The 48622-nt window shown below is 52.5% G+C and carries 50 protein-coding genes and 2 pseudogenes; 49 read left to right on the forward strand and 3 right to left on the reverse strand.

Annotated features, from left to right (window positions below; all coding sequences use genetic code 11):
• Positions 1 to 130 precede the first annotated feature (130 nt).
• Positions 131 to 1084: an aldo/keto reductase gene (locus ACLQ7H_RS07425; RefSeq protein WP_411752111.1), complete on the reverse strand. Its 954-nt coding sequence runs from the start codon at positions 1082 to 1084 to the stop codon at positions 131 to 133.
• 272 nt (positions 1085 to 1356) lie between these two features.
• Between ACLQ7H_RS07425 and ACLQ7H_RS07430 the strand changes: the two genes are divergently transcribed.
• From ACLQ7H_RS07430 to baeR, 6 genes are read left to right on the forward strand one after another with little or no spacing between them, the layout of a single operon-like run.
• Positions 1357 to 2613, forward strand: a complete 1257-nt coding sequence (locus ACLQ7H_RS07430) for an MdtA/MuxA family multidrug efflux RND transporter periplasmic adaptor subunit (protein WP_411752112.1) — start codon at positions 1357 to 1359, stop codon at positions 2611 to 2613.
• On the forward strand, positions 2613 to 5732 hold the full coding sequence (locus tag ACLQ7H_RS07435) for an MdtB/MuxB family multidrug efflux RND transporter permease subunit (protein ID WP_411752113.1): 3120 nt from the start codon (positions 2613 to 2615) through the stop codon (positions 5730 to 5732). The genes ACLQ7H_RS07430 and ACLQ7H_RS07435 overlap by 1 nt, the downstream gene beginning before the upstream one ends.
• Positions 5729 to 8809, forward strand: a complete 3081-nt coding sequence (gene mdtC / locus ACLQ7H_RS07440) for a multidrug efflux RND transporter permease subunit MdtC (protein WP_411752114.1) — start codon at positions 5729 to 5731, stop codon at positions 8807 to 8809. Before ACLQ7H_RS07435 ends, mdtC begins: the two co-directional genes overlap by 4 nt.
• 34 nt (positions 8810 to 8843) lie before the next feature.
• Positions 8844 to 10289: an MFS transporter gene (locus ACLQ7H_RS07445; RefSeq protein ID WP_411752115.1), complete on the forward strand. Its 1446-nt coding sequence runs from the start codon at positions 8844 to 8846 to the stop codon at positions 10287 to 10289.
• Positions 10286 to 11656, forward strand: coding sequence for a two-component system sensor histidine kinase BaeS (baeS, locus tag ACLQ7H_RS07450; RefSeq protein ID WP_411752116.1), 1371 nt, complete (start codon positions 10286 to 10288; stop codon positions 11654 to 11656). The genes ACLQ7H_RS07445 and baeS overlap by 4 nt, the downstream gene beginning before the upstream one ends.
• A 12-nt stretch (positions 11657 to 11668) precedes the next feature.
• Positions 11669 to 12385, forward strand: coding sequence for a two-component system response regulator BaeR (gene baeR / locus ACLQ7H_RS07455; protein WP_411752117.1), 717 nt, complete (start codon positions 11669 to 11671; stop codon positions 12383 to 12385).
• Between the two features lie 118 nt (positions 12386 to 12503).
• Here baeR and ACLQ7H_RS07460 read toward each other — a convergent pair whose 3' ends face one another.
• Positions 12504 to 12767 carry an antitoxin gene (locus ACLQ7H_RS07460; RefSeq protein WP_411752118.1) on the reverse strand — a complete coding sequence of 88 codons (264 nt, stop codon included), beginning with the start codon at positions 12765 to 12767 and terminating at the stop codon, positions 12504 to 12506.
• Positions 12768 to 13191: 424 nt separating this feature from the next.
• On the opposite strand from ACLQ7H_RS07460, the gene ACLQ7H_RS07465 reads away from it, so the two are divergent.
• From ACLQ7H_RS07465 to fbaB, 9 genes are all read left to right on the forward strand, one after another.
• Positions 13192 to 13530 carry a YegP family protein gene (locus ACLQ7H_RS07465; RefSeq protein WP_411752119.1) on the forward strand — a complete coding sequence of 113 codons (339 nt, stop codon included), beginning with the start codon at positions 13192 to 13194 and terminating at the stop codon, positions 13528 to 13530.
• 180 nt (positions 13531 to 13710) lie between these two features.
• Positions 13711 to 15063, forward strand: a complete 1353-nt coding sequence (gene yegQ, locus ACLQ7H_RS07470) for a tRNA 5-hydroxyuridine modification protein YegQ (protein ID WP_411752120.1) — start codon at positions 13711 to 13713, stop codon at positions 15061 to 15063.
• Positions 15064 to 15594: 531 nt separating this feature from the next.
• Complete coding sequence (gene yegS, locus ACLQ7H_RS07475) at positions 15595 to 16494, forward strand: lipid kinase YegS (RefSeq protein ID WP_411752121.1); 900 nt, start codon at positions 15595 to 15597, stop codon at positions 16492 to 16494.
• Positions 16495 to 16941: 447 nt separating this feature from the next.
• On the forward strand, positions 16942 to 18156 hold the full coding sequence (manD, locus tag ACLQ7H_RS07480) for a D-mannonate dehydratase ManD (protein WP_021178796.1): 1215 nt from the start codon (positions 16942 to 16944) through the stop codon (positions 18154 to 18156).
• A gap of 14 nt (positions 18157 to 18170) precedes the next feature.
• Positions 18171 to 19184, forward strand: coding sequence for a Zn-dependent oxidoreductase (locus ACLQ7H_RS07485; protein ID WP_411752122.1), 1014 nt, complete (start codon positions 18171 to 18173; stop codon positions 19182 to 19184).
• Between the two features lie 107 nt (positions 19185 to 19291).
• Positions 19292 to 20686 carry an MFS transporter gene (locus ACLQ7H_RS07490; RefSeq protein WP_411752150.1) on the forward strand — a complete coding sequence of 465 codons (1395 nt, stop codon included), beginning with the start codon at positions 19292 to 19294 and terminating at the stop codon, positions 20684 to 20686.
• Positions 20687 to 20753: 67 nt separating this feature from the next.
• A complete protein-coding gene (locus ACLQ7H_RS07495; RefSeq protein ID WP_411752123.1) occupies positions 20754 to 22214 on the forward strand; it encodes a mannitol dehydrogenase family protein in 1461 nt (486 codons plus the stop codon).
• 101 nt (positions 22215 to 22315) lie between these two features.
• The gene (locus ACLQ7H_RS07500) at positions 22316 to 23002 is read left to right on the forward strand and encodes a GntR family transcriptional regulator (RefSeq protein ID WP_411752124.1); all 687 of its coding nucleotides are present in this window, start codon (positions 22316 to 22318) and stop codon (positions 23000 to 23002) included.
• 222 nt (positions 23003 to 23224) lie between these two features.
• Positions 23225 to 24250 (forward strand): class I fructose-bisphosphate aldolase, encoded by a 1026-nt coding sequence (gene fbaB, locus ACLQ7H_RS07505; protein WP_411752125.1) that lies wholly within the window; start codon positions 23225 to 23227, stop codon positions 24248 to 24250.
• A 218-nt stretch (positions 24251 to 24468) separates the two neighbouring features.
• On the opposite strand, the gene ACLQ7H_RS07510 is transcribed toward fbaB, so the two are convergent.
• Positions 24469 to 25194, reverse strand: coding sequence for an XRE family transcriptional regulator (locus ACLQ7H_RS07510; protein ID WP_411752126.1), 726 nt, complete (start codon positions 25192 to 25194; stop codon positions 24469 to 24471).
• Positions 25195 to 25325: 131 nt separating this feature from the next.
• Between ACLQ7H_RS07510 and ACLQ7H_RS07515 the strand changes: the two genes are divergently transcribed.
• The 34 genes and pseudogenes from ACLQ7H_RS07515 to srlA form a co-directional block, all read left to right on the forward strand.
• Positions 25326 to 25589 (forward strand): helix-turn-helix domain-containing protein, encoded by a 264-nt coding sequence (locus ACLQ7H_RS07515; RefSeq protein WP_411752127.1) that lies wholly within the window; start codon positions 25326 to 25328, stop codon positions 25587 to 25589.
• A complete protein-coding gene (locus ACLQ7H_RS07520; RefSeq protein WP_411752128.1) occupies positions 25586 to 27592 on the forward strand; it encodes a transposase domain-containing protein in 2007 nt (668 codons plus the stop codon). Before ACLQ7H_RS07515 ends, ACLQ7H_RS07520 begins: the two co-directional genes overlap by 4 nt.
• A 12-nt stretch (positions 27593 to 27604) precedes the next feature.
• Entirely contained in the window at positions 27605 to 28561 is a 957-nt protein-coding gene (locus ACLQ7H_RS07525; protein ID WP_209527083.1) for an AAA family ATPase, read from the forward strand.
• Positions 28558 to 28755: a hypothetical protein gene (locus tag ACLQ7H_RS07530; protein ID WP_161740659.1), complete on the forward strand. Its 198-nt coding sequence runs from the start codon at positions 28558 to 28560 to the stop codon at positions 28753 to 28755. The genes ACLQ7H_RS07525 and ACLQ7H_RS07530 overlap by 4 nt, the downstream gene beginning before the upstream one ends.
• Before the next feature lie 5 nt (positions 28756 to 28760).
• Complete coding sequence (locus ACLQ7H_RS07535) at positions 28761 to 28991, forward strand: hypothetical protein (protein ID WP_411752129.1); 231 nt, start codon at positions 28761 to 28763, stop codon at positions 28989 to 28991.
• Positions 28992 to 28998: 7 nt separating this feature from the next.
• Positions 28999 to 29613 (forward strand): DUF3164 family protein, encoded by a 615-nt coding sequence (locus ACLQ7H_RS07540; protein WP_411752151.1) that lies wholly within the window; start codon positions 28999 to 29001, stop codon positions 29611 to 29613.
• Between the two features lie 2 nt (positions 29614 to 29615).
• Positions 29616 to 29813 (forward strand): hypothetical protein, encoded by a 198-nt coding sequence (locus tag ACLQ7H_RS07545; protein ID WP_411752130.1) that lies wholly within the window; start codon positions 29616 to 29618, stop codon positions 29811 to 29813.
• A gap of 79 nt (positions 29814 to 29892) precedes the next feature.
• Complete coding sequence (locus tag ACLQ7H_RS07550; protein ID WP_411752131.1) at positions 29893 to 30447, forward strand: gp16 family protein; 555 nt, start codon at positions 29893 to 29895, stop codon at positions 30445 to 30447.
• The gene (locus ACLQ7H_RS07555) at positions 30444 to 30971 is read left to right on the forward strand and encodes a hypothetical protein (RefSeq protein ID WP_411752132.1); all 528 of its coding nucleotides are present in this window, start codon (positions 30444 to 30446) and stop codon (positions 30969 to 30971) included. Before ACLQ7H_RS07550 ends, ACLQ7H_RS07555 begins: the two co-directional genes overlap by 4 nt.
• Positions 30964 to 31362, forward strand: a complete 399-nt coding sequence (locus tag ACLQ7H_RS07560) for a Mor transcription activator family protein (RefSeq protein WP_209527093.1) — start codon at positions 30964 to 30966, stop codon at positions 31360 to 31362. The genes ACLQ7H_RS07555 and ACLQ7H_RS07560 overlap by 8 nt, the downstream gene beginning before the upstream one ends.
• Positions 31363 to 31367: 5 nt before the next feature.
• Positions 31368 to 31691 carry a hypothetical protein gene (locus tag ACLQ7H_RS07565; protein ID WP_209527095.1) on the forward strand — a complete coding sequence of 108 codons (324 nt, stop codon included), beginning with the start codon at positions 31368 to 31370 and terminating at the stop codon, positions 31689 to 31691.
• Between the two features lie 102 nt (positions 31692 to 31793).
• On the forward strand, positions 31794 to 32375 hold the full coding sequence (locus ACLQ7H_RS07570) for a glycoside hydrolase family 108 protein (RefSeq protein WP_411752133.1): 582 nt from the start codon (positions 31794 to 31796) through the stop codon (positions 32373 to 32375).
• A gap of 2 nt (positions 32376 to 32377) precedes the next feature.
• Positions 32378 to 32604: pseudogene (locus ACLQ7H_RS07575) on the forward strand (hypothetical protein).
• The gene (locus ACLQ7H_RS07580) at positions 32588 to 32923 is read left to right on the forward strand and encodes a hypothetical protein (protein WP_411752134.1); all 336 of its coding nucleotides are present in this window, start codon (positions 32588 to 32590) and stop codon (positions 32921 to 32923) included. The pseudogene ACLQ7H_RS07575 and the gene ACLQ7H_RS07580 overlap by 17 nt, the downstream one beginning before the upstream one ends.
• The gene (locus tag ACLQ7H_RS07585) at positions 32911 to 33516 is read left to right on the forward strand and encodes a hypothetical protein (RefSeq protein ID WP_411752135.1); all 606 of its coding nucleotides are present in this window, start codon (positions 32911 to 32913) and stop codon (positions 33514 to 33516) included. The genes ACLQ7H_RS07580 and ACLQ7H_RS07585 overlap by 13 nt, the downstream gene beginning before the upstream one ends.
• Entirely contained in the window at positions 33516 to 33755 is a 240-nt protein-coding gene (locus tag ACLQ7H_RS07590; protein ID WP_161711914.1) for a TraR/DksA family transcriptional regulator, read from the forward strand. Before ACLQ7H_RS07585 ends, ACLQ7H_RS07590 begins: the two co-directional genes overlap by 1 nt.
• Positions 33730 to 34032, forward strand: coding sequence for a DUF2730 family protein (locus ACLQ7H_RS07595; protein ID WP_161711913.1), 303 nt, complete (start codon positions 33730 to 33732; stop codon positions 34030 to 34032). The genes ACLQ7H_RS07590 and ACLQ7H_RS07595 overlap by 26 nt, the downstream gene beginning before the upstream one ends.
• A gap of 9 nt (positions 34033 to 34041) precedes the next feature.
• A complete protein-coding gene (locus ACLQ7H_RS07600; protein WP_161711954.1) occupies positions 34042 to 34329 on the forward strand; it encodes an ArsR family transcriptional regulator in 288 nt (95 codons plus the stop codon).
• A 5-nt stretch (positions 34330 to 34334) separates the two neighbouring features.
• Positions 34335 to 34619: a hypothetical protein gene (locus tag ACLQ7H_RS07605; RefSeq protein ID WP_411752136.1), complete on the forward strand. Its 285-nt coding sequence runs from the start codon at positions 34335 to 34337 to the stop codon at positions 34617 to 34619.
• Positions 34609 to 35184 (forward strand): DUF3486 family protein, encoded by a 576-nt coding sequence (locus tag ACLQ7H_RS07610; protein WP_411752137.1) that lies wholly within the window; start codon positions 34609 to 34611, stop codon positions 35182 to 35184. The genes ACLQ7H_RS07605 and ACLQ7H_RS07610 overlap by 11 nt, the downstream gene beginning before the upstream one ends.
• Positions 35184 to 37070 (forward strand): phage tail sheath subtilisin-like domain-containing protein, encoded by a 1887-nt coding sequence (locus ACLQ7H_RS07615; RefSeq protein ID WP_411752152.1) that lies wholly within the window; start codon positions 35184 to 35186, stop codon positions 37068 to 37070. The genes ACLQ7H_RS07610 and ACLQ7H_RS07615 overlap by 1 nt, the downstream gene beginning before the upstream one ends.
• 9 nt (positions 37071 to 37079) lie before the next feature.
• Entirely contained in the window at positions 37080 to 37430 is a 351-nt protein-coding gene (locus ACLQ7H_RS07620; RefSeq protein WP_411752138.1) for a phage tail tube protein, read from the forward strand.
• A 3-nt stretch (positions 37431 to 37433) separates the two neighbouring features.
• The gene (locus ACLQ7H_RS07625; protein ID WP_411752139.1) at positions 37434 to 37817 is read left to right on the forward strand and encodes a phage tail assembly protein; all 384 of its coding nucleotides are present in this window, start codon (positions 37434 to 37436) and stop codon (positions 37815 to 37817) included.
• A 98-nt stretch (positions 37818 to 37915) separates the two neighbouring features.
• Entirely contained in the window at positions 37916 to 39691 is a 1776-nt protein-coding gene (locus ACLQ7H_RS07630) for a phage tail tape measure protein (protein ID WP_411752140.1), read from the forward strand.
• Positions 39691 to 40947 (forward strand): DNA circularization protein, encoded by a 1257-nt coding sequence (locus ACLQ7H_RS07635; RefSeq protein ID WP_411752141.1) that lies wholly within the window; start codon positions 39691 to 39693, stop codon positions 40945 to 40947. The genes ACLQ7H_RS07630 and ACLQ7H_RS07635 overlap by 1 nt, the downstream gene beginning before the upstream one ends.
• Entirely contained in the window at positions 40940 to 42031 is a 1092-nt protein-coding gene (locus ACLQ7H_RS07640; protein ID WP_411752142.1) for a phage baseplate assembly protein, read from the forward strand. The genes ACLQ7H_RS07635 and ACLQ7H_RS07640 overlap by 8 nt, the downstream gene beginning before the upstream one ends.
• The gene (locus tag ACLQ7H_RS07645) at positions 42022 to 42561 is read left to right on the forward strand and encodes a phage baseplate assembly protein V (protein WP_411752143.1); all 540 of its coding nucleotides are present in this window, start codon (positions 42022 to 42024) and stop codon (positions 42559 to 42561) included. The genes ACLQ7H_RS07640 and ACLQ7H_RS07645 overlap by 10 nt, the downstream gene beginning before the upstream one ends.
• Positions 42558 to 43007 carry a phage GP46 family protein gene (locus ACLQ7H_RS07650; RefSeq protein ID WP_411752144.1) on the forward strand — a complete coding sequence of 150 codons (450 nt, stop codon included), beginning with the start codon at positions 42558 to 42560 and terminating at the stop codon, positions 43005 to 43007. The genes ACLQ7H_RS07645 and ACLQ7H_RS07650 overlap by 4 nt, the downstream gene beginning before the upstream one ends.
• Positions 42997 to 44070, forward strand: a complete 1074-nt coding sequence (locus ACLQ7H_RS07655) for a baseplate J/gp47 family protein (RefSeq protein ID WP_411752145.1) — start codon at positions 42997 to 42999, stop codon at positions 44068 to 44070. Before ACLQ7H_RS07650 ends, ACLQ7H_RS07655 begins: the two co-directional genes overlap by 11 nt.
• Positions 44055 to 44639, forward strand: coding sequence for a YmfQ family protein (locus ACLQ7H_RS07660; RefSeq protein WP_411752146.1), 585 nt, complete (start codon positions 44055 to 44057; stop codon positions 44637 to 44639). The genes ACLQ7H_RS07655 and ACLQ7H_RS07660 overlap by 16 nt, the downstream gene beginning before the upstream one ends.
• A gap of 2 nt (positions 44640 to 44641) precedes the next feature.
• Positions 44642 to 45394 (forward strand): tail fiber protein, encoded by a 753-nt coding sequence (locus ACLQ7H_RS07665; RefSeq protein ID WP_411752147.1) that lies wholly within the window; start codon positions 44642 to 44644, stop codon positions 45392 to 45394.
• Complete coding sequence (locus ACLQ7H_RS07670; protein ID WP_411752148.1) at positions 45394 to 46269, forward strand: tail fiber assembly protein; 876 nt, start codon at positions 45394 to 45396, stop codon at positions 46267 to 46269. The genes ACLQ7H_RS07665 and ACLQ7H_RS07670 overlap by 1 nt, the downstream gene beginning before the upstream one ends.
• Positions 46270 to 46278: 9 nt before the next feature.
• Positions 46279 to 48159, forward strand: coding sequence for a hypothetical protein (locus ACLQ7H_RS07675; protein ID WP_411752149.1), 1881 nt, complete (start codon positions 46279 to 46281; stop codon positions 48157 to 48159).
• Positions 48160 to 48553: 394 nt separating this feature from the next.
• Positions 48554 to 48622 (forward strand): annotated as a pseudogene (srlA, locus tag ACLQ7H_RS07680) (PTS glucitol/sorbitol transporter subunit IIC); the annotation flags it as partial.

Consider the following 48622-nt stretch of genomic DNA (forward strand, 5'->3'; position numbering starts at 1 on the left):
TAGCGCCTGCATCTTAACACCATACAATCCAACCTAAAAAAGTCTAGGTGATTTAAAATAATATAAATCAACACAAATCTGACTCCCTCTCCGTGTGGGAGTGGGTTGGGGTGAGGCGCGTCGCAGAAATTTACCAGGCACTGGCCTCATCCAACGCCTTGATATCCTCGGCCGCCAATTGCAGATGCGTAGCACTCACCAACTCATCCAACTGGGTTAACGAAGTGGCGCTGACGATGGGCGCGATGATGCTTGGGCGAGCAATCAGCCAGGCCAACGAGATCTGCGCGGGTGTGGTCTGGTGTTTCTCTGCCAGCAGATCGAGCGCCGCCAGAATGCGGAAACCGCGCGGATTCAAATAGCGCGATACGATGGTATCCCCGCGCTGGCTCTTACCCACATCTTGTGCGCTGCGATATTTGCCGGTGAGAAAACCGCTGGCCAGTGAGAAGAAGTTGATCACCCCCAACCCCTGCTGCTGCGCCACCGCTTCCAACGCCTGTTCATAGCCTTCACGGGCATACAGATTGTATTCCGGCTGCAGGGTTTCATAGCGCGCCAGCCCGTTTTGCTCACTGACTTTCAGCGCTTCCACCAACCGATCCGCCTGATAGTTGGAGGCGCCAATGGCACGCACTTTCCCGGCCTTGATTAGCTCATCAAACGCCGCCAGGGTTTCCGCCAGCGGAGTGTCCCGGTCATCATCATGGGACTGATAGAGATCGATGTAATCGGTTTGCAAACGGCGCAACGAATCCTCTACGGCCTGACGAATATAACGTGGCGACAGGCCTTGCTTGCCCTCCCCCATCGGTTTTCCCACCTTGGTAGCGATGATCACCTGGTCGCGCTTGCCGCTTTTCTTCAGCCAGTGACCAATCACCGTTTCTGATTCACCGCCTTGATTGCCCGGCGCCCAGCTCGAATAGACGTCGGCGGTATCGATAAAATTCAGCTGATTGGCCACCAGCGCATCCAACAGGCTGAAAGACGTGGCCTCGTCTGCCGTCCAGCCAAATACGTTGCCGCCAAAGGTCAGTTGCGGGACCTGAATGCCTGAACGACCCAACGGTTTCTTGCTCATGATGTGGCTCCTGAGGGAAAAGAAAAAATTCGCTCTCAATTATTAGCGCGAAAGCGGCTGGAACGCTAAAACGAATCGGTTATATGTCAGAAAATGTCTAGCTAAGCGTTGTTTTGGTAAAATAGACATTCTCCGCCGATAAACCTGACGCTTCCTCCATATTTCCTTCATTTTTACACCGTGACGGCTCGCTAAACTAGTATCCTGTAAGGAGTATCACTTTTGGCAACTGATTGCCCGCACGACTGTCTCTGGAGAGAATGCCCAACGCCATGAATACAAAACCCAAACGCCGCTCACTGCGCCTGCTAGCCCTAGTTATCGTGGTGCTTGCCGCCATTCTGATCTGGCGTCACTTTAGCGCGCCACAGGCTACCGATGCAGCGCCGGGTGCGCACCAGGCAACTTCAGGCCCAGCAGGAGCTGCAGGCCGAGCCGGTGGTCCACGAGGGGCACCGATGTCTCCGGTACAGGCCGCCACCGCCACAGTGCAGAGCGTGCCGCGTTTCCTCTCGGGATTGGGCACCGCCACCGCGGCCAACACCGTGACCGTCACCAGCCGCGTCGATGGCCAATTGATGGCGATACACTTTACCGAAGGCCAACAGGTCAAGGCGGGAGACCTGCTGGTTGAGATCGACCCGCGCCCTTACGAAGTGCAATTAACTCAGGCTCTGGGGCAGTTGGCCAAAGATCAGGCGACGCTGGCCAATGCCAAACGAGATCTGGCCCGCTACCAACAACTGGCGAAAACCAATCTGGTATCGCGTCAGGAACTGGATACCCAGGAATCACTGGTTCGCCAGACCGAAGGGGCGATCAAGGCCGATCAAGGGGCGGTGGACAGCGCCAAACTGCAAATAACCTACAGTAAGATCACCGCACCGATTGATGGCCGCGTGGGCCTTAAGCTGGTTGACGTGGGCAATTACATCGCCAGCGGCAGCACTACCGGCATAGTGGTGATCACCCAAACGCATCCGATCGATGTGGTCTTCACCCTGCCGGAGAGCAATATCGCCGATCTGGTCAAAGCACAGAAAGCTGGCCCCGTGAGCGTCGAAGCCTGGGACCGCACCAACCAGCAGTTGTTAACCACCGGTGAGTTATTGAGCCTGGATAACCAGATCGATACCGCTACGGGCACCATCAAACTGAAGGCTCGCTTCGATAATCAGGATGATGCGCTGTTCCCGAATCAGTTCGTTAACGCCCGGCTGAAGGTCGCCACCCTGCAAAATGCGGTAGTGATCCCACCCGCTGCACTGCAAATGGGCAATGAAGGTAACTTCGTCTGGCTGCTGAGCGCAGACAATAAGGTCAGCAAGCATCTGGTTACCGCCGGTATTCAGGATAGCCAGCAGGTGGTGATTAGCGCCGGTGTCAATGCGGGTGACCGCGTCGTTACCGACGGGATCGACCGCCTGACCGAAGGCATGCAGGTTGAAGTGGTGGCTCCTCATAAAACCGCAGCCACCCCGGACGCGGAACAACCGAAACACCGCGGTAAACCTCAGGGGAACTCCTGATGCAGTCGATGTCCCCTCATAGCGGCGGCGGGCCTTCCCGCCTGTTTATTCTTCGCCCGGTAGCCACCACGCTGTTTATGCTGGCGATCATGCTGGCCGGGATCATTGGCTATCGTTCTCTGCCGGTTTCCGCCCTGCCGGAAGTGGACTACCCAACCATCCAGATCGTTACGCTCTACCCTGGCGCCAGCCCGGATGTGGTCACCTCGGCGATCACTGCGCCGTTGGAGCGCCAGTTCGGTCAGATGTCCGGCCTTAAGCAGATGGCCTCACAGAGTTCCGGTGGCGCATCGGTGATCACCCTGCAATTCCAGCTTGAACTGCCGCTGGACGTTGCCGAGCAGGAAGTCCAGGCGGCCATCAATGCCGCCACCAACCTGCTGCCCAGCGATCTGCCCTACCCGCCGATTTACAGCAAGGTTAACCCGGCCGATCCGCCGATCCTGACGCTGGCCGTCACCTCAACCGCCATGCCGATGACCCAGGTAGAAGACATGGTGGAAACCCGGGTGGCACAAAAGATTTCGCAGGTTACCGGGGTCGGTCTGGTCACCATTTCCGGCGGACAACGCCCGGCCGTACGGGTGAAGCTCAATGCTACGGCGGTAGCCGCCTATGGGCTGGATAGCGAAACCATTCGCACCGCCATCAGTAACGCCAACGTCAACTCGGCCAAAGGCAGCCTGGATGGCCCGACGCGTTCGGTTACGCTCTCTGCCAACGATCAGATGAAAACCGCTGAGGATTACCGTCAGCTGATTATCGCCTATCAGAACGGCGCGGCTATCCGCCTGCAAGATATCGCCACCATTGAACAAGGCGCGGAGAACAACCGCCTGGCGGCCTGGGCCAATAAAGAGCAGGCCATCGTGCTGAATATTCAGCGCCAGCCGGGTGCCAACGTCATCACTACCGCCGACAGCATCCGCGAGATGCTGCCAGAGTTGATCAAGAGCCTGCCAAAATCGGTTGATGTGAAGGTGCTGACCGACCGTACCACCACCATCCGGGCCTCGGTCAGCGACGTACAGTTTGAGCTGTTGCTGGCGATCGCTCTGGTCATCATGGTGATCTACGTCTTCCTGCGTAACGTTCCCGCTACCATTATCCCTAGCGTGGCGGTGCCGCTTTCCCTGGTGGGCACCTTTGCCGTCATGTATTTTCTCGACTTCTCCATCAACAACCTGACGCTGATGGCGCTGACCATTGCCACCGGCTTTGTGGTGGATGACGCCATCGTGGTGATCGAGAATATCTCGCGCTATATCGAAAAAGGCGAAAAACCGCTCGATGCGGCGCTGAAAGGGGCCGGTGAGATCGGCTTTACCATTATCTCGCTGACCTTCTCGCTGGTAGCAGTGCTGATCCCGCTGCTGTTTATGGGGGATATCGTTGGCCGTCTGTTCCGCGAGTTTGCGGTGACGCTGGCAGTGGCGATCCTGATTTCCGCGCTGGTGTCGCTGACGCTAACGCCGATGATGTGCGCCCGGATGCTTAGCCATGAGTCGCTGCGCAAGCAAAACCGTTTCTCCCGCGCTAGCGAGCGTTTCTTTGAGCGGGTGATCGCCCAATACGGCGTGTGGTTGAAAGTGGTGCTGAACCATCAGTGGCTGACGTTAGGCGTTGTCTTCGGCACTATGGCGCTGACCGTGTTGCTGTATCTGCTGATGCCGAAAGGCTTCTTCCCAGTGCAGGATAACGGCATCATTCAGGGCACGCTGGAAGCGCCACAGAGCGTATCATTCAGTAACATGGCCGAGCGCCAGCAGCAGGTCGCCGCCGAAATTCTCAAGGATCCGGCGGTAGAGAGCCTGACGTCCTTTGTCGGCGTGGACGGCAGTAACGCCACGCTCAACAGCGGCCGTTTGCAGATCAACCTTAAACCGCTGAACGAACGGAGCGATCGCATCCCCGCGATCATTACCCGCCTGCAACAACAGATGGCGCAGTTCCCCGGCGTGAAGCTGTATCTGCAACCGGTGCAGGATCTGACCATCGACACCCAGGTGAGCCGAACTCAGTACCAATTCACCCTCCAGGCGATGTCACTGGATGAACTCAGCCTGTGGGTGCCGAAGTTAATGGCCGAATTGCAGCAGGCGCCGCAACTGGCCGAAGTGACCAGCAACTGGCAGGATCAGGGGCTGGTAGCCTATGTGAATGTCGACCGAGACTCGGCCTCGCGCCTTGGCATCACCATGAGCGATGTCGACAGCGCGCTGTATAACGCCTTCGGTCAGCGCCTGATTTCAACCATTTACACCCAAGCCAACCAATATCGGGTGGTGCTGGAGCATGATGTCTCCAGCACACCAGGGCTTTCCGCGTTAAACGATATCCGCCTGACCAGCAGCAACGGTACCATCGTGCCATTGAGCACCATCGCCAAAATAGAAGAGCGCTTTGGCCCGCTGTCGATCAACCATCTCGATCAATTCCCGTCGGCCACCGTGTCGTTTAACGTGGCCGGTAATTACTCGCTCGGGGAAGCGGTAGAGGCGATCACTCAGGCAGAGAAAGACCTCAACATGCCCAAAGACATCACCACCCAGTTCCAGGGGGCCACGCTAGCGTTCCAGGCTGCGCTTGGCAGCACACTGTGGCTAATCCTGGCGGCGGTGGTCGCGATGTATATCGTACTGGGCGTGCTGTATGAGAGCTTTATCCACCCGGTGACCATTCTTTCTACTCTGCCAACCGCCGGGGTCGGGGCCCTGCTGGCGCTGATGCTCTCCGGTCATGAACTGGATGTGATCGCCATTATCGGCATCATCTTGCTGATCGGCATCGTGAAAAAGAACGCCATCATGATGATCGACTTTGCGCTGGCCGCCGAACGTGAGCAAGGCATGACGCCGTACGACGCCATCTATCAGGCCTGTCTGCTGCGTTTTCGCCCAATCCTGATGACCACGCTGGCCGCGCTGCTGGGGGCATTGCCGCTGATGCTGAGTACCGGCGTCGGGGCCGAACTGCGCCGCCCGCTGGGCGTCTGTATGGTCGGTGGCCTGGTGATGAGCCAGATCCTGACGCTGTTCACCACGCCGGTGATTTACCTGCTGTTTGATAAATTGGCGCGCAATACCCGCCGCCAGCCAGAACCGCAGGAGCAGCCGTGAAATTCTTCGCCCTGTTTATCTACCGGCCGGTCGCCACGACGCTGTTGACGCTGGCGATCACCATCGCCGGGGTGATTGGCTTTCGGCTGCTGCCGGTATCACCGCTGCCACAGGTGGATTTCCCCGTCATTCTGGTCAGCGCTTCGTTGCCTGGCGCCGATCCGGAAACCATGGCCTCTTCGATGGCCACACCGTTGGAGCGGGCCCTGGGCCGGATCGCCGGGGTGAATGAAATGACCTCGACGAGTTCACTTGGCAGTACCAGGGTGATCCTACAGTTCGATCTTGATCGCGATATCAACGGGGCTGCGCGTGACGTTCAGGCTGCGATTAACGCCGCCCAAAGTCTGTTACCTACCGGGATGCCAAGCCGGCCCACCTATCGCAAGATCAACCCGTCCGACGCGCCAATCATGATCCTGACGCTGACTTCGGATACCTACAACCAAGGGCAGCTATATGACTTCGCTTCAACTCAGCTGGCGCAAAAAATTGCCCAGACGGAAGGCGTAGGCGATGTCTCGGTCGGCGGGAGTTCCTTACCTGCGGTGCGCGTGGAGCTTAATCCCGGTGCCTTATTCAACCAGGGGATTTCACTGGATGCAGTACGGCAAACTATCGCCAATGCCAACGTGCGCCGCCCGCAAGGCGCGGTGGATGACCCGCAGCAGCGCTGGCAGATCCAGGCCAACGACGAATTGAAAACCGCGGCGGCCTACCAGCCGTTGGTTATTCACTATAACAACGGCGCGGCGGTACGGTTGAGCGACGTGGCCAACGTCATCGATTCGGTCCAGGACGTACGCAACGCCGGGATGACCAACGCCAAACCGGCCATCATTCTGACCATCAGCCGTGCTCCCGGTGCCAATATCATTCAAACCGTGGATCGTATCCGCGCCGAGTTGCCCGCATTGCGGGAGAACATCCCCGCCTCGATCGAACTGAGTATTGCCCAGGATCGCTCACCGACGATCCGTGCCTCGCTGGCCGAAGTAGAGCAATCACTGGTGATCGCCATCGGGCTGGTGATCCTGGTGGTATTCATTTTCCTGCGCTCTGGCCGCGCAACGCTGATCCCGGCAGTGGCCGTACCGGTTTCCCTGATCGGTTCGTTTGCCGCCATGTACCTTTGCGGCTTCAGCCTGAACAATCTGTCGCTGATGGCGCTCACCATCGCCACCGGTTTTGTGGTGGATGACGCCATCGTGGTGCTGGAAAATATTTCGCGCCACGTCGAGGCCGGAATGAAACCGATCAAAGCCGCCCTGCAAGGGGTACGGGAGGTTGGCTTCACCGTGCTTTCCATGAGCGTATCGCTGGTAGCGGTGTTTATCCCCTTGCTGTTTATGGCCGGTTTGCCGGGTAGGCTGTTCCGCGAGTTTGCCGTAACGCTTTCGGTATCGATCGGGCTTTCATTGCTGATTTCGCTGACGCTGACGCCGATGATGTGCGCCTATCTGCTGCGCTACCAGCCACCGCGCGAACAGCGGCGTATTCGGGGTTTTGGCCGGATGTTGCTGAGTTTACAGCAGGGCTATGGTCGCTCGCTCAACTGGGTGCTGGGCCATTCCCGCTGGGTGTTGGCAGTGTTCCTGGCCACCATCGCCATCAACGTCTGGCTGTATATCAGCATTCCAAAAACCTTCTTCCCGGAACAGGATACCGGCCGCCTGATGGGCTTTATCCAGGCCGACCAGAGCATTTCCTTCCAGGCAATGCACGTCAAGCTGCAGAACTTTATGAAGATCGTGCGGGAAGACAAGGATGTGGATAACGTCACCGGCTTCACCGGCGGCTCGCGTACCAACAGCGGCTCGATGTTTATCTCACTCAAACCGCTGTCGGAACGTACCGATGATGCCCAGAAGGTGATCGCCCGCCTGCGTGCCAAACTGGCGAAAGAGCCGGGGGCCAACCTGTTCTTGATGGCGGTGCAGGATATCCGCGTCGGCGGACGGCAGGCCAACGCCAGCTACCAGTACACGCTGTTGGCCGACGATCTGGGCGCACTGCGCGAATGGGAGCCGAAGATCCGCACCGCGCTGGCGGCGTTGCCAGAGCTGGCGGACGTCAACTCCGATCAGCAGGACAGAGGCTCGGAAATGGATCTGACCTACGATCGCGAAACCATGTCGCGGCTGGGCATTTCGGTCAACGACGCCAACAACCTGCTCAACAACGCCTTCGGACAGCGTCAGATTTCTACCATCTATCAGCCGCTGAACCAATACAAAGTGGTGATGGAGGTGGCTCCGCCCTATACCCAGGATGTCAGCTCGCTGGACAAAATGTTTGTGATCAACAGCAGCGGTCAGCCAATTCCGCTGTCTTATTTCGCCCAATGGCGCCCAGCCAACGCACCACTGGCGGTGAACCATCAGGGGCTGTCCGCAGCTTCCACCATCTCATTCAACCTGCCGGACGGTGGCAGCCTGTCTGAAGCGACAGCGGCCGTCGAACGTACCATGACGCAGCTGGGAGTCCCCTCCACCGTGCGAGGTTCGTTTGCCGGTACCGCGCAGGTGTTCCAGGAAACGCTGCAATCACAGCTGTTCCTGATCGCTGCCGCCATCGCCACGGTGTATATCGTGCTGGGTATACTGTATGAGAGCTATATCCATCCACTGACCATCCTGTCTACGCTACCTTCTGCCGGGGTTGGGGCGTTACTGGCGCTGGAACTGTTTGACGCACCGTTTAGCCTGATTGCGCTAATCGGGATTATGCTGTTGATTGGTATCGTCAAAAAGAATGCCATCATGATGGTCGATTTTGCCCTGGATGCGCAACGCAACGGCGGGATCAGCGCCCGTGAGGCCATCTTCCAAGCCTGCTTACTGCGTTTTCGCCCTATCATGATGACAACGTTGGCTGCCCTATTTGGCGCCTTGCCGCTGGTTCTGACCAGCGGCGACGGGGCGGAGCTGCGACAACCGCTGGGGATCACCATCACCGGGGGGCTGCTGATGAGCCAATTGTTGACGCTGTATACCACGCCGGTGATCTATCTGTACTTTGACCGCTTACAGATGAAGTTCCGTCGCGGTGAAAAACTGACGCCGCTGCCTCACTGATCGGCAGTAATGCGGGAGAGAAAGGGCCTATGAGATGAGCATCAAACCCAGCGCCCCGCCAGGGTCCACCTCGGTGCAATGGCAGCTGTGGATCGTGGCTTTCGGCTTCTTTATGCAGACGCTGGATACCACCATCGTCAATACCGCGTTGCCCTCCATGGCGGTCAGCCTGGGGGAAAACCCGCTGCGCATGCAGTCGGTGATTGTCTCCTATGTGCTGACGGTGGCGGTGATGCTGCCCGCCAGCGGCTGGTTGGCGGATCGGGTTGGCGTCAAACGGGTGTTCTTCAGCGCCATCGTGCTGTTCACGCTCGGGTCGATCCTGTGCGCCCGTTCGGAAACCCTGAATGAGCTGGTGGCCTCCCGCGTGATACAGGGCATCGGTGGCGCGATGATGGTGCCGGTCGGCAGGCTGACGGTGATGAAAATCGTCCCGCGTGAACAGTATATGGCGGCGATGACCTTCGTCACCCTGCCCGGCCAGATCGGCCCGCTGATGGGGCCAGCATTGGGGGGCTTTCTGGTGCAATACGCCAGTTGGCACTGGATCTTCCTGATCAACATTCCCGTGGGTATCGCTGGAGCGATTGCCACCGCGCTGCTGATGCCCAATTACACCATGCAGACCCGGCGTTTCGATATCAGCGGCTTTATCATGTTGGCGATCGGCATGGCCACGCTGACGCTGGCGCTCGACGGGCATAAAGGCATGGGGCTTTCCTCTGCCACCATCGCCGGACTGGTGGCGATGGGTTGCGCTGCGCTCGCTGGCTACTGGTTGCACGCCCGTGGTAACAGCCGGGCACTGTTCTCACTGCGGTTATTCAAGACGGAAACCTATCGCGTCGGCCTGACCGGCAGCCTGTTGGGGCGGATTGGCAGCGGTATGTTGCCCTTTATGACACCGTTGTTTCTGCAGGTGGGCATGGGGTTTTCCCCGTTCCACGCCGGGTTGATGATGATCCCGATGATCATCGGCAGCATGGGCATGAAGCGCATCGTGGTGCAGGTGGTGAATCGCTTCGGTTACCGTAATGTGCTGGTGGCCGCCACGCTGATGTTGGCGCTGGTGACCCTGAGTTTTCCGCTGGTGGCGATGCTGGGCTGGGTTTATCTGCTGCCGCTGGTGCTGTTCTTCCAAGGTATGGTTAACTCCCTGCGTTTTTCCGCCATGAATACCCTGACGCTGAAAGATCTGCCCGACCGGCTGGCCAGCAGCGGCAACAGCTTGCTGTCGATGGTGATGCAGCTTGCCATGAGCCTGGGCGTCAGCATTGCCGGCATCCTGATTGGTAGCTTCGCGCATCATCAGGTGGTGGCCGATAGCCCGGCTATCCACAACGCCTTTATCTACAGCTATGGCTGCATGGCGCTGATTATTGCCCTGCCGGCGCTGGCTTTCGCCCGCGTACCGACCGACATCGCCCCCAACCGTACGTTGACCAAAGAGCCGGGCACTGGCTCCACGAGGAAACAATGAGAATTGGCATAACCGGCAAGCTGTTTATGGCTATCTTCGCCACCTGCATGTTGGTGTTGATCACTATGCACTGGGGGGTACGCGTCAGCTTTGAACGGGGGTTTATCGACTATATCAAACACAGCAATGAGCAACGCATCAGCATGCTCGGCGACGCGTTGGAAGATCAGTTTCGCCGCCACGGCAACTGGGAGTTTCTGCGTAACAACGATCAGGTGGTGTATCAGATCATGCGTTCGTTTGAGCAGAACAGCGACAGCAGCCACAATCTGCCCCCCAAGGGCTGGCGCACCCAGTTCTGGGTGGTGGACAGCCAGTATAACCGGCTGGTGGGTCATTCCGGCCCGATCCCTAAAGAGAGTACCCGCCACCCGATTCATTACAACAATCAGATCGTCGGTTGGGTGGTAGCAACCCCGCCGGAAAAACTGACGCGCAATGCGGACATCAACTTCGATCGCCAACAGCGGCGCACCAGTTGGATGATCGTTGGGCTATCCACCTTGTTGGCGGCGGCAGTGACCTGGCTGATGTCGCGCGGCCTGCTGGCACCGGTTAAACGCCTGGTCGGCGGCACTCATCGGCTGGCAGCGGGTGATTTCAGCGCTCGGGTGGCGGTCAGCAGCCAAGATGAGCTGGGCCGGCTCGCGCAGGATTTTAACCAGCTTGCCACCTCACTGGAAAAGAACGAACAGATGCGGCGGGCGCTAATGGCGGATGTTTCCCACGAGTTGCGTACCCCACTGGCAGTACTGCGTGGCGAGTTGGAGGCGCTGCAAGACGGTGTTCGCCAACCCACACCAGCCTCGCTCAGTTCGCTACAGGCGGAAGTCTCAACCCTCACCAAATTGGTGGACGACCTGCACCAACTGTCACTCTCCGATCTCGGCGCCCTCGCCTACCGTAAATTGCCGGTAGATTGCGTACATCTGGTGCAGATCGCAGTGGCGGCCTTCCGTGAGCGTTTTCATGCCAAGCAGTTGGAAATCGTCACCTATCTGCCGGAGCAGATGCCACTGTTTGGCGATCCTGACCGACTGCTCCAGTTATTCAACAACCTGTTGGAAAACAGCCAGCGCTATACCGATGCCGGTGGTCGACTGGAGATTGGTATTGAACGCCTGCCAGGAACCGTGCGAATTTATTGGCAGGACAGCGCCCCAGGAGTGAACGACGAGCAGCTAGCTCTCATCTTCGAACGCTTTTATCGCACTGAAGGATCGCGTAACCGCGCCAGCGGCGGTTCGGGGCTGGGGCTCTCCATCTGTCAGAACATTGTGGAGGCGCATGGCGGCGAGATCCGCGCACAACACTCGCCTTTAGGCGGCGTGCGCATTACAGTAGATTTCCCCATCTCTGGTGAATAATAAGGTTATTTGATGGAAAACCAAAATCAGCCACTACAGATCATGATTGTGGAAGATGAACCCAAGCTGGGCCAGCTGTTGGTGGATTATCTGCAGGCCGCTGGCTATGCCACCCGCTGGCTGAGCGACGGCAGCGAGGTGATCCCGGCGGTGCACGAGCATCCACCGGCGCTTATTTTGCTGGATTTGATGCTGCCAGGCTGCGATGGCTTAACCCTTTGCCGTGAGCTACGCCGCTTTACCGATATCCCCGTCATCATGGTGACCGCCAAAATCGAGGAGATCGACCGCCTGTTGGGGCTGGAGATCGGGGCGGATGACTACATTTGCAAGCCTTATAGCCCACGTGAAGTAGTTGCCAGGGTGAAAACCATTCTGCGCCGTTGCTATCGGCCTGCGGAACATAGCGATGATGATTCACTGTTGCATATTGATGAGCCGCGCTTTCAGGCCAGCTATCAGGGCCATATCCTGGATCTGACGCCAGCGGAATTCCGCCTGCTGAAAACCCTGGCTTGTCAGCCAGGCAACGTGTTTTCACGCGAACAGTTGCTGAACAATCTGTACGATGATTACCGGGTGGTGACCGATCGCACCATCGATAGCCATATCAAGAACCTGCGCCGCAAGCTGGAACTGATCGACGGCGACAAAGCGTTTATCCGTTCGGTCTACGGGGTGGGTTACCGCTGGGAAGCCGAACAGTGCCGGCTGGTCAATGGGCTGTGACGCTCACTGCGTCCAGTCTTCCACCTCAAGCTCCGCGACCCTTTAGGGGCGCTGCAATTGCTGCGCCCGTTTGGTTAATAATTGGATTGGCTCGAAGCGAACATGGTTGCACCACGACTTAAAATCTGTTGTTAAATGGATCCCGCTCGGTAATACCTTGCAGGCGATCTTCAGCCGCCAAGAAATTTCCCGGCACTACCACATTTTGCAACATTGCCAGCAACGGCTGCCAAGAGTCAGTCTCCAATGGCTGTTTCGACAAAATGACATTGCCTTGCTCATCACGGCGAATATAAACCTGGCTCGTATCAAACTCGAACTCCATAGGCAATCTCACCGCCTGATTTCTGCCCGTTCTAAAAAGCTTAGTGGTCCTTTCCATGCACACCTCCATGAAACCGATGTCGGCCAAAACTTAAGCCCATTTAATCTTGATGCAAAAACTAAATGGCTGCGGCTAGTCGTACTACAGATGGGAGTCATACAGAACGCCGACACGCCGTGAACCCGTCGATGGGGGCTGGTATCGCGCATCCCGGCGCTCAACGGTCGGCTAACCTGCAATGACTCCCACCTGTCTCAAGCATTTGGTGAAGCGGTATTAAACACAGCGCCTTAGCTCACCTGATTTTATTCGTTTTTACCAGAACGAATTTTAACCATGCAATCCTTTCTGTTCAAACCATCAGCACAAAAAACCCCCCCTTTCTGTGCACTGATACGCATTACTTCACCGTTAAAAAAAACGCTTGCCGAGACATTAGCTACACTTATCTCACTTATTGGCACTAATCAGGAGCAGGACCATGGCAACCGGACATTATGAACTGACAAAATCGAGCAACGGGCAGTATCACTTCAACCTGAAGGCCAGCAATGGCGAGATCATTCTTGCCAGCGAGATGTATGCCAGCAAAGCCTCGGCGGAAAACGGCATTGCGTCCGTGCAAACCAATTCGCCTCATGAAGCGCAGTTTGAAGTGAAAATCAGTAGCAATAACAAACCCTATTTCGTGCTGAAAGCCAAAAACCATCAGGTGATTGGCACCAGCCAGATGTACAGTTCAGATAGTGCAGCAAAAAGCGGTATTCAGTCGGTGATCAAGAATGGCCCTACCACTGACGTGCGCGATTTAAGTGCATAAATATTATCCGGCCTGCGCGCGGTATCCACTGCCGCGCGGTTTTTCTGATGATGAAGATCAATCTCCCCTGAGAATTTCCGGTTAATTGCTGATTTCTTGCCGGGCTGCCGCTACAATCCCCCGCTTTCACTGCGCCATTGGGTGGCGTGGTGCTGACCTGAAATCAGACCGAGAATCACTATGTTTACACCAGAACTCCTCTCCCCGGCGGGAACGCTGAAAAACATGCGTTACGCCTTTGCCTACGGTGCCGATGCGGTTTACGCCGGCCAGCCGCGTTATAGCCTGCGAGTACGCAACAACGAATTTAACCACGAGAACCTGCAGCTTGGGATTAACGAAGCTCATGCGTTAGGCAAAAGATTCTACGTGGTGGTTAACATCGCGCCACACAACGCTAAACTGAAAACCTTCCTGCGTGACCTGAAACCGGTGATCGACATGGGCCCGGATGCGCTGATCATGTCCGACCCCGGTTTGATCATGATGGTGCGCGAAGCCTTCCCGCAGATGGACATTCACCTCTCGGTGCAGGCTAACGCGGTCAACTGGGCAACGGTGAAGTTCTGGCAGCAGATGGGCTTGACGCGGGTGATCCTTTCCCGCGAGCTCTCGCTGGATGAGGTGGCGGAAATCCGTAGCCAAGTGCCAGAAATGGAGCTGGAGATCTTCGTGCATGGCGCACTGTGCATGGCCTATTCTGGCCGGTGCCTGCTTTCCGGTTACATCAACAAACGCGATCCCAACCAAGGGACCTGCACCAATGCCTGCCGCTGGCAGTACAAAGCAGAAGAAGGCAAGGAAGACGATACCGGCAGCATCGTGCATCTGCATGAGCCCATCGCAGTGCAAAACGTCGAGCCGACGCTGGGCATTGGCGCGCCGACCGATAAAGTCTTTATGCTTTCCGAAGCGCAAAAACCCGGCGAGTACATGAGCGCGTTTGAGGACGAGCACGGCACCTACATCATGAACTCAAAAGATCTGCGAGCTATCCAGCACGTCGAGCGGCTCACCCAGTTGGGCGTACATTCGCTGAAAATTGAAGGCCGCACCAAGTCATTTTATTACTGTGCCCGCACTGCACAGGTTTATCGCCGTGCCATTGACGATGCCGTTGCCGGCAAACCTTTCGATCCTAGCCTGCTGACCACGCTGGAAGGCCTGGCTCATCGTGGCTATACCGAAGGTTTTCTGCGCCGCCATACGCACGATGCCCACCAGAACTATGATTACGGCTCCTCCATTTCCGAACTGCAACAGTTTGTCGGCGAGTTTACCGGGGTGCGCCGTAACGGCTGGGCGGAAGTGGATGTAAAAAATAAATTCCTGGTCGGTGACAGCGTAGAGATGATGACGCCAGGAGGTAACGTGTTGTTTACCCTGGAAAACCTGCAAAACAAAAAAGGCGAGACGATCGATGTCGCTCCGGGCAACGGCCATATCGTTTATTTGCCAATCCCCGAGGATATCGACCTCAATTATGCGTTGTTGATCCGCAATTTGCCGCAGGACGATAGCCAGAACGGCTAAGATTTTATCGCCACCCAACTGGGTGGCAATTTTTGGCAAATATTAGAATCAGATCACATCAATTAGTGCGCAGCTTGGTTATTATCAGGCTGCTTAAAACTAATAACGAAATATTTGCATAGCAATACTAGGAACCACCTCCTTAGCCAGCCCAATCTCCCTTGGGTTGGCCTTTTCTTTTTTATCCCATTTAATTTCAATCAGTTGAGAATTTCATTGGCATTTTTTAGGATATTTCTTGCATTGCACTAAACGGCTAATCATTTTCTCTGCAATATATAAATTATTCTATAGCGATTAATAAGGTCATTAATACCAACGCTTAACTCGCGTGAAAGAAAGATATTACCCCCATTAGGCATTGACTATATAAATACCCTGCCGAGCCGAACTCGGCATTACCTGAATATTCTTATGGCCCGCCACTGGCTTGTGGTTTATCGTTAACGTTTTGGGATAGGGTCTAGCCACTGGGAAACCCACCTGACCACCGTTTGACAGCCGATTCGTTTTTCGCCACAAGGATCAGGAATGCACCAATATGCTCCAGCACTGCTTATCATCAATGGTAAAAGCTCCGGCAATGAGGAAGTTCGCGCAGCGGTGAACGTGCTGCGCCATGAGGGCCAGACCCTACATGTCCGCGTCACCTGGGAACAGGGAGATGCCGCTCGTTACGTCAAAGAGGCCAGCCAACTGCGGGTGGAAACCGTGATCGCCGGTGGCGGCGACGGTACTATCAACGAAGTCGCTGCCGCATTGGCACAACTCCCTGCGCGGTTGCGCCCAATACTAGGCATACTGCCGCTGGGTACCGCCAACGACTTTGCTACCGCCTGCGCTATTCCCCTACAGCCAGATTTGGCCTTGCAGTTAGCCATCAAGGGCCGAGCGGTACCGATCGATCTGGCCAAGGTCAATGACGAGCGCTATTTCATCAATATGGCAACCGGCGGCTTTGGCACCCGCATCACCACCGAAACCCCGGACAAACTGAAGGCCGCACTGGGGGGCGTTTCTTATTTCATCCATGGTCTACTGCGCCTGGATGCGCTGAAAGCCGACAGCTGTGAGATCCGTGGGCCAGATTTCCATTGGGCCGGAGAAGCGCTAGTGATCGGCATCGGTAACGGCAGACAAGCCGGAGGTGGGCAGAAACTTTGCCCTGCCGCACTGATCAACGATGGTTTATTGCAGGTGCGCCTGCTCACTGCCGAAGAGTTGCTGCCTACGCTGGTCAATATCTTGTTTAGCGGTGAGGAAAACAGCAACGTGGTTGATGCCTCATTGCCGTGGGTGGAGATCTCCGCACCGCATGAAATCACCTTTAACCTTGATGGCGAACCGCTGAAGGGCCGTGATTTCCGCATTGAGGTGCTGCCTAATGCTATCGAGTGCCGCTTACCGCCAAATTGCGATCTGCTGGAATAAGCAAATAAGCCACGCGCTCAGATCGAGCAAGCTTTAGCCCGGCGTAACGCCCCTCACCCTAACCCTCTCCCACAGGGAGAGGGGACAGTATGTGCTACAAATTAGCACCTGCGCTCAACCGCAGCATCGTAAAAAACTTAACTAATTTATGGGGTTACCGAGTTACAAATTATCATCCACACCTGACCTTATCACCAAATCAGCTCCCTCTCCCTGCGGGAGAGGGTTGGGGTGAGGGGCTGGTGCTACAAATTAACTCCCGCGCCTGAACACAGCTGCGAACCCACATCCCTCTTTTTACCTCATGCTAAAACGGCCACCCCATGTCTGCGATCCACCCATAAATGTGATCTCCAGTGGCAATTTTCACAAATCATACTTGTATGGTAGTTAGTTCAAGGTTAATTTCTGCCCATACGCTATCAGCAACAACAGGATGTGGAAGTCATGAAAATTGTTAAAGCCGAGGTGTTTGTCACCTGCCCGGGAAGAAATTTCGTCACCCTGAAGATCACTACCGACTGCGGGCTAACCGGTATCGGCGATGCGACCCTGAATGGCCGTGAACTGCCGGTGGCATCTTACCTGGAAGACCACGTCTGCCCGCAGCTGATTGGCCGTGATGCTCACCAAATTGAAGATATCTGGCAGTACTTCTACAAAGGTGCTTACTGGCGCCGTGGCCCGGTGACCATGTCGGCCATCTCTGCGGTAGATACGGCACTGTGGGATATCAAAGCCAAAGCGGCCAATATGCCGCTGTACCAGTTGCTGGGTGGCGCTTCACGTACCGGCGTCATGGTGTATTGCCACACCACCGGCCACTCGATTGACGAAGTGCTGGACGATTATGCCAAGCATAAGGAACTGGGCTTCAAGGCGATCCGCGCACAATGCGGCGTACCAGGGATGAAAACCACTTACGGCATGGCCAAGGGCAAAGGCTTGGCGTATGAACCCGCCACCAAAGGTAACTGGCCGGAAGAGCAACTGTGGTCAACCGAGAAATACCTCGATTTCACCCCTAAACTGTTTGCAGCCGTGCGTGACAAATTCGGTTTTGACGAACATCTGCTGCACGACATGCATCACCGCCTGACGCCGATCGAAGCAGCCCGCTTTGGCAAAAGCGTTGAGCAATACCGCTTGTTCTGGATGGAAGATCCTACCCCGGCTGAAAATCAGGAATGCTTCCGCCTGATCCGCCAACATACCGTGACCCCGATTGCGGTCGGTGAGGTGTTCAACAGCATCTGGGACTGCAAACAGCTGATTGAAGAGCAGCTGATCGATTACATCCGTACCACCATCACCCACGCCGGGGGCATCACCGGCATGCGCCGTATCGCCGATTTCGCTTCGCTGTATCAGGTGCGTACCGGCTCTCACGGCCCTTCCGATCTCTCGCCAATCTGCATGGCGGCGGCGTTGCACTTTGACCTGTGGGTGCCGAACTTCGGCGTGCAGGAATATATGGGCTACTCCGAACAGATGCTGGAAGTGTTCCCACATAACTGGACGTTCGACAACGGCTATATGCATCCAGGTGAAAAACCAGGGTTGGGCATCGAGTTTGACGAAAAACTGGCGGCCAAATATCCCTACGATCCAGCCTACCTGCCGGTAGCGCGCCTGGAAGACGGCACCCTGTGGAACTGGTAAACCGAGGAATTTCTATGAAAAGCATTACTGTTCAACAGCCAGGGCAATTAGTGATTGAAGAGCGCCCGTTACCATCGCCGCGGCAAGGTGAAGTCCGGATCCGTGTGGCTAGCGCTGGGATCTGCGGCTCCGACGTGCATATCTATCGCGGCCATAACCCGTTTGCCAAATATCCGCGCGTGATCGGCCATGAGTTCTTTGGCCATATTGACGCTCTCGGTGAAGGTGTCGATCCGTCGCGCATCGGAGAACGTGTAGTGGGCGATCCGGTTGTCAGTTGCGGCCATTGCTATCCCTGCTCGGTGGGCAGGCCAAACGTCTGCACCGAACTGCAGGTCATTGGCGTTCACCGTGACGGCGGATTCAGCGAATATGTCACGCTACCGGCCAAAAATGCCCATCTAGTTCCGGACAGCATTCCAGACAACGATGCCACGATGGTCGAACCCTTCACCATTGCCGCCAACATCTGTAGCCAACTGCAACCTGGCCCGTTAGATGTGGCATTGGTGTATGGTGCCGGGCCGATGGGCCTCACCTCTATTCAGGCGCTGCGCGGCGTTTACGGCGTTAAACAGATTGTGGTGGCTGACCGTATCGATGAGCGCCTGGCTATGGCCACCGCCAACGGCGCGGATGTGGTGATCAACAACAGCCAGCTTGATTTGGCCAGCGAGTTACCAAAGCTCGGCATCCGGCCAACGCTGATCATCGATGCTGCCTGCCACCCGGCCATTTTGCCGGAGGCGATCGGCTTGGCTTCTCCCGCTGCACGCATTGGCATTATGGGCTTCTCTGCCGAACCCTGCGTGATCAGCCAGCAAGCCATTACCAGCAAAGAGATCTCGATTTACAGCTCACGCCTCAACAGCAACCGCTTCCCGCAGGTGATTGCCTGGATGACGCAACGCCAGATCCACCCAGAGAAGTTGATCACCCATCAGTTTACGTTTACGCAAGTGCTTGACGCGATGGAGATCTTCGAAAAAGACCAAAAGCAGTGCTGCAAGGTTTTACTGAAATTCTGACCTGACCACCTTCCCGCTACGGCCTGCTGTAGCGGGAAGGAAACAGGGGCTTCTGAACCTCATCTTTGCCGTCCTTACAACAACAATTTGCAGAGAACAGAACAATGATGAACGCAAAAATTGACAACACTCAGCCGGAAAGAAGTACCTCGGACCTGATCAAGGCGGCCGTTTCCGGCTGGCTTGGTACCGCGCTGGAATTTATGGATTTTCAGCTTTATTCGCTTGGTGCAGCATTAGTCTTCCATGAAATATTTTTCCCGGAACAGTCCGCCGCCATGGCGTTGATCTTGGCGATGGGAACCTACGGCGCGGGCTATATCGCCCGTATCGCGGGTGCCTTCTTCTTTGGACGCATGGGAGATACCATCGGCCGTAAAAGGGTGCTGTTTATCACCATTACCATGATGGGGATCTGCACCACCTTAATCGGTGTGCTGCCAACCTATGCGCAAATTGGTATTTTCGCCCCCTTGTTACTGGTGTTACTGCGTATTATTCAAGGGCTGGGTGCCGGTGCGGAAATATCCGGCGCCGGAACCATGCTGGCGGAATACGCCCCTAAGGGTAAACGCGGGATTATCTCCTCACTGGTGGCCATGGGCACCAACTGTGGCACGCTGTCGGCAACCGCCATCTGGGCCGTAATGTTCTTCTTCCTGTCGAAAGAAGAGCTGCTGGCCTGGGGCTGGCGCGTACCTTTCCTGGCCAGCGTGGTCGTCATGCTGTTCGCCATCTGGCTGCGTATGAACCTGAAAGAAAGCCCGGTGTTTGAAAAGGTTAACGACGATGGCTCTACCGCAACACCGGCTCACGCCGTGGCTGACAATACCCATTCGCTGTCGGCAATGTTCAGCAGCAAATCCTTCTGGCTGGCTACCGGGCTACGTTTTGGCCAAGCAGGCAACTCAGGTCTGATCCAGACCTTCCTGGCCGGTTATCTGGTGCAAACCCTGCTGTTTGAGAAGGCCATCCCAACCGACGCCTTGATGATCAGCTCCGCCATTGGCTTTATTACCATTCCGTTCCTTGGCTGGCTCTCCGACAAGATCGGCCGCCGGGTACCTTATATCCTGGTCAATATCTCCGCCATCATTCTGGCCTACCCAATGATTTCGATGATTGTGGACAAGACCAATGAGGTGAACGTGATTATGGCCTCGATCATTATCATCCATAACGTCGCGGTGCTGGGCCTGTTTGCGCTAGAAAACATCACCATGGCGGAAATGTTTGGTTCACGTAACCGCTTTACCCGCATGGCGATCTCCAAAGAGGCCGGTGGTTTGGTGGCAGTCGGCTTCGGCCCGGTATTAGCCGGTATCTTCTGCAATATGACCGACTCCTGGTGGCCAATCGCCGTCATGATGATCCTGTACTCCGTGATCGGCTTGCTGGCCGCGATATTGATGCCTGAAGTCAGAGATCGCGACCTGAGCTTGGCGGAAGATGCCGCGGAAAGCCCAGCGCTGCCGATAGCCCAACGCGTCAGCAGTCATTAATCCCCTTCAATCCTCTGCCGCAGAGAAGGTTCTGCGGCAATCAGACCATTACACAGTGAGTTTTAACATGGATACCAAGCTGTTAGCGGCCAACGCCATTGTTCCGCAGTACGATCGTAGCAAACTGGTTCCGCGCCTGGTTCATCTGGGCTTTGGTGCCTTTCATCGCGCCCACCAGGCGGTATACGCCGATATTCTGGCACAGGAGCACGGCAGCGACTGGGGTTACTGCGAAATCAACCTGATCGGCGGCGAACAGCAAATCGCCGATCTCAAACAGCAAGATAGGCTCTACAGCGTGGCTGAGATGTCTGCCGATGCCTGGCAATGCCGGGTGGTGGGCGTAGTAAAACAGGCGCTGCATGCGCAAGTCGACGGGCTGGACGCGGTATTCCACGCTCTGGGCAAGCCCGAAGTGGCGATTGTGTCCATGACCATCACCGAAAAAGGCTATTGCCACTCCCCCGCCACCGGCCAGTTGCAACTTGATCATCCGTTGATTGTGCGGGATCTGGCTAATCCACATCACCCACAAAGCGCAGTTGGGGTGATCGTCGCAGCCTTGGCGCAGCGTAAAGCGGCCGGGCAACCTGCGTTCAGCGTGATGTCTTGCGACAATATGCCGGAAAACGGCCATGTGACCCGCAACGTGATCACCACCTATGCCAAAGCGCTCGATCCGGCGTTGGCAACGTGGATCGAAACCCACGCCACCTTCCCTTCCACCATGGTCGATCGCATCGTGCCAGCCGTGACGCCAGACACCCTGGCCCAGGTCGCACAGCAAACCGGCGTGCAGGATCCGGCAGCCGTAGCCTGCGAGCCGTTCCGCCAATGGGTGATTGAGGACAATTTTGTCGCGGGCCGCCCGGCATGGGAACAAGCCGGTGCCGAACTGGTCAGCGATGTCTTGCCGTTCGAAGAGATGAAGCTGCGTATGCTGAACGGCAGCCACTCGTTCCTGGCCTATCTGGGTTATCTGGCCGGTTACCCACACATCAGCGACTGCATGCAGGATGAGCATTACGTCAAGGCCGCCCGCCATCTGATGCTGGCAGAACAGGCTCCAACGCTGAATACGCCGGGAACCGATCTGGAGAAATACGCCGATTCCCTGCTGGCACGTTATCGCAACACGGCGTTGAAGCACCGCACCTGGCAGATCGCCATGGACGGCACGCAAAAACTACCGCAGCGCATGCTGGATTCGGTGCGCTGGCACCTGGCCAACGGCAGTGATTTTGACTGCCTGGCGCTGGGCGTGGCGGGTTGGATGCGTTACGTTGGCGGTAAGGACGAACAGGGTCAACCGATCGACATCAGCGATCCGTTGCGTGAGGAAATTGCCCAGCGCGTCGCCAACAGTGATGAAGGTGCGCCTCGCGTGATGGCGTTACTGCAAATGACCTCGGTGTTCGGACGCGACCTGCCGGATAACCAACGCTTCGTCAATACCGTGACCAGTGCTTATCTGGCGCTGTTGGCGCGGGGAGCTAAAGCAACGGTGGCAAGAGTGCTGGCACGCTAATAGAAAAGCATAGAATGCGGGTGGATTTATCCGCCCTCTTTCACGGGTTAATCTGCTAGTATGGTGGCATTCACTATTACCCTCATATATTGATTGTCGCCATGTCAGAATCGTACATCCTCACGAATAACGTCCCGGTCAATCAGCAGATCTATCGTTTCCTGCGCAAAGATATCGTCGATTGCACCATCCCACCGGGCACGTTGCTTTCCGAGAAAGAGATTTCCACCCGTTTCAGTGTTTCACGCCAGCCGGTGCGCGAAGCCTTTATCAAACTGGCTGAAGCGGGGCTGGTGCAGATCTTGCCGCAACGCGGGACCTTCGTGATGAAAATTTCCGCCAAACGGGTAGCCGACGGGCGCTTTATCCGTCAGGCAGTGGAATGTGCCATCGTGCGGCGAGTTGCCACCAGCATCACCCCCGAGCAATTGATGACGCTGGAGCATAACCTGCATCGCCAGGAGCTGGCGGCACAGAATAATCAGATCCGGGAGTTTTTGGCGCTGGACGACGAATTCCACCATCTGCTGACGCAAATGGCCAATTGCGCCCTGGCCTGGGAAACCATCGAGACCATCAAAGCGACGATGGACCGGGTGCGCTTCCTCAGTCTGAGCGAAGTATCACCGCCAGAGAATCTGATCCACCAGCATTACCGTATTTTTGCGGCACTGAAAGCCCAGGACCCGGATGCGGCGGAGCTGGCTATTCACGAGCATTTGCAGGAGATGATCTACTCGATCACCCCAATTGCCCTGCAAAACACCGACTGGTTTGAAGCCGAGTAAAAGCTTCCCCTCTCCGACCAGGAAAGGGGACGCCATCAACAAGTGCTCACTCGCAAATTTTGCCTTCTAAATAGCATTTCTTCTCAATCGCATCTATTGTCTCTTCGCACCATCAGGTTTTGATTAGTATCTTTTGCATAGCTTCAATCACCGCTTTTGACTACGCCGGTGGCCAAATACCCAGACTTACCGGTGTATAGGAAGCTTTAACAGGAGTGAATCATGACGGATATTGCACAATTGTTAGGTCAGGAAGCGGAAGACCTTTTGCAACACCGCTGTACCACCATCCCTGCGGAAAATCTGTACCTGCCCGGTGGCGACTTTGTTGATCGGGTGATGATCGACAACAACCGCCCAAACAGCGTGCTGCGCTCAATGCAAACCTTGCTCAACCATGGCCGCCTGGCGGGTACCGGTTACCTCTCGATCCTGCCGGTCGATCAAGGCGTAGAACACTCTGCCGGGGCCTCATTTGCCGCCAACCCACTCTATTTTGATCCCAAAAACATCGTTGAGCTGGCGATCGAAGCTGGCTGTAACTGCGTGGCTTCCACTTACGGCGTGCTGGCTTCGGTATCGCGGCGCTACGCCCATAAGATCCCGTTCCTGGTCAAACTGAACCACAACGAAACCCTGAGCTATCCAACGCAGTACGACCAAACCCTCTATGCCAGCGTTGAGCAGGCGTTCAACATGGGGGCGGTGGCGGTTGGTGCAACCATTTACTTCGGTTCCGAGCAGTCACGGCGCCAGATTGAAGAGATTTCGATCGCCTTTGAGCGCGCTCACGAACTGGGTATGGTGACCGTATTGTGGGCCTATCTACGTAACCCTGCGTTCAACAAGGATGGCGTCGATTATCATTCCAGCGCCGATCTGACCGGCCAAGCCAACCACATTGCGGCCACCATCGGTGCCGATATCGTCAAACAGAAAATGGCCGAGAACAACGGCGGCTACCGTGCGGTGAAATTCGGTTATACCGACGATCGCGTCTATGACAAGCTGACCACCGATCACCCGATCGATCTGGTACGCTATCAGTTGGCAAACTGCTACATGGGTCGTGCCGGTTTGATCAACTCAGGCGGTGCCGCCGGGGAAAACGATCTGCAAGAGTCAGTGCGTACCGCAGTGATCAACAAGCGGGCTGGTGGGATGGGCCTGATCCTGGGGCGTAAAGCGTTCAAGAAATCGATGAAGGATGGCATCGCCCTGATCAATGCCGTTGTTATGGGTCAGTAAGAATGATAAAGAGAAATAAGGGAATTGGCGGAATTTTTCGGGAACTCGCGGGATTGAGAACTAGCTTGGAACAAGGGCTTAGCGGACGGCCCTCCGATTTTAACTCAAAAAATGAGCATAGCGAAGGAATGAAAAACAAAATGCGGATCTGGGGATTTGTTCAGATAGTTTGATAAAAACGATGATCCGCATCAGCTCGTTTAAATGGCGTTTACAACTTATATCCCCAGATCCTTTGAGATGTGGACGACTTGCCCGATAACCTCAAAATTACTCATATCTTCTCGCTTGATTTCAATTGGCGGATAGGTGGGCTGATTGTCACTAATCAAGAGCCACGCCCCAGGCTGCACCTGTACCCTCTTTGCCCATAGCGTATCATCGTGACGGATTACGTAGATGTTTCCATCGATAGGCTTGGTATACGCTGTATTGATAACCAGAGTATCGTTGTTAGAAATTGTCGGCTCCATTGAGTCGCCCTTAGCCCAGACTAAAACCAAATCATTCTCATTGAAACCTCTAAAAGACAACCACTTACGCCTAAAAGCCAGATGGCGAGTTGGTTCATATCCATCAAGCGCCGTCGTACCGTGGCCCGTAGATACTTGAACGTTGTAACCAGGGATCAGGGCAAACTCGTCTAAGAAAGATGAGTCCTCTATTTTAGGTTCACTTCCCCCCTTACCAGTGGCCAGCCATTCAACGCTTACCCCAGCAGCATTAGCTAACAAGATAAGGTTATCAAGTGTCGGCTGGGTGGCTCCCTGCTGGTATTTATAAAACGTGCTGTAAGGGATTCCGACCTTACGGGCAAATGAGCGTCCCGTATCAGAACCAACAAGTAGGTTCAATCTCTCAGTAAACCCGCTTCCTTTACCTGCATCATCAAAAGGTTTTTGGTTCCTTTTGGGTTCATTTACATCCATTTTATCATAACTCATTGATTCTAATCCGGTTTGGTTGGTGGTTGAGTTATGCCATAACTGAATCACAAAGGAAGCATAGATCTTGACATGCCTCCTTTTTGGATCAACACTATCATTACAGTGAATAATGATTAGGTGTTATGACTATGAGTAACTCCGTAGCTTCTCAAAATATGGCTCCAAATGGAACCAATAAAAATGATTGGCATCGAGCCGACATTGTTGCCGCAGTAAAGAAGAAAGGAACCACTTTGGCGGCCCTATCTCGTGATCAAGGTTGGCACTCTAGAACCTTAAACAACGCGTTGGATCGCCATTGGCCAAAAGGGGAATGTGTTATAGCCATGGCGATTGGTGTGACCCCTGACGAAATCTGGCCAACTCGTTACGTCAATGAGGCCGCACAATGAACAATGTCAGCATGAGCAACAGCATTTGGTTATCGATATCTGAAATCTTAGGGGTGCCCGGTTATCCAACCACCGAGCGCGGCCTGAGAATGGCGATGGATAAGCAAGCGTTAGCCAAGCCAGACATTAGAAGAAAGCGCCAAGGCTCAAAGGCATATGAGTACAACCTCAATTGCTTAGCTCCTGTGGCCCGTGCCTTTGTATTGAAACAGCGTGGGGAAGTTTGCGTTGGTCAGAAAACTTACAAAGTACCGGCAAAAAAAGAATACTCGTACTGTCGTGAAGCCCTATGGCACCACTGGGAATCGGCAACGGAAAAGCAGCGTGTAGCTGCACAGAGGAAAACCGAGGCAGTTCAGGCCGTTGCATCCCTCGTGAATACCGGCATTGATGTGGTTACCGCCTTTGATGCAGTAGCCGAAACTCATGATGTTTCTGTGGCGTCGGTACGTCGTTGGTATTACACCGCCCGCAAATATGCCCGGGAAGATTGGATGGTTGTGCTGCTGGGGCAATACGGCAAAAGCATTGAAACCCGCCGTAAAAAAGAGGCGGATTGCGATCAGGAAGCTTGGGACTTTTTCCTAGCTGACTATCTGCGTCCAGAGCGTCCTGCACTGCGTACGGCTTATGGCCGACTTACAGAGACTGCTACCGCTCGTGGGTGGGCTATACCGAGCCTTTCTTCAATACGTCGCAAGCTGGAACGTGATGTTCCTGTTGAGCAACGTGTATTGCTGCGTGAAGGTGAACATGCCGTGATGCGCCTATTCCCTTCCCAGGAACGTACTGTTGCCGAGTTGACAGCAATGGAATGGGTTAATGGGGATGGTTACCAGCATAACGTGTTTGTACGCTGGTTTAACGGCGAAATACTCCGTCCTAAAACATGGATTTGGCAGGACGTGAAGACCCGTAAAATTCTGGCTTGGCGCACTGACGTCAGTGAGAACAGCGACTCTATTCGCCTTTCTCTTTCTGACATGATTGAGCAATACGGCATTCCGCGAAAATTAACTATCGATAATACGATGGCAGCGGCAAACAAATGGACTACCGGCGGCGTCCCTAACCGTTATCGTTTCAAAATTAAAGAGGATGACCCTAAAGGGATTATTCCCCTACTGGGTATTGAATTGCATTGGACAAGCGTTTTGTTTGGCCGTGGTCATGGCCAGGCGAAACCGGTGGAACGTGCATTTTCTCATGGTGGCCTTGGTGAGACCGTAGATAAACACCCGGCTTTGGCTGGTGCTCATACAGGCCCGAACCCGATGGATAAACCGGATAATTACGGTGATCGGGTGATTGATGCCGAAGAATTCCTGAAGGTATTAGCTGAAGGTATCGCGTTCTGGAATCGTCAGCCTAAGCGTAATACCGAAATGTGCCGGGGCATTCTGTCCTTTGATGAAGCATTCGAGGAAAGCTATCAGCAAGCCACCATTCGTAAGGCTACGCCAGAGCAACGTCGCTTGCTGTTATTACCAGCCGAAGCGGTACGTATTAGTGAATCTGGTACGTTCGTAATGGAAGCTGGGGGTAAGGTTCAGGCCCGTAAAAACCGCTATTTCAGTGAGCGTCTATTGGGGCTTAGACCAAACAAGGTTGTGGTGCGCTTTGATCCACAGAACCTGCACCAGAGTGTTCTTTGTTACACGCTGGACGGACGTTTTATTTGTGAAGCCACCTGTATCGAAAAAACCGGCTTTGGTGATACCCAAGCAGCTCGTGAGCATAAACGTAATAGGACGCAATTTGTTAAGCGCACCAAAGAAGCTGCCAGCGCCGCCAAGCGTATGTCAGCGTTGGAAGCCGCTGAACTTATGCCAGAAACCGTTCCACCAGCCCCGCCTGAATCTAGGGTGGTCGAAATACTGCGCCCACATGGTAATACCATGCGGCGGCACTTAATTGAGGAAGATATTGAAGACGAATCAGAAGAGGCATTTGGTAACGCAGTAAGCCAGTTATACAACGCATTCCAAAATAAGCAGATTTAACGGAGATTAATAATGAGCAACGTAATTGAATTAGAGCAGAAACAAGAAAATATTAATGCCGTTCGGACTGCTGTTCGTGCGGTAGTAGATAGCACTGGTATTAAATATGCTGCTGTGGCCCGTGAAGTGGGTGTGTCTGGTAGTCAGCTTTCGCAGTTTATGAATAACAGCTATCGCGGCGATAATGATTTGCTGACCAATAACCTGTCCATCTGGCTAGAGAACCGCCAGCGTAAAACGTTGGAAATGCCAACGGCACCAGACTTTATCCCTACTCGCACCGTCAAACAAATTTGGGATGCTTTGCAATATGCGCAACTGGCGCAGTGTATTACAGTGATTTACGGTAACTCGGGAGTGGGTAAAACCCGCGCACTACAGCAGTTTGCCGCAGAGCGCCCAAATGTATGGTTGATTACTGTATCGCCGTCACGCTCAAGCCTAAGTGAATGCCTCTATGAATTGGCTCTGGAGTTGGGTATTGGTGATGCTCCGCGCCGTTCTGGCCAGCTTGGCCGCGCTATACGCCGGAAATTACGTGGTACTAACGGCGTTGTACTCATTGATGAAGCGGATCACCTTGATTATTCCGTACTTGAGGAATTGCGTATTTTACAGGAAGAAACCGGCGTTGGTTTGGCGTTGGTTGGTAACCATCAGGTCTACGGAAAATTGACTGGTGGCAGCAGCCGCAATATGGACTTTGCCCGTTTATTTTCCCGTATCGCTAAAAAGGTTTCCATCTTGAAAACCAAGAAGGCTGATGTAGAAGCCATTGCTGATGCCTGGGGACTAAGCGGAAAAGCTGAGCGTGAATTAATCCATGCTTTAGCTGACAAGCCAGGCGCATTACGTACTATTTCCCATACGCTCCGCCTAGCTGCAATGTTTGCCCACGGAAGTAATGAAAACTTGAGCGACAAACATATTCGTGCCGCTGTTAAAGACCTAGAAGGAATCTCAGCATGATTAACCCGACAAAGCTGGTTAATGCTATCGGTTGGTTACAACGCCGGAATATTGAAATCAAACATGTGAACGTAAGCCGTTCACGCCCAATCCTTGAAGTTAGTGCGCCGGATGCTGATTTGCAGCGTAAGGCACATAACTATCATGCCATTTCTGCCGCTACTATTCAGGGCTGTATTATCTATTGGAGGTGAATGAAATGAATGCAGATAGAAGAAAAAGACTTTCTGACCTTTTCGTTAAAATCGAAATAATCAAAGGCGAAGTTGAAGATGTTCGGGATGAGGAGCAAGACGCCTTTGATTCTATGCCTGAAGGTTTACAGCAATCAGAACGTGGTCAGAAATCAGAAATGGCTATTTCTTGCATCGAGGAAATTATTGATGGCCTCGAAAAAGCCTGTGACCAAATTAACGAAGCTATTATTTGAGGTGTTTATGAGCAAAGAAATCGAACAAGCTGGCTACCGCCAGAATGCCCAGGGCCACCTGGTGCCACAAGAATTAATCCGCCCCGTTGATAAACTGCGTGATGATGTTGTGTTGGATATCGTCGACACTGCCAGGGTATTACGCCAGGCTATGGCTGATTTCAAAGCTGCGTCTATGAAGAAAATTGAGGACTTCATTGACTTGTCTTCCAATGAATACGGTGTTGAGTACGGTGGCACCAAGGGGAATGTGACACTGCCTAGCTTTGATGGCCAGTTTAAAATTCTCCGTGCTATCGGTGATCATCGTGTCTTTGATGAACGTATTCAGGCCGCGAAAAAGCTCATTGATGAATGTGTTGTTGAATGGTCTGATGGGGCTAATGTCAATCTTAAAGCGTTGGTTGATCATGCTTTCCGTGTCAATAAACAGGGGCGCATAGATATTAATCAAGTGCTTGGCTTGCGTCAGCTTGCGATTGATGACCCACGTTGGCTTGAAGCCATGTCTGCCATTGCAGATGCTATCCAGGTCACCGGCACCAGCCAATATCTTCGTATTTACCAGCGTCAACCGAATGGTAAATATGAGCAAATCAGTTTGGATATGTCAGGGGTTTAATCATGAAAGAGATAAATGCCAAAGACTTCAATGCGAAATATGAGGTTGGTAGAACATTTATTTATCAACCTCATGCAGCTTTACGCGGCGGGCCAGTAGTTAAACCGGTAGCGATAGCGCGGGACTTTAAAAAGTCAGGCACTGTTGTTGAAATAAACAAAGAACCTTTCTTTGTGAAGGTCACCACGCTCACCGCTTAATTATCAATGCTGTTGCAAGTTGGCGTAATTATGCCAGGGGCATGCTTACGCCAAAATCGGAACCAGAGAGGTATTAGTTATGGATAAGCCGCAATTAATCAGGTTGATTCATGTAGCCAAAGGTAAGCTAAAATTGGACGACGATACTTATCGCGTATTGTTGGCCAATACTGCCAGTGGGAAAACCAGTTGTAGTGAAATGTCGCACGGTGAATTGACTAGAGTTTATTCTGAGTTGAAGCAACGCGGATTTAAACGTTCTTTAAAAAGAACTCCTGCGCGGGTTAAACCTAATTCAAAAGGTATGCCCCGTGTTGAAGAAATTTCCAAAATTCGCGCCATCTGGTTCGTTATGTTCCGCCATGGCTTTGTTGGCAGCGATAGCGAACTGGCGTTGAATGCTTATGTGAAACGTATGACCTCCCAGTTAAACAAGGGGGTTGGCGTTGATGAGGTGGGTTGGCTTGATGGTTGGCTGGCATTCCGTGTGTTGGAATGTATTAAACAATGGCATATCCGGTTGATGCTGGAATCCTTGAAAGAGAGGAATAAGCCACGCCCAGTATACCCAGACACAATGGAAGACATTCGGGATTATCACCATCTTGTTAATGCCTATGAGGCCAGCTTATGAAAATTGCGCGTTGTCCAATCTGTCACTCTGACTTGCATCTGGACGCCTTACTGGAAGATGATGCTGGCCGTGAACTGCTGGCGCAGTTGACTAAACTACCAGGGAGCGCCGCCAAGTCTATGGTGGCGTACATTGGTTTGTTCCGGCCAGAGAAGTCAAACCTGTCAAATTCTAGGGCGGTTAAGCTGGTTAAGGAAGTATTGGAGCAGCATCAACCTGGCCGCGTTTTAACCCATGCGCTGAGTGAAACCGTTGAGCGTATTAGGGCTAAACGCATCAATGGTGATAAAAAGCCGCTGAGCAATCACAGCTATCTGCGCGAGGTCTACCGTACTTCAGAACAGATGTTTGCACAGACCAGTAATGTCGCCGCTCGTGAACAGGATGCAAACAAACGTGTGGTAGATAATGATCGTGGCCGGGATGATTACCTGGCTCAGATGCATAGCTTTGGGAAGGATGTATCGACGCTACCAGGTGGAGTTGAGTGGCTAGCTCGAACTCAAGGGGGCAATAATGGCTGATAATTTTGAGCTTTTTGATGATGTCAAAGATGACAGCCTTTTGGAACAGTTAGAGGAGGCAGAAGAAAACACCCGCTTCCCTACACTCCTTGTTGAGTTGAACGCTCTCTTGCGTAAGGAGCTGGAGCGCCTAGGTTGCGATCCACGCTATTCTCTTGAGCTAGTCGTGGCCATCAGCCGCCAGATAGGTGGAATGCAACTGTACTTCCCACGGGGACAGACACTGGAGTATTTCGTTAGGGATATGCGTATCTGGCATGATTTTACAGGAAACAATATATGTGAGTTAGTTGAACGCTACCACGTCACCTACAAAACGGTGTATAAAGCAATCAAGCGGATGCGTAAGCTTGAAGTGGGCAAAAAACAACTTTCTCTGGATATGGGGTGAATGCAATGGCAGGTAGTATTTTTATAGATTTAGTGCTAATAGTTTTTTCATTTTGGGTCTTTATAGATGCAGCTAACAATAAAGTTGGTTCCTATAAAATTTCTGATGGCATAAATAAAGGTTATAAGAATGGGGCCTCCCCTGTTGTGTGGGGGATTGGTTCGTTTTTTGTAATACCGTTTGTTATCTATCTTTTTCGTAGGAAAAAATTAATTGAAGGCGCGAAAGAAAACCCTGTTGACACGGATAAAAGTCGTGGCTTTATAATTATATTTATTGTTATCGCTGCAATTCAGCTTTATGCATACAGAGAGGTGTTGTTTTTCTGAGAGTGTTGAATCAAAGGAAGCCGGTAAATCCGGCTTTTTTTGTGCCTGTCGCACTATGGAACTGTACTGATTTTATTATCCATACATTCCAGAGGTGCAAATGTGATCCCATACAATCCTTCCTTAGCGTTTAATCATGCCATTAACTTTGTCTTGGGCAAAGAAGGTGGTTATGTCAACGACCCCACCGACAAAGGTGGTGAAACCAAATACGGCATTTCAGATAAGCGTGACGGTCTTGCCGATGGCATGACTGATGTTAATGGTGACGGTAAGCCTGATGCTCGAGTTAAAGACTTAACTCTGGAGCAAGCCAGCCAGATTTATTTCCGTGATTATTGGTATCCGTCTTATTGCTCAGACTGGCCGGATGGTATTTCGCTGATCGTCTTTGATTCTGCTGTTCAGCATGGTGTAAAAAAAGCTATTTCATTATTGCAGGATGCAGCGGGTGTTACGGCTGATGGCATTGTTGGCCCCAAAACTAAAACCGCCGTTATCAGTGCTGATCCCGAATGGCTGTTGACTCGCTACTTGCTACGTCGTGCGCGGTTTTACGCTGAGATCATCAAATCAAATCCCTCTCAAGGTAAGTACCTCAATGGGTGGTTCAACCGCCTGGATAGTGTGGCTGATGCTGCATGGGAAGTTGTCGGTGGCTCTGTTTCTGTCACTCGGAGCTAACTATGGGTAAAGGCTGGGATGAGTCTATGCGCCATGGCCGCCGTGACCGCCTCAAAAAAGAGGTGCTTCACCGGATGGCTGGTGGCCCCAAACCGGAGCCAGTTGATTACCGTGGCCATGACGGGACTCATGCCAGTTTCTATATGAAGGGCTGGTGGTCTGTCGGCCGACTGATATCGCCTGGCAATGCCAGCGCTACAAGGAAAAATATCATGATAAAAATCATTAATTCACCCTGGACGGTATTGGTGTTGGTACTGGTGTCCATTGTGTTCTGTTCTTACTTAGGCGGCTTAGCCTTTATCCTTTTATTACTGGCATTAGGCGGGACAGCTGTTTGGATGGTGGCAACCGTAATTGACCTAGCTAATTTCTTTTTGGCTGGTGCTTTAAGCATTGTTGGCGCAATGGCCGTCAGTGCAACTACTGCATCGGCTTACGTACAACTTGGCTGGATTTGCCTTCCAATGATCCTGCTGGCCATCGCCATTTCGCTATTGGCCTTTTACCAGGCAAAGAAAAGAGGGTTGCTTGAATGGATCCAATAACTATTTCTACAGTCGCCAGCCTATTGATGAAAGCTGGCCCCTCCGTTCTGCGCTCCATAGGTAGCCTGTTCGGTGGTGATACCGCCAAAACGGCAAATTCTGTGGCCGGGATTGTGGAGACTGTAGGCAATGCTGTGAGTCCACAAGATCAGCAACGGGTATTGGAACAGAAGCTTGCCCAGCTTTCACCTGATCAATTAGTTCAACTTGAAAGCCTGAAAGTGCAACTACAACAGTTTCAACTTGAGCGGGATAAAGCGGTTCTGGCTGACCGCCAGGCGGCACATCACGAACAGCAAGAAACCGTTCGAAATGGTGATAATTCTGTTGATGAATATGTGCGGCGTACCCGCCCATTGATGGCGCGGTTATCGCTCTACAGTTCAATCCTTTATGTCTTGCTGCTAGCTATCGGCCAGCAAGGTGCATCTATTGCTACAGCAGCGGGCCATGCCATGGTGATGCCTGAGCCGGATTGGGACATTGCCCTGATGCTGGCCATGCCAGCGCTAACTTATCTCGGCTTCCGCACCCTGGACGGTTTTGCCCGCTATAGCAAATCCAGTAAGCACAAGTTACCGGTGGGAAATTAATGGGCGATTTATTTGACCGCGCCAGCGAATTGGAAACGTATGACCGTGAACGGGCATTAAACACCCATTTAAACCGAGTTAAAGAGGCCCCCATTGAGTTCGGTTTTTGTAATGACTGTGGGGCCACTATTCCAGCTCAGCGGCTTGCTTTGCTGCCTGATGCTGTTTGCTGTGTGTCGTGTCAAAAAGTCAGAGAGATCAAGGAGGCCCAGTATGGATTGGGAAGTCATCAAAGGTAACTGGGCCATTATTTGGGCGCTATTTATGTCCGGTATCAGCATTGTTCAGCTACTGCTGAGCAAAACCTATGTAAAGCGTGAGGAAATGGACTCCGTACGGGAGCGGCTTTCAATTGTAGAAACCGCTATTGAAGGTATGCCAAGGCAAAAAGAACTACATGAACTCCAGTTGGAAATCAGAGATTTGCGGGGTGATTTGAAGGAGCTTGGTTCGAAGCTCCAGCCAGTCCAACGCATCAGCGATCTACTGCTGGAAAACGAGTTGAAGGATAAGTGAGGTATGGCTATGCGTGAAATTCTCGATAGCGATCAGCGGCTGGTGATCCTGCGCTCATTGTTGGAGTGTGGCGACAGCGCCAACGAATCAGTTTTGCAAACCTGCTTGCAAGCGTATGGCCACCGTATTTCCCGTGATGCTGTGCGTACTCACTTGGCCTGGCTAGCGGAGCAAAACCTAGTCACTCTCAGCGATGTGGCTGGCTGCTATGTCGCGACAGTAACCGGGCGCGGTGATGATGTGGCCAACGGTCTGGCCGTTGTGCCTGGTGTTAAAAAGCCACGGGCGCGGGGGTAATCATTATGGCCAAAGCCAGACCCTATTCCCCAGCCACTCGCAGTGTGATCGATCAGATTGCGCTGGTAATGGTAGTGCGAGAAATCGAACGAGAAGTTGTAGCGCCAATGTATGAAAAGGAAACAGGTAAACCCTATAGCGAAGCCGGTGAGAAAGGTTATCTGGCTATCTATTTGAAAGATAATCCTGAACATACGCGTGCATACAAGGCGTTGCACCGAGCCATTCAAAAACAGCGCAAGGCCGTTGCCGCTTCTTTTGGGCGCGAAAGGAACAATTATGGCCGATGAAAAACCGACCCGTGGCCGTCCGACAAAGATAGACCTGTTACCTGAAGGTATTCGTGACGCCCTACATCAGATGCTACGTGACAAGCGCCATACCCAGGAACAAATCCGCGAGGCTATCAACGAGCTGATTGACCAGCATGAGTTGCCGGACGATATGCAACTTAGCCGAGCTGGCCTAAACAGGTACGCCAGCCGTATGGAGGCCATCGGCTCCAAAATCCGCGCATCCCGTGAGATGGCAGAGATATGGGCTGCCAAGTTGGGTTCCGCGCCGACCTCCGATGTCGGCAAATTGCTGATGGAGTTTGTGAAAACCCTCGCGTTTGAAACCTCCATGGATCTGGCTGAAAAAGAAGGTACGGTTGCACCGAAGGCACTGGGCCAACTGGCCCTGGTGGCGCAGCGTATCGAGTCTGCACAGATGGTCAGTCACAAGCGAGAGAAAGAGATCCGCCAGGCATTTGCCGAAGAGGTTGCTGACCAGGCTGAAAAAATCGTTTCACAAGCGGGCCTGTCTGCTGACAAGGCGGCAGATATCAAGCGCCAGATATTGGGGATCGTATGATGTTAATAGCCAGTTTAAACGCCATTACAACAGGCATTACAGATGGGGGGGACTTCGATGAAAATGAAGTCCTCCTTGGTTATCAGCGCCGGTGGATCGCCGATGACTCACCACTCAAGATTGCGGAGAAATCACGCCGTACCGGTATCACCTGGGCGGAAGCCGCTGATGGCGCGTTGACTGCCGCCAAAGCAAAATCAGCCGGTGGCACTAACCATTTCTACGTTGGCTCCAACAAAGAGATGGCTCGTGAGTTTATAGACGCGGCGGCCATGTGGGCCAAAGCCTATGACCTGGCGGCTGAAGACGTCTGTGAAGAAGTCCTAGTGGATGACGACAAAGATATTCTGACGTTTGTCATCTACTTTGCCAGCGGCTTCAAAGTTCAAGCTTTATCCAGTAACCCTAGCAACCTACGTGGTATGCAGGGCAACGTGACCATCGATGAAGCCGCATTCCATGATCGTCTTGCTGAAGTGCTCAAGGCCGCGCTGGCACTCACCATGTGGGGAGCCAAAGTCAGATTAATCAGTACCCATAATGGTACGGAAAACCTCTTCAATGAGTTGATCCAGGATAGCCGCGCCGGTAAGAAACGCTATTCCATCCATACCATTACGCTTGATGATGCTTGCCGTGATGGCTTGTATAAACGTATCTGCCAGGTTAAAGGGCGAGAGTGGAGCCAGGAAGCTGAAGACCAGTGGAAAGCTGACCTCCTACGTGATACAGCCACCCAGGACGATGCCCTAGAGGAATATTATTGTGTGCCGAAGAACGGTAGCGGTACTTATTTACCGCGTTCAATACGGGAGCGATCCGCCCGTGGTCTTGGCCCCGTTCTGCGCTTTGCTGGCACCACTGAATTCAATGCCATGCCTGAGCCTATTCGCGCTTTGGATACGGTAGCATTCACCGCGAAATGGAACGGCCAGACTACCAATGATATGGACGTGCGCGTCAACTATTACATCGGTGAGCAAACCCCGGCAGGCTTGAGTGTGACTGCTACGGCATTCACCGGCGGTACTGGCACACCGGGTATGGCGGAAGTTGTCGCTGCCCTGGGCGATGAATGGTTCAACCATATCGCTTGCCCGTTCAACGATGTGGCCAGCCTCAATACCTTACGTGATGAATTGTTGGAGCGCTGGGGGCCGGTGAAGATGGTTGAAGCCATCGCTTACACCGCCGTTCGTGGCACTCACGCACAGACCGGCACCTGGGGGGGTGGCCGCAACGACTTCCTGATTACTGCCCTTGGCACCAATATGGCTCCGCAACCGGCCTATCTGTGGGCCGCGTCTTATGCGGGTATTGCTGCATATTACCTGGCGATTGATCCGGCCCGGCCTCTTCAAACGTTGGCCCTGCCTGGCCTGCTGGCTCCAGCTAAAGAAGTGCGCTGGGATATGGTTGAGCGCAACCTCCATTTGTATGACGGTGTGGCCACCCACTTTGTGGACGCTGGTGGCAATGTCTGCATTGAGCGTGAAATCACTACCTATCGCGTGAACCGCTTTGGCGATGCGGATACCTCGTATCTGGATATTACCTCCCCGGCCACGTTGGGCCATATCCGTTACATCATCAAGAACCGGTTCACCAATCGTTATCCGCGCCACAAGCTAGCTGACGATGACGTGTTGGCCACGCTACAACCTGGCCAGCCTGTCATGACGCCGAAACTCTGCCGGGAAGAACTGTTGGACATTGCGCTGACAGAGTTGATCCCCGCCGCGTTGGTTGAGGATTTTGACGACTACAAAGACACCTTATCAGTGGTACGCGATACCAACGATATGAACCGGCTGAACTTCATCATTCATCCAAACATCATCAACCAGTTGCGCATCCTGGCTGGTCTCATTCAGTTCAAGCTCTAAGGGGGCAACATGATTTTAGGCATGGCGTCGATACGCATTAATGGCCGGGAGATTAAAACGGCGGGTAAATCTACGTTAAACCCTGGTGGCTATGCTCGCACGCTCCACAGCGGTGGGGGTAAGCACTGGGGCTATTCCCGCAAAATGGCAGGGCCATCCATCCAGATGACTATCGCGGCAGCGGAAGACGTGGATGTGATCGAGATCAGCGAGTGGGAAAACGTCACGGTGATGTTCCAGGGGGATAACGGTCTGTCCTACATGATGACCGGCGCGGCTACTGATAACCCTGCAACACTGAGCGAAGACTCTGGGGAAATCGACGCCACATTCATCGGTACTAAGCTGGTGAAGGTGTAAAACATGGCCAAGATGACATTCCCATTGATACATGGATTGGTAACCGGAAAAGGGACGGCGGATGAAACCAAACATATTCAGGTAGAGCTACGTGAACTCAACACCAAAGATATAGTTGAGTCCCAGTTAGCCTCTGAGCGTGTTGTTATCGGTGAGAACGGCAAGGCCGTGGCCTATTGCTCTGAGGTCATGATGGGGTTGGAGATGTTGCGCCGCCAGATATTGGTCATCGGTAGCATTCCCGGCCCGCTGGATATGAAACAAATTTACCAGCTTCATCCAGAAGACCTGAAGCTCCTGACGGAAAAGGCTGATGCTATGGATAGCTTACTGACGGAGGTCAGCGAACGGGGGCGAACTGATGCCGATGGCGACGGCACTCACTAACCTACTCGTCAATCTATCCGCGCGGTTCAGTGTGTCGTACCTGGAACAGTTGCCATTGCGGCAACTGTTCCGCATTACCCAGCAATTGAGGAAGCAACATGGCAAAGCGCCTTGATACTGAAATCATCATCAACCTGGCGGGTAACCTGACCGCAAAGGCCCGTCAGTTTGGTTCCAACATGTCCGAATTTGCTCAACGTAATCAACGCGCCATGTCTGTTGTCAAAGCCACAAGCGAGATGGCTGGTCGAGGGTTGGACAAGTTAGGAAATCGATACACCACGGCGATTGCTGGCTTTGCTGGCGGCGCGATCTTGCGTAACTATGCCACGGTTGATCGCCGACTGACCCGCCTAGGTATCTCCGCCGATAAAACCCGTGCAGAAATGGGCGCAATCTTCAACGATGTTCAGGATGTAGCTATTTCATTCAAGGTGGACAGTAGTGAAGTCGTTGCCGCACTGGAGGAAATCAACGGTCGTACCGGGGATATGGAGTTTGGGTTAAAAAACCTAAAGGGGTTAGCCGCAACCATAGCTGGTTCAGGAAGCTCGGGGGCTTCCATTGGTGGGTTGTTCGCTGAGTTTAAAAAGTATGGCATCACTGATGGTAAAAACGGTTTCCTGGCTATGGACGTGCTGAACAAGCTGGGGAAAGAAGGCGCATTTGAGCTGAAGGATTTAGCAGAGAAAGCCACTCCAGCGCTGTCACTCTATGCTGCTGCTGGTGGTACGGGTGTTAAGGGCATCAAAGATGTTGGCGTGTTGTTGGAATCAGCTATCGGTGCTACTGGTAACCGCGATACAGCTACAACCTTGGTTGAAAACTTTATCCGTGAGATTCAAAACCCAAAGATTGCAAAAGCCTTGAAATTCAAAGGAGTGGACACAAAAGATAAATCAGGGAAATTACGCCCCTTGCCTGAGTTGCTTGAGGAAATAGCAAGGAAATCAAAGAAAGGTGGAAGTAAAGGCGGTCTTGGTCAGATAGGCGAGTTGCAGAAAGTTGGCTTTACTCAGACCAGTTTGGACTTAATCTCCGGTGTGTCCAGCCAGTCAGGGATGGAGAACTTGCACCGATTTATGGGGGTCACGGCTGATGGCAGCAGCATTGAAGCCGATGCCAAGTATGCCGCGCAAGACTTCACCTCCGCTCTACAAAGCCTTACGACTATCGGGGAAAAGTTTGCTAACACCAACTTGGCCAAGCCGGTGCAAGAACTAGCTGACGCTTTGAATTCAGTTGATCAAGATACCGTCCAAAACTGGCTTGAGATCGGTAAGAATGTTGCCATCGCAACAGGTGGCTTGCTCGCGGCAAGAAAGGCTTTCCAGTTAGGTAAAGGGGCTTATGATTTTTTACGCCCTGGCAAAAAAGGAATACCAGTTGGGATTGCTGATGTTTTCGGTTCCGGGGTTATGCCTGTTTATGTAACTAATATGGGTGAGGGTTTGACTAATGGCGGAAAAGATATTACCGATGAAATTAGAGACCGGTCAGATGTATTGGATGAGCTGGGTAATGTCGGTCGCGTAATAAAAATTGCCAATGAATTAACTGATGTTGTTCCCAAAGATGATGAGGAGCGTGAGAAATTAATAAAACGTGTTCAAGAAAATAATAGCCGTTCTACGCTTTGGACTGATATCAAGAACTGGTTTTCCTCTACTCCCGAGTACCAAGATCCTTCCCCTTGGGGAGAGATGCAATCACAAAATAAAACTGTCGGTTATCCAATGGTGCCTCAACAGCTTCAGGGAAATATTGAAGTAATAGTTAAAGATGATCGGGTGCAGGTGAGCAAGGTTCAAATCAACACGCCAGGCGTCACAATGAGTGCGCAAACCGGCGTCAGTAACGTGGAGCAAGATTAATGGCCCCTAAATGGGAAGACCTGCGTGATGCGTCGTTCCGTGGCGTTCCGTTCCACTTCGTTGATGTTGAAGGCACTGGTGGCCGTCGCGCTATCCCTCATGCTTACCCCAAGAAAGAAGTAGGTTGGACGGAAGACCATGGTGCCGTTCTGACCCAAGAGCAGATCAACGGCATCTTGCTGGGGAGTGACTACCAGGCGAAATTGAACAGCCTGCTGGCGGCATTGAACACACCAGGGCCGGGTGAGTTGGTTCACCCTTGGTTCGGCGTCCAACATGTGCAAGTTGGCAAGGTTACCCACAAGCTGAGTACCGAAGAAGGCGGTATTGCCTACGTCAGTTTTGAAGTATTCGAAGCTGGTGAACAGTTGTTTCCAACCCAGCAGGAAGACACCACGGCCACCACGCTCAGTGCTGCGGATAGTGTCAAAGAAGCGTTGGCCAACGGTGACTACTTTGCCGCCTTGGATGGTGTCGGCAATATGGTTGATACCCTGCTTGATGACCTGCAAGGTTTTGTTACCAACCTTCCTACACTGCCCGATGCACTGAATGAATGGATGGACAGGTTGAACCGTTTCAAAGACCTGGCAGGCATCATCGTGGCCCGCCCTGGTGAGTTGATCCGTGAAGTCACCAACCTCATCAGCGACGTGAATGATCTGGTAACAGAGCCGCCCTGGGCGCTGCGTGTGTATGACCAATTGCGTGAACGTTGGGACGGTGATCGAGCTGCCAGGGCGGCGACCAATTCCCTGGCCGATAACATCGCAGTGAACGTCAATACCGGTTTTGCCAGCAGTGTAACCCGGTCATCAACAATCGAAATTTCCGATGCTATGCAGGCGAACATAGATGATTTCCAGCAGTTGGTGATTGTCTCTTCTCTGGTGGCCAAGGCCGAGACCGTGGCCACGGCAACATTTGAAACCAGTCAGGAGGCAGAGCGTACCGGTGACGAGCTGGCCGAGAGCCTGGGTGAACGAGCCATTGATGCCGTCGAGTCTGGACAGCGTGAGCTTTGGCGTTCGCTGCGTTCTCTGCGCTTTGCCGTGGTGAATGATGTCCGTATCCGTAGTGTTCAACTGCCGGATCTGCGACGCGTATCGCCTGCACAGACCACACCTGTGATGCTGTTAGCCTGGCGGGAAACTGGAGATGCCGAACAGAGCGATGCCCTGGTGACCCGTAACCGCCTGCGCAACCCGGCTTTTATTCTTCCTTCCCAGGTGATCGAGGTGGTAGGTAATGAGTGAGATATTGACCCTGAATGTGGATGGGAAAATCTGGGCAGGCTGGACAGAGATGACCATTAACCGCTCATTGGAGAGTATCGCTGGTGAGTTTGATCTCACCATTACCGCTCGCTGGTCTGCTGCGGCCCCACGTTCTATCAAGCCTGGTATGCCTTGCTTTGTTTCCATTGGTACAGACCGAGTGCTAACGGGGTACATAGATGACTTTATACCCAGCTATGACGCAGATAACGTTTCTATGCGTGTGCTAGGGCGTGATAAGACCGGTGACCTAGTAGATAGCTCTGTGGTCGATAAATCTGGCCAGTGGCGCGGCCAGAAGCTGGAACAGCTTGCCGCCACAGTTTGCAAGCCATACAGCATAGATGTCATCAACGAGACTGATACAGGTGAATCCTTCAGCGGCATTACCCTGGAGCAGGGGGAGACAGGTTTTGAGCTACTTGATCGCCTGGCAAAACAGCGCGGTGTGTTGATAACGTCTGATGCCTGGGGACGTTTGATTATCACCCGTGCGTCAACCCAGCGAGCCGGGGTATCACTGGTACTGGGTGACAACATTCTGGCTGCGCGTGGCCGTTTCAGTTGGCGGGAACGCGCTAGCCAATACATCGTCAAAGGTTCCGTTGCTGCTGGAGGTTCGACCTGGGACGATCAACCCGTGAGCATGGTAGGTGGTCGCCAGGTTGTGGTGACCGATTCAGAAATCAACCGATATCGCCCGAAGATTCTGGTAAACGAAGATAATCTGACGGTGGGCGGTGCCAGTGCGCGGGGTGAGTGGTACAAAACCCGGATGCTAGGGGAAGCCAACACTACGGAGATAACGGTGGCTGGCTGGCGTGAAAAGCGTGATACCGGCCCACTATGGCAGACCAACCGCCTGGTTGTTGTGAAAGACACCATACAACAACTTGATGTTACCTGGCTGATTAAAACGGTGTCATTCATGGAGGGGGATAATGGCCGTTTGACCGTGCTCACGCTGGTGCCACCTGAGTCCCTAGATATGCCAGCCCAAAAGGCCAAAGGAAAAAAAGGCAAAGGGAAGAAATCGACCAGCCTGGGGGTAACATGGGACTGAAAGACGTCAACTTTTCCCGCTCCATCAATGCTATTGGCCGCCGTCTACGCCTGATGGTTGACCGTGCTGTAGTGCGGATGGTGACGGACAGCCTAGGCCGCCAGAACCTCCAGGTGCAATCACTGGCAGATGAGACTAATGACAGCGTGGAGCGCTTCCAGAACTATGGCGTGTCATCCGTACCACCATCAGGTTCAGAAGCCATTGTGATTGCGGTTGGTGGTCGCCGTTCGGGCATGGTGGCCATCGCTGTTGAGGACAAGGCATCGCGACCTAAAGGGCTAGACCCCGGCGATGTTTGCGTGTATCACAGTGAGGGCCATACCATCACCCTCAAGCAAGGCGGCGTAATAGAGATAAGAGGGAAAACGGTTAATCTGGTAGCTGACGAGTCCTGTGACATTGTGAGTAAACTCATTAATATCACCGGCCCCACCAACTTCAGTGAAGATATCCAGGTTCAGGGTAAAAGCTTCCTTGACCATATTCACAAGGATGGCGACGGTGCTGAAACATCGAAACCATTATGACCATCCAAGTAAATTGGCTTTTGCCCGCTGGCGGCGATATTGAAATAGAACACAATGGCCTTTCGCTTGACGAGGGCCTTGTTTCTTTAGTGCTGATTTGCTTGTTCACTGATGCTCGTGCCGATGTTAGCGATGAAATACCCGATGGCACGGAAGACCGGCGTGGCTGGCCCGGTGATTCCTTTAGTGATTTTGAATGGGGCTCCAAACTCTGGTTAATTGACCGTGAAAAACTCACTGAAGAAATTCGCCTGAGTGCTGAAAACTATGCCAGCTTATCGATGCAACCACTATTACGCTATGGCTATGCTCGTAAGGCCCAGATCATTGCCACTATTCCGCGCCCTAATTGGCTGGCATTAAGCATTGTACTTACACGGCCCGATAGAACAGCACTCACCGTGGAAATAAAGAAACGCTGGGAGGCTCAGGAAAATGCCGTTTAATATACCGACCACCCGCCAAATTATCCGCACTGGCATCCAGGATTTAGAGGTTGAATTAGACCAATCGCTACCTATTGTTGGTGTGGAACGCGCATTAAATACAGCGTTCAGCGGTGCGTTGCGTGACGTTTACGATTATCAGACGTGGATAGTTAATCAAATTATCCCTTCTGATAAGTCAGATGACCAAACCATTATTGATACCGCTCGTAATGAGGGCGTTATTCGCAAACCTGCCGCCTTTGCATCTGGCCCAGTGATATTCACCGGCACCAATACCGTGCCGTTGGATACTGAGATGCAGACGCAAGACGGAGTTCGCTATCACGTTACTGCGACAGAGGCCCCCGCTGGTGGGAAAATCCGCGTCACCGTCCAGGCTGATGAAGTTGGCACCAGCGGCAACCTGAAAGGTAGTGAGTCGGTCGCGCTGATCTCCCCCGTTCCTGGTGTCAACAGCGACGGTATTGTGGGTGATGAGGGGGTATCTGGCGGCGCTGACATCGAGACCATCAGCGAACTGTTGACCCGTCTGTTATACCGCAAACGTAACCCGCCTATTGGTGGCGCGTTGCATGATTATGTTATCTGGGCGACACAGACACCCGGCGTCAGTCGCGCCTGGGCGTTTGATAGTTGGCATGGTGTAGGCACCGTTGGGCTTGCGTGGGTGTATGACCAACGTAGCGACATCATCCCAACAGAGACGGACAGAACAGCCATGCAAGCCTATCTGTTCCGTCATCAAGACCCGGCCACCGGCACCTGGGTGGGTAAGCCTGGCGGCGTGGAGGTTTGGCCAATTCCATTGACCACCAAGCCACTAGATATGGTGGTTCGAATTGTGCCAGATACCACCGCTACGCGTCAGGCCACCATACTGAGCTTGAACGCGTTATTCCGTTCCCTCTCACCAGGTGAAACGCTGCTGTTGTCCTCAATCCGTACAGCGATAGGTTCCGCCACAGGCGTAAGTGATTACGAGCTGGATCTTACTACCAATCAGCCAAGTGAAAACTATGAGTTGATAACCTTGGGGGCAGTGACATGGCGCATAGTCTAGAAGAGTGGCATGACGTGCTTCAGCAACTTATGCCCCGTGGCCGCGCTTGGCCACGAGACCAGACAGCCGCATTAACGTCGCTTTTGAGGGGCTTTAGCGGGCGTTTAAATGCCGTTGAAGCTAATGCCGATCTATTAATTAAGGAGATGCGGCCAGAGACCACGGAACTATTGCTGGAAGAATGGGAAGACTATCTTGGATTGCCGGACTGCAACGCTATTCCTGATGGCTTTGAGCGCCGCCGTGATGCCGTGGTGGAGAAATATCACCGCAAAGGTGGCCTAGCTACCTGGCAGATTGAGCAAGCCGTAAAGGATGCATTGGGATTTACCATCCATGTAACAGAGGTGTTACCACACCATGTACTGCGTAATATAATGTACCCGATTTATTCCCATAAATACCGTTTCATTATGCAGGTAACTGTTACCGATATGCCTATGATCCGGTTTAGAAGTTTGAGCAACGTTTTAACGCCGTTAATCAGTTACCAGGCACAGATATTGGAGTGTTTTTTAAGACGCTATCGTCTTGCCGGTCACGACTATGATTTTTTCTACGAGGTTTAATTATGTTTCACTTGGATAATGCGTCTAGCGTTCCCGACATGCAGCCAGTGAGGCCCGTACTATTTACTGAACGCCGATATTTTACTGAGGGCGGTGATGGTGTTGCCCCAAGTTATCCTGGTGCAGATTGGTTTAATATTATTCAACTCGAAATGCTAAATGTTCTGGCGCTGGCAAATATCACACCGGATAAAACACAGTTTGACCAATTTGCAAAAGCCATTCGAGTTTTTTCGTCGGATTACATGTTACCACCTGGCATTCCTTTAGCTTGGCCAGGTGCAATAGCGCCTAATGGATTCGCGTTGATGTTGGGCCAAAACTTTAATCTGCTTGCCTACCCCCTTCTTGCACTGGCTTATCCCGACGGGATCATTCCCGATATGAGGGGTCAGTCAATCAAGTTCTTGCCCCCTACCGGACGTAGCCTGTTGTCATATGAATCTGATGGTGTCATAGCTCATAGTCATGGTATCGCTATAGAATCCACTGATTTGGGGACTGTTACGACCAGTGATAATGGGGAACATGAGCACCAAGGTGGCTGGGGAGCACCTGGGACAACATGGGGAGAAATTTGGTCAGGTACGGATAATCAAGGGCCGCATGATCGCAGTAACACCAGTGCCGCCCCTAGCCATCATCATACCGTATATATCGGTGCGCATGCGCATACGGCAACAATTGCCGCTACGGGTAATGCAGAAAACACCGTCAAGAATATTGCTTTTAACGCCATCGTGAGGTTAGCGTAATGTCTTTTACTTATTCAGCGTCGCCACAAGCACTTTGGCTTTATCAATATGATGTCAACGGTGCTTATATTGGTTCCGTTTTCATGCATATCCCGGCGAATATGGGATTGCCAGCTAATACAACTTACCTACCTTGTGAACCAGAACCAGGTCAATCAGGTATTTTTAATGGTGAGGATTGGGATTACATAGTTGACCCCAGAGGGACACAATATTGGAATGAGCGGGGCCAAGGGTTTGTTATCTCCAGCATAGGTGAGCGGTTGCCTGATTGGGCGATAACAATTACCCCTCCCTCCGTGCCAGTAGGGTGTGTTTTACTCTACAGGGAAGACCAATGGCAGTGTATTGAGAATAAAACAGGTCAAGCTTTTTATGAGCATAACGGTAATAAACATACAGTGCCAGACCCTTATTTTACCTTGCCGGAGGGTTGCACATTCATTGAGCCGCCAGACAACAAGCCGACATATGTAACTCAATGGGATGGAAATGCATGGGTTTATCTAAAAGACTTGCGTGGTCAAACTGCTTACAATATTGAAACCAAAGAGTTGCTATGTATATCTCATGTCGGGCCATTACCAGATGGATATACATTGATTCCTCCTGGCCCATTTGATACATGGAGTGGCCACTCTTGGATTAAAGACCAAGATACCGAGCGGATGTTCTATGCGGAACAGGGCGAACGTCAGAAAGCGAAACTGCTTGCTAGCGCTACAGAACAAATCTCAGTGCTAACCTATGCCGTAGATAAAGATATGGCTACGGAAAAAGAAAAGGCCAAACTAGAACAGTGGAAAGAATACCGACTGGTACTGAACCGTCTGGATACCTCAACACCTGAAATCACCTGGCCAGAGAGGCCATAAGGAGGCGTCATGTTCCATTTGGATAATACTAGTGGCGTTCCTGAAATGCCGGAGTTGAATCAACTACAAAGCAATAACGCCCGGTGGTTTGGAGAGAGCAACGCTGAAGGTGGCGTTAGCTGGCCTGGGCGCGATTGGTTTAATATTGTTCAGGCTGAGTTGCTAAATGTTGTTACCGATGCAGGAATAGAACCAGATAAATTCAAGCTAAATCAAGTTTCGCTTGCTATATCCAAGACCATAGATAAACGATTGAGCGATTTGATTACTATTAATAAGCTCGGTGGCGCGTTCATCATCTTTGATGACGCGAATCCTGAAACCAAAGCTGACCTAATACCTATTGCCATTGCAAATGACTTTAGAGCTGGTTTGGCGGTCTATGCTCAAGGTATTCAGTCTGGCTATCACTTTGTGTCATTGCCTGAGGCCATTGATTTCAGCAGAAAAGTTAACGGTGAAATTCTTTCTCATTCACTCAATGGCTTTACCCTTGATAACACAGTTGATCTTACTGTTGGAGAAGCGTGGATTGAGTCATCTCAGCTAGAGTTTTCGCAAATGGGGTTCAACCCTCATGGTTTTGTTGCACCAAACTCCGTACTTGATGCAAAGTTTTTGCCCAAGCTGAAATCATGCTACGACTACGCATTTATACGAAGTGCTACCATGACTGTAAACACGAATGCCGTGAACCTGATGGGAGCGAATCGCTATAATCTTGTTCGTGTTGCTATTGAAAGCATCACTTTTGAACGTGCAAAACAGTATGTGGATTATGCGAAGTCGGTAGCAGGGTATGTTTGCTTTTACACCCATAAATATGTGTCATGGTTACCTAACCTGATGCAATACATAAAAGAGAATATTCCCAATATTACCCCATCAGAATGGATTGGGGGCCAATTTGGCCTGATAAGAAACACTGGTGTATTGCCGACAGAGAATCTAATCAACAATACGTCGTTCCAATCGCTTACGGCTGAGGTAAACCCGTTTAACTGGACACTTGATCTGTCTGGTCTAACTTCACCAACAAAGCGATTGGCTATAGGCAATGGTGTGGGAAATCTAGACATTGAAGCAAAGGCAAACCTTGCTGGGCAAGCGGGATACTTGCGATATAGGTATGTGACCGGGCCAATAGGCATTTATACGCCGATTTGTTTTTGTATCAATGCCAGTAGCTATTACAGCAACGACCCAGCTCAGGTTACTACCAACACCAAAGCAACGCTGACCATGAGGTTGATATCGGCTACAGGGACAGTGCTTAGGGAAAGCCCTGTGAGGCAATATGTTGTGGCATCACAACGGCCACTCCTTTACGTCAATGATGGTTTTACTACCGCCTCAAATGCAGCCTACATTGATATAGAGGTAAAATTTGAGACCATCAATGACGGTGATCTGCGAATTATCCTTTCGGCTCCACAGCTAGAAAGGGCTGGTCTACCTACACCTTATAAATATTCACAGTTCCCAAGTAGCTATTTTTCGAGAATCAGGAGAACAACGGGGCTATCAATCGCAGCAAACACGATAACAACTGTTGTTTTCAACACTCTGCTTGAGGGGAGCAACGTTGTTTACAACACTACTACAGGCGTTCTATCGTCGAGTGATGGTAGAAACTATCTCTTACAGGTAAACCTCGGGTTTAACGGCCTGGCCCCTGGTGATGTCGCCATTTTGTATCTTCAGGTTGATGGTGTCGCAATTTATCCGGCGTACTCGATTTCACCACTTGGCAAGCATGTGTTCAATGCATCATGGACGGTGCGAGGTGACGGGAGAGCGTACTCAATTGCGATCAGCCATAACAGTGCTTCTGCAAGGTCATTGACGACGTTTTCTGATGCAGCTCTAACCATTTCGGCTACTAACTAACTTTGCTCAATCAAGACGTGTGACCACGTAGATTGAGAAAGTTTTATGAGCGTCGCGGATTTTCGAAGTTTGTGAATCAAATTTTCATTTTTCGCGACGCGCAACAGCCGTGCAGGACACCTATCTCGACAACAGCGTCACCATCGCTTAATCGTTATTTATCAAATTATTAGCATTCAAGGCTCAGCTGTGCTGGGCCTTTTTCATGTCCAACCCCCTCTATCCTTTCATTTTTTGTTTCTTTCCTTTCACTTTAATCTTTCACAATAAAATATTTATCTTTCAAAGTGTGATCCATTTAAAACAAAAGCCGAACCAAAGTGGTTACTGTATGACCCATGGCGACAGAGCCGCACTTCGCTCCAGGCCATAGCATCCATCACAGGAGAAAAAAATGATTGAGCTAATAACCCACGGAGCCGAATGGTTTATCGGCCTGTTCCAAAAAGGCGGGGAAGTGTTT

This window comes from Serratia sp. (in: enterobacteria) (assembly GCF_046715635.1).
Lineage (GTDB): Bacteria > Pseudomonadota > Gammaproteobacteria > Enterobacterales > Enterobacteriaceae > Chania.

Coding starts and splice junctions, on each gene's coding strand:
- ACLQ7H_RS07425 (WP_411752111.1), bottom strand. CDS start 1,084: ATGAGCAAGAAACCGTTGGGTCGTTCAGGCATTCAGGTCCCGCAACTG.
- ACLQ7H_RS07430 (WP_411752112.1), top strand. CDS start 1,357: ATGAATACAAAACCCAAACGCCGCTCACTGCGCCTGCTAGCCCTAGTT.
- ACLQ7H_RS07435 (WP_411752113.1), top strand. CDS start 2,613: ATGCAGTCGATGTCCCCTCATAGCGGCGGCGGGCCTTCCCGCCTGTTT.
- ACLQ7H_RS07445 (WP_411752115.1), top strand. CDS start 8,844: ATGAGCATCAAACCCAGCGCCCCGCCAGGGTCCACCTCGGTGCAATGG.
- baeS (WP_411752116.1), top strand. CDS start 10,286: ATGAGAATTGGCATAACCGGCAAGCTGTTTATGGCTATCTTCGCCACC.
- baeR (WP_411752117.1), top strand. CDS start 11,669: ATGGAAAACCAAAATCAGCCACTACAGATCATGATTGTGGAAGATGAA.
- ACLQ7H_RS07460 (WP_411752118.1), bottom strand. CDS start 12,767: ATGGAAAGGACCACTAAGCTTTTTAGAACGGGCAGAAATCAGGCGGTG.
- ACLQ7H_RS07465 (WP_411752119.1), top strand. CDS start 13,192: ATGGCAACCGGACATTATGAACTGACAAAATCGAGCAACGGGCAGTAT.
- yegQ (WP_411752120.1), top strand. CDS start 13,711: ATGTTTACACCAGAACTCCTCTCCCCGGCGGGAACGCTGAAAAACATG.
- yegS (WP_411752121.1), top strand. CDS start 15,595: ATGCACCAATATGCTCCAGCACTGCTTATCATCAATGGTAAAAGCTCC.
- manD (WP_021178796.1), top strand. CDS start 16,942: ATGAAAATTGTTAAAGCCGAGGTGTTTGTCACCTGCCCGGGAAGAAAT.
- ACLQ7H_RS07485 (WP_411752122.1), top strand. CDS start 18,171: ATGAAAAGCATTACTGTTCAACAGCCAGGGCAATTAGTGATTGAAGAG.
- ACLQ7H_RS07490 (WP_411752150.1), top strand. CDS start 19,292: ATGAACGCAAAAATTGACAACACTCAGCCGGAAAGAAGTACCTCGGAC.
- ACLQ7H_RS07495 (WP_411752123.1), top strand. CDS start 20,754: ATGGATACCAAGCTGTTAGCGGCCAACGCCATTGTTCCGCAGTACGAT.
- ACLQ7H_RS07500 (WP_411752124.1), top strand. CDS start 22,316: ATGTCAGAATCGTACATCCTCACGAATAACGTCCCGGTCAATCAGCAG.
- fbaB (WP_411752125.1), top strand. CDS start 23,225: ATGACGGATATTGCACAATTGTTAGGTCAGGAAGCGGAAGACCTTTTG.
- ACLQ7H_RS07510 (WP_411752126.1), bottom strand. CDS start 25,194: ATGAGTTATGATAAAATGGATGTAAATGAACCCAAAAGGAACCAAAAA.
- ACLQ7H_RS07515 (WP_411752127.1), top strand. CDS start 25,326: ATGAGTAACTCCGTAGCTTCTCAAAATATGGCTCCAAATGGAACCAAT.
- ACLQ7H_RS07520 (WP_411752128.1), top strand. CDS start 25,586: ATGAACAATGTCAGCATGAGCAACAGCATTTGGTTATCGATATCTGAA.
- ACLQ7H_RS07525 (WP_209527083.1), top strand. CDS start 27,605: ATGAGCAACGTAATTGAATTAGAGCAGAAACAAGAAAATATTAATGCC.
- ACLQ7H_RS07530 (WP_161740659.1), top strand. CDS start 28,558: ATGATTAACCCGACAAAGCTGGTTAATGCTATCGGTTGGTTACAACGC.
- ACLQ7H_RS07535 (WP_411752129.1), top strand. CDS start 28,761: ATGAATGCAGATAGAAGAAAAAGACTTTCTGACCTTTTCGTTAAAATC.
- ACLQ7H_RS07540 (WP_411752151.1), top strand. CDS start 28,999: ATGAGCAAAGAAATCGAACAAGCTGGCTACCGCCAGAATGCCCAGGGC.
- ACLQ7H_RS07545 (WP_411752130.1), top strand. CDS start 29,616: ATGAAAGAGATAAATGCCAAAGACTTCAATGCGAAATATGAGGTTGGT.
- ACLQ7H_RS07550 (WP_411752131.1), top strand. CDS start 29,893: ATGGATAAGCCGCAATTAATCAGGTTGATTCATGTAGCCAAAGGTAAG.
- ACLQ7H_RS07555 (WP_411752132.1), top strand. CDS start 30,444: ATGAAAATTGCGCGTTGTCCAATCTGTCACTCTGACTTGCATCTGGAC.
- ACLQ7H_RS07560 (WP_209527093.1), top strand. CDS start 30,964: ATGGCTGATAATTTTGAGCTTTTTGATGATGTCAAAGATGACAGCCTT.
- ACLQ7H_RS07565 (WP_209527095.1), top strand. CDS start 31,368: ATGGCAGGTAGTATTTTTATAGATTTAGTGCTAATAGTTTTTTCATTT.
- ACLQ7H_RS07580 (WP_411752134.1), top strand. CDS start 32,588: ATGATAAAAATCATTAATTCACCCTGGACGGTATTGGTGTTGGTACTG.
- ACLQ7H_RS07585 (WP_411752135.1), top strand. CDS start 32,911: ATGGATCCAATAACTATTTCTACAGTCGCCAGCCTATTGATGAAAGCT.
- ACLQ7H_RS07590 (WP_161711914.1), top strand. CDS start 33,516: ATGGGCGATTTATTTGACCGCGCCAGCGAATTGGAAACGTATGACCGT.
- ACLQ7H_RS07595 (WP_161711913.1), top strand. CDS start 33,730: ATGGATTGGGAAGTCATCAAAGGTAACTGGGCCATTATTTGGGCGCTA.
- ACLQ7H_RS07600 (WP_161711954.1), top strand. CDS start 34,042: ATGCGTGAAATTCTCGATAGCGATCAGCGGCTGGTGATCCTGCGCTCA.
- ACLQ7H_RS07605 (WP_411752136.1), top strand. CDS start 34,335: ATGGCCAAAGCCAGACCCTATTCCCCAGCCACTCGCAGTGTGATCGAT.
- ACLQ7H_RS07610 (WP_411752137.1), top strand. CDS start 34,609: ATGGCCGATGAAAAACCGACCCGTGGCCGTCCGACAAAGATAGACCTG.
- ACLQ7H_RS07615 (WP_411752152.1), top strand. CDS start 35,184: ATGTTAATAGCCAGTTTAAACGCCATTACAACAGGCATTACAGATGGG.
- ACLQ7H_RS07620 (WP_411752138.1), top strand. CDS start 37,080: ATGATTTTAGGCATGGCGTCGATACGCATTAATGGCCGGGAGATTAAA.
- ACLQ7H_RS07625 (WP_411752139.1), top strand. CDS start 37,434: ATGGCCAAGATGACATTCCCATTGATACATGGATTGGTAACCGGAAAA.
- ACLQ7H_RS07630 (WP_411752140.1), top strand. CDS start 37,916: ATGGCAAAGCGCCTTGATACTGAAATCATCATCAACCTGGCGGGTAAC.
- ACLQ7H_RS07635 (WP_411752141.1), top strand. CDS start 39,691: ATGGCCCCTAAATGGGAAGACCTGCGTGATGCGTCGTTCCGTGGCGTT.
- ACLQ7H_RS07640 (WP_411752142.1), top strand. CDS start 40,940: ATGAGTGAGATATTGACCCTGAATGTGGATGGGAAAATCTGGGCAGGC.
- ACLQ7H_RS07645 (WP_411752143.1), top strand. CDS start 42,022: ATGGGACTGAAAGACGTCAACTTTTCCCGCTCCATCAATGCTATTGGC.
- ACLQ7H_RS07650 (WP_411752144.1), top strand. CDS start 42,558: ATGACCATCCAAGTAAATTGGCTTTTGCCCGCTGGCGGCGATATTGAA.
- ACLQ7H_RS07655 (WP_411752145.1), top strand. CDS start 42,997: ATGCCGTTTAATATACCGACCACCCGCCAAATTATCCGCACTGGCATC.
- ACLQ7H_RS07660 (WP_411752146.1), top strand. CDS start 44,055: ATGGCGCATAGTCTAGAAGAGTGGCATGACGTGCTTCAGCAACTTATG.
- ACLQ7H_RS07665 (WP_411752147.1), top strand. CDS start 44,642: ATGTTTCACTTGGATAATGCGTCTAGCGTTCCCGACATGCAGCCAGTG.
- ACLQ7H_RS07670 (WP_411752148.1), top strand. CDS start 45,394: ATGTCTTTTACTTATTCAGCGTCGCCACAAGCACTTTGGCTTTATCAA.
- ACLQ7H_RS07675 (WP_411752149.1), top strand. CDS start 46,279: ATGTTCCATTTGGATAATACTAGTGGCGTTCCTGAAATGCCGGAGTTG.